Origin of the sequence: Paracoccus sphaerophysae (genome assembly GCF_000763805.1) — a bacterium.
Classification (GTDB): Bacteria; Pseudomonadota; Alphaproteobacteria; order Rhodobacterales; family Rhodobacteraceae; genus Paracoccus; species Paracoccus sphaerophysae.
The window spans coordinates 1-50293 of the sequence record NZ_JRKS01000021.1; the positions used below are offsets into that span (position 1 = coordinate 1).

Sequence of the window (50293 nt, forward strand, 5' to 3'; positions counted from 1 at the left end):
CCCCCCGAGGCGCCGCTGGCGATGCCGGCGCAGGATTTCCGCGCCACGCCGCCGCCCGGTCCCGCCCCACAGCCCCCTGCCCGCGAGGTCGTCTGGGCGCGGCTCATCACCTTTGGCGGCACGGCGCTGATCGTGCTGGTGGGCTTCTGGCAGATGATGCTGGTCTTCGGCGACCGCCCGCAATTGCTGCAGTGGCTGCTGCTGCCGTTCTTCACGCTCACCTTCGGCTGGGTCGGCTTCAGCTTCTGTTCCATGCTGGCCGGTCTGGTCGCCCGAGCCCCGCAGACCCCGGCCGATCCCGGCACGGCGCGGGTCGCGGTGGTGATGCCGGTCTATCACGAAGACCCGGCCGACAGCCTTGGCCTGCTGGCCGCGCTGGCCGATGAGCTGGACCAGGCCGGGATGGCGCGCCGGGCCGAGATCTTCGTCCTGTCCGACAGCCGCGATCCCGACTATTTCGCCGCCGAGACGCTGGCCGTCGCCGCCCTGCGCGAGACCTGCCCGCTGCCGGTCTGGTATCGACGCCGCACCGACAACACCGGCCGCAAGGCCGGCAACATCGCCGAGTTCGTGCGCCGCTGGGGCGGGCGCTATGACCAGATGGTGGTGCTGGACGCAGACAGCGTGGTCAGCGGCGACGCGATCCGGCAGATGAGCGCGCGGATGGCCGCCGATCCGGCGCTGGCGCTGATCCAGACGATCCCGATGCTGGTCGGCGGGCAGACGCTGTTCTCGCGGGTGATCCAGTTCGCCGGCCGGGTCTATGGCCCCCCCATCGCGCGCGGCGTCGCCGCGTGGTCGGGCGACGACGGCAATTTCTGGGGCCACAACGCGATGATCCGCGTCGCGGCTTTCGCCGCCTGCTGCGGCCTGCCCGAATTGCCGGGCAAGCCCCCCTTCGGCGGCACCATCCTGTCGCATGACTTCGTCGAGGCCGCGCTGCTGCGCCGCGCCGGCTGGAAGGTGCGGCTGGACTGGGACCTGCGCGCCAGCTACGAGGGCAGCCCGCCGACGCTGCTGGACATGGCCGTGCGCGAGCGCCGCTGGGCGCAGGGCAACCTGCAGCACCTGCGGCTGATCGGGGCGCGCGGCTTCAGCTGGGTCAGCCGGTTGCATTTCACCATCGGCGTGCTGGGTTTTCTGATGAGCCCGATCTGGCTGTCGATGATCCTTGTCGGCCTTGCGCTGACCGCCAAGGTGATCCTGTCGCGGCCGGAATATTTCCCGCAGACCTATCAGTTGTTCCCCGACTGGCCGACCTTCGATTCCGTCCGCATGACGTGGCTGTTCGCCGCCGCGATGGCGCTGCTGCTGGTGCCCAAGTTCGTCGCCGTCGGCCGCGCCTGGCGGCGGCCGCTGGCCGAGAATGTGGGCGGGCGGTCGCGCATCCTCGCCTCGGCGCTGTTTGAGATCGTGATGTCGGCGCTGATCGCCCCGGTGCAGATGCTGATCCAGACCCGCCAGATCGCCGAGATCCTGCAGGGGCGCAACTCTGGCTGGGAAAGCCAGGTCCGCAAGGGCTCGATGCCGCCGTGGGGGCTGGTGCTGCGGCGGCACGGGATCCATGTCGCGTCGGGGCTGGCGATCCTGCTGGTGGTCGCGTTCCTCGCGCCCGGTCAGCTGATCTGGCTGTCGCCGATCCTCGCCGGGCTGATCCTGTCGCCCGCGATCTCGCGGTGGAGCGCCTCGCCCGTCTTCGGCCGCTGGGCGCGCATGGCCGGGCTGCTGGTCACCCCCGAGGAACGCCAGCCGCCCGAGGTCCTGTCGGCGGCGCTGGCCCAGACCCGCCGGCTGCGGCTGGACGAGGATGCCGCCACGCTGCTGGGCCGCGACCCGGCGGCGCTGTCCCGCCACGTGGCGCTGCTGGCCCCGCTGCCCGAGCGCCCGGCCGCGCGGCGCCTGCCTGCCATCGCGGCCGAGGCCAAGATCGCGGCGGCATCCTCGCAAGCCGAGGCGCTGTCGTTCCTAGACCGCGCCGAGCGCGCCGCGCTGCTGTCCGACCCCAGGCTGCTGGAACGCTGGGCCGCGCTGCCGCGATGAGCCGGAACGCGACGCTGGACATGCTGCGCGGCTACGCGCTGGTCAGCATCATGCTGAACCACATGCCGCTGGGCTTTCTGCGGCAGTTCACCCTGGTCAACTTTGCCATCTTCGACGCGGCCGAGCTGTTCGTGCTGCTGTCGGGTTTCCTCGTCGGGTTGGTCTGGATCAAGGTCGAGGCGCACGAGGGGCTGCGCGCCGCCCAGTGGCGGTTCCTGCGGCGGGCCGGGCAGGTCTGGCTGGCGCTGGTGATCGGCGGGGTGCTGCTGGCGCTGCTGTCGCGCGGGCTGTTCGCGCTGGGGCTGGACCACACCGCGATCTGGTCGGAATACGCCCGCTGGATCGAAAAGTACCCCCTGCCCTATATCGGCACGCTGGCGCTGATGTGGATGCAGCCGAACCTGCTGGACGTGCTGGCGCTGTATGTCATCCTGCTGGCCTCGGCGCCGGTGCTGGTGCCGCTGCTGCTGCGCTGGCCGGTGGCCTTTGCCGCGGGATCGGTGGCGCTGTGGCTGGTGTCGGTGCCGCTGAACGCGATGCTGCCGAACCAGCGGGTCGAAGGCGGGCTGCTGTTCAACCCGTTCGGCTGGCAGCTGCTGTTCTTCACCGGGGTGGCGATGGGCGCGTTCCGGCACCGCTTCATGCCGGTGCTGCGGCGGCATCGGGGTTTGCTGACGGTGCTGGCACTGGCGGTCACGCTGTACAGCCTGGGGATGGCGACGCTGTGGCGCCTGGGCCCCGAGGGCAAGCGGCTGGCCGACATCATGTGGCATGCCGTGGGCGTCGTCGACAAATGGCCGCTGGACGGGATGCGCTATGCCGCCATCGTCGCTGCGAGCTGGCTTGTCGCGGTCCCCTTCGCCCGGCCGCTGGGGCTGTTCTCGGCCAGCGCGTTGGGCCGCGGGCTGGCGACGATCGGGCGCGGCGGGCTGTTTTCCTTCGTCTGCTGCGTGCTGCTGTCCGTGCTGGGCGACGCGATGGACGTGAACCCGCCGGGCGCGGGCGTGGCCCGCCGGCTGGGCGTCGACATCTGGGTGATCGCGGCCCTGTGGGTCCTGTCCGAGGCCTGGATGCGCCGGCCGAAACCCGCCGATGGCCGGCGTTAGCCTATTGTCCGATATAGACAAAATCATTGGCGAGACGGGTTTGACCGAAGCGTCTTTAGCCTGTCAAAATCAGACTTTTAACCAGTGCAAGAAAGCGATTTGCGATGCTGAAGTTCGTATTATTGACCGCCGCAGCCGCGGCTGTGGCCGGCTGTTCCATCAACCCCAAGGATTACGAGACGACCCCGGTCGTCGTGCAATCCGCAGCCGGTCCGGTGACCTGACAGCTTACACCCATGACCAGGTGACCTGGGGCCGCGCGGTCAGCCGTCCGGGCAACATGTCGGTCGAGACCGCCGACAATCTGTGCCGTCAGGAAGGCTGTCGCGTAATGCGCGGCGAATCGGCCGCCCCCGCCGCGGTTGCGGCGCCGGCCGAGGCGGACGTCGTGGTGGTGGACGCCGGGCTGCAAGCCCCACACGGCCCCTTTCAGGGCCCTCGAAACGCTCGACATGCCTCGGATCAGGACGTCCGGGGCATCGTCACATGCGGCTCCGCGCCGCCCAGCCACGCCTCGAAGCGCGCCATGGCCGGGCCGGGCTCGCGCGCCGGGCGGATCAGCGCATAGGGCGCAGGGCCGGGGATCGCGGTGTCGCCGATGCGCCGCAGGCTGCCATCGGCCAGCGCGTCGGCCACGAAGATGTCGGGCAGGATCGCCAACCCCATCCCCGCCCGCGCGGCGGCGAGGATCATCCCGAACTGCGCGAAACGCGGGCCGCGGCGGCCGTCGGTCTCGGCCGGCGCGCCGGCGGCGGCCAGCCAGTCGGCCCAGAGCTGCGGGCGGGTGGATTGCTGGATCAGCGGGAATTCGGACAGTCCCGCCGGATCGACCCGGCCGGTCCCGATCAGCGCCGGGGCCGCGACGACGATCAGCCGTTCCTCGGCCAACGGCGTCACTACCATGCCCGGCCGCGCCAGATCGGCACGCTGGATCGCCGCGTCGAAGGGGCTGTCGTCGAAATCGACCGGCCCCAGCTCGGCCGTCAGGTCGATCGAGACGTCAGGCGCCTCGGCCGCAAAGCGGGCCAGCCGGGGGATCAGCCACGCCGCCGCAAATGTCGGCAGCACCGCCAGCCGCAGCACCGCGCCGCTGCCCCCGAAAGCCATCACCATCCGGGCCGAGGCGTCGATCTGCGCCAGGATCGCCTGCGCGTCGCGGACCAGCGCCCGGCCGGCATCCGACAGGATCAGCCGCTGCCGCCGCCGGTCGAACAGCGCCACGCCCAGCCGATCCTCGAGCCCGCGGATCGAGCGGCTGACCGCGCTGGGGGTCAGCCCCAGCGCCTCGGCCGCCTGCGCGGCGGTGCCCAGACGGGCGCAGGCGACCAGCGCCGACAACTCGGCGACGCTGGGGGTGTGGCGGCTGCGGATCATGCGGAAAACTCAACAACCCGGGATCAGAAGTCGCTTTTTGCACGGGCCGGCCCGCGGTAGAAGGCGGAAATGTCGCAAGCGGGCCCGCCCGCGCAACGGACCTGCCCACGCAAAGGAGTAGCACGATGGCGCTGAAGCCCAAGGACGCCCCGGACCTGAACCGTTTCGACTGGGAAGACCCCTTCCGCCTGAACGACCAGCTGTCCGAGGACGAACGGATGATGCGCGACAGCGCCCGCGCCTATGCGCAGGAAAAGCTGGCCCCCCGCGTCATCGCCGCCTATCGCGAGGAAAAGACCGACCCCGCGATCTTCCGCGAAATGGGCGAGATGGGCCTGCTGGGCGTCACCGTGCCCGAGGAATACGGCGGGCTGGGCGCCTCGTATGTCAGCTACGGGCTGATCGCGCGCGAGGTCGAGCGGGTCGATTCGGGCTATCGCTCGATGATGTCGGTGCAATCGTCGCTGGTCATGTATCCGATCTATGCCTACGGCTCCGAGGAGCAGCGGATGAAATACCTGCCGAAGCTCGCCTCGGGCGAGTTCATCGGCTGTTTCGGCCTGACCGAACCCGACGCGGGGTCCGACCCCGGCGGGATGAAGACCACCGCGAAAAAGACCGCGAACGGCTATGTGCTGAACGGCTCGAAGATGTGGATCTCGAACTCGCCGATCGCCGACGTGTTCGTGGTCTGGGCCAAGTCGGACGCGCATGGCGGCAAGATCCGCGGCTTTGTGCTGGACAAGGGCACCAAGGGGCTGTCGGCGCCCAAGATAGAGGGCAAGCTGTCCCTGCGCGCCTCGATCACCGGCGAGATCGTGATGCAGGATGTCGAGGTCGGAGAGGACGCGCTGCTGCCGAATGTCGAGGGGCTGAAAGGGCCGTTCGGCTGTCTGAACCGCGCCCGCTATGGCATCAGCTGGGGCGTGCTGGGCGCGGCCGAGTTCTGTTTCCACGCCGCGCGGCAGTATGGGCTGGACCGCCACCAGTTCCGCCGTCCGCTGGCCCAGACGCAGATCTATCAGCTCAAGCTGGCCAACATGATGACCGAGATCACGCTGGGTCTGCAGGCGTCGCTGCAGGTCGGGCGGCTGATGGATGCCGCGCAGGCGGCGCCCGAGATGATCTCGCTGGTCAAGCGCAACAACTGCGGCAAGGCGCTGGACATCGCCCGCGTCGCCCGCGACATGCATGGCGGCAACGGCATTTCCGAGGAATTCCAGGTCATGCGCCACGCCGCCAACCTGGAAACGGTGAACACCTACGAGGGCACCCACGACGTCCATGCGCTGATCCTCGGCCGGGCGATCACCGGGCTGCAGGCCTTCGCGTGAGCGACGGGCGCGTCGGGGGGGCGCCGCTGAAGGGGCTGCGCGTCGTCGAACTGGCGCGCATCCTCGCCGGCCCGTGGATCGGCCAGACGCTGGCCGATCTGGGCGCCGAGGTGATCAAGGTCGAGGCACCCGAGGGCGACGACACCCGCCGCTGGGGGCCGCCCTTCCTGGACCGCCCGCTGCCGGATGGCGGGACGGAACGGGTGGCGGCGTATTTCCACGCCGCCAACCGCGGCAAGACCTCGATCACCTGCGACTTCGGCGATCCGGACGACCTGACGCGGCTGAAAGAGCTGATCGCCACGGCCGACGTGGTGGTGGAAAACTTCAAGGTCGGCGGGCTGCGCAAGTTCGGGCTGGATTACGAGACGCTGGCCGCCGCGAACCCGCGGCTGATCTATGCCTCGGTCACCGGCTTTGGCCAGGACGGGCCGCGGGCGACGCAGCCGGGCTATGATTTCCTGATCCAGGGCATGTGCGGGATCATGGACCTGACCGGCGAGCCGGGGGCTGAGCCGCAGAAGGTCGGCGTGGCGTGGATAGACATCTTCACCGGGCTTTACGGCGTGATCGGCATCCAGGCGGCGCTGGCCGAACGCGAACGCTCGGGGCTAGGCCAGCGGGTCGACCTGTCGCTGCTGGACGTGGGAGTCGCGGTGCTGGCCAACCAGGCGATGAACTATCTGGTCGGCGGCACGGTGCCGTCGCGGCTGGGGAACGCGCATCCGAACATCGTGCCCTATCAGGTGTTTCCGGCGTCGGACGGGCACGTGATCGTCGCCTGCGGCAATGACCGGCAGTTCGCCGGGCTGTGCCGGGCGCTGGCGCTGGGGCCGCTGGCCACGGACCCCGCCTATGCGACCAACCCGGCCCGGGTGACCAACCGCGCGGTGCTGTGCCCGCTGATCGCCGTGGCGACCTCGGCCCGCAGCCGCGCCGACATCATCGCCGCGCTGGAACGCGAGGGCGTGCCGGTCGGGCCGATCAACAGCGTCGCCGATGCGCTGGCCGAGCCGCAGGTCATCGCCCGCGGCCTGCAGATCGCGCCCGAGGGCATTCCCGGCCTGCGCACCCCGATCGCGTTCTCGCGCAGCGCGCTGATCTTGGACCGCGCCGCGCCGATGCTGGGTCAGGGCCTGTCGGAAAACCCGAAGGCGACGTAGTCGCGCAGATACGCGGCCTTGGCGGCGCGGCGCAGGTCGCCGTCGTCGAGGACCTCTGGCAGGCCGCCCGGTTCCGGCCCGTCCCGGTCGATGCCGGCGCTGCGGGCCAGAAAGCCCAGCTCGTCCGGCATCTGCGCCTCGCGCACCACCATGTCGGGGGCGGCAAAGCGGGCAAAGCCCGCCACCACTTCGGCCTGGGTGGCCCAGCCGGGATGGGTCGGGATCCCGGTCTGGCCGTTCAGGTTGCGGCGCAGGAAATCGAGCCACGCGAGGAACAGCGGCTGCGCGGCCGCGTCGTCCAGCGCCCCCAGCTGCGCCTCGTCGGGCAAGGGCACGCGGTGAACGCGGCGCAGCGTGTCGCGCAGGTCGGCATTCCCGCCGGTCAGCATGCTGCGGAAGGCGTCCCAGGCGCGCGGCAGCGGATGGCGCACGACGGTCAGGCTGCGGTGGCCGGGATGGGCGCGCTTCCACTGGCGCAGCGCGTTCTGGGTGAGGCCGCTGTCCACCGCGCCCAGGTCGCGCAGCCAGCGCGTGACGCGGCCGGTCGGCCCGCCCTTGACCGGCATGAACAGCAGCCCCTGCCCCGCGTCGCAGGTCAGCCAGGACGGCACGGCCGGGCCGCGATGCGGCTCGAACCCCGGGATGCGGTGCAGCTGGAACGGGTCGGTGGCGACGATCTCGGCCTGCATCGCCTCGAAGTTGTTGACCTTGTCGGCCATCTCGCGCGGGTTCTGCGGGACCTGGTCGCTGGCCGGGTCGACATGGGCGATGTCGGTGCGGCCCAGCCAGTGGACCAGCCCGGTCATCACGCCGGCGTCGCGCAGATCGTCGTAGTTCAGCCAGAACGCGGTCTGCCCGCGGACCTGCAGCGCGTGGTGGATGCGTTCCAGGAAGGACTGGTTGGCGGCCAGGTTCTCGCGGAACGCGATGGGGTCGAAGTCGACGCGGGCGGCGATCGGGGTTTCGGTCTCGTTCAGCTTCCACTGGTCGGTCGCATAGGCGAGTTGCGTCGACACCCAGCTGTCGGCGGGGTTGCGGGTCAGCACGATCTTGGCGCAGGTCGGGTCGTCCATCAGCGGATCGAACAGCCGCGGGTCGTGGTCGTGGAAATAGCGGAAGCCGCGAATCTTGCGGGCGCCGCGCGACTGCACGATCCGCTGCCACAGCGCCAGCGGGTCGGCGTCGCGGTCGGCCAGCGTCATGCCGTACATCTCCTCGTGGCCCGGCCAGCCGAGGATATAGGGGTTGAACGCCTCGCCCAGGCAGGCCAGTCCGTTGGCGTTCAGCGTCGCCTCGAGCAGGTTCGAGCCGGTCCGCATGCCGGCAAAGATCACGAAGCTGCTGAAATCGGTCATCGGGCTGTCTCTCGCGGGTTGGTCAGCCCCCTGTCGACTGCCACGGCGCCAAGGTCAACCGCCCGGCGCGGCCGTCTTGCCCGCGCGCCCCGCCCGATCCCCGCCCGGGCGGGCTTGCCCCGGCCGCGTGACGCCGCCGGTCAGCGCCCGCAGCAGGCGCGGATCGCCCATCTTGCGCGGCTTCAGCCCGGCGTTGCGCAGCTGGCGCAGCAGCCCCGCCACGCCGCGCATGTCGCGCAGCGGCGGCAGGGGCGGCAGCGCGGGGCCGGCGTCGGGGCGCAGGGTCTGGCACAGCGCGGTCAGCGCCTCCTCGGGATCGCCGAGGACGTCGGTCAGCGCCCAGCGCCGCACCCGCGCCTTGACCCAGACCGAATCGAGGATGTCCAGGAACGCGATCTCGGCCCGCTGCAGCTTGGCGGCCATCCGGCGCACGTCGTCGAACGGCATGTCCGACTGCAGCAGCGGCGCGATCCACGCCCCGGTCAGCACGAAGATCTGCGCGTTCGGGTCGGTCGCCATGAACCAGTTGAGCTTCTGCAGGTCGCGCGGCGAATACAGGAACCCCGGCATCCCGTCCGAGGACCGGATCAGCGAGGCCAGGAACCCCTGCGTGTCCAGATCGCGCAGCGCCGGGTTGGCGGACAGCGCCCCCGGCCCGATCATCTCGCCCGAGGCGAACTCGATTTCCTCGCGGTGCAGCAGGTGGCCGTGGATCTCGCGCCGGGTGGCATGGGCCAGCCATTCGCGCAGCCCCTCGAAGGCGTCGCCAAAGCCATAGATGACGCTGTAGCGCTGCGCGGTCTTGCCGTTCTCGGCGTCCTTGCGCGGAAACCGGCTTTGCATGTACAGCCCCGGCCGCCCCAGACGGCGGCGCTGCGCGGCGCGTTCTAGCAGCGCCTCGAGCCGTTCGGCGTCGGGCTCTTCGGCGACCTCGGCCGGGCTGGCGGACATCGGGAAGGCGTCGTACAGCGCCTTTGCGCCAGGCCAGATCTTGCGGGCGACGAAGATGTGGGAATTGGCCAGCAGCGCCAGGTGGTCGTCATAGAAGACGTAGGGCTTGCCCTGGTTGTCGAACTTGGCCAGCGTCAGCGACCGGCTTTCGATCCGCACCGAGTGGCGGCGCACGAGCGTCTGGAAATAGCTTTCATCGGGGATCCAGACCCGGCGGAAATAGCGGTCGAACTCGCGCCGCCGGGGGTCGTCCAGCACGGCGCGCAGGGTGCGGGCGGTCAGGCACCACCATTGCGACCCGATATGCGGCGCGACCCCCTGCGGCAGCCGCCGCTTGACGCCCAGCCGGCGCTGCAGCTGGACATAGCGGTCGAACAGCTTGCGGTTCTTGCGGAACGAGAACGGGAAATGCAGCGTGAAGCGTTCCTCGTTCAGCCCGCCGACGGTCCAGCCCACGTCGCTGACATTGACGCTTTCGATGAAATCCGCGTCGGGATAGCGGCTGAGAAAGGCCCGCAGCTCGGCCACCGGGCGCAGCGGCAGGCAGGACCCCGACACCAGCAGCACGTGGGTCAGATGGGGATGCGCGGTCAGCAGCGCCCGCGCCGCATCCTGCGTCGCCGCGACCAGCGAGAAGGTGCCCCAGCTGCACGACCGGCTGGGCGCATAGACCGCGGCCGTGCCCTCGAGCGCGCGGTGCAGCTGGGCGACCTCGGGTTCCGGGGCCTTGCTGTCGACGTGCAGCGCCACGCAGGCCCCGCCATCGGCCCAGATCCGCGCCATCCGCGCCGCCAGCGGCAGGTTCTCGTGGCACAGCATCACCACGCCCAGCTGGACGGTCGCCGCCTCGGGCGCCGGCGCCGCGGGGTGCGGCGGCACCAGGACCGGCATCGGCCGCGGGCGGATGCTGTTCATGCCCAGTTCCCCCGCGAGATCAGCCCGACCTCTTCCAGCTGCCGCCAGTCGCGATAGCGGCGCGATTGCGGGCACCAGAAATCCGCCGCGTCCTGCAGGCCCTGGTGATAGGCGCGGTATTCCTGGCTGTCGGCGTAATGCTGGCGGCGGTCCAGCTCTTCGGCCGACTTGGCGATGAAGGTGGACAGGAACTTGGCGTGCAGCAGCGCGCCCGAGGCCATTTCCCCGCCATCCTGGTCATAGACCAGGTTCAGCGACCGCGGCAGCAGCATGTGGGTCGAGCTGGCATAGGCAAAGCGCCGCTGCCAGCGGACCAGCGGGATCTTGTTCAGCGCCGGCGCCGACTGCGGCTGGTCGGCAAAGAAGCTGCGCGCGCGGGGGCCGCCCTGGATCCACAGGTTCAGGAACTTGCGGTTCTTGCGGATCGCATAGTTGGCGGGGTCGAACCAGGCTGCGATCTCGAACGGGTCCTGGCCCTCGCGATAGGGCTGATCGGTGATCGGACCCTTGGGATACATGTCCAGCAGCATGGCCGAAAACGACCGCTGCCCCGACGATTCCAGCCAGTCGGTCAGCGCCCGCAGCGGCCGGGTGTTCACATGCGGATAGACGAGGAACTCGTCCGGATCGACGGTCAGGCACCAGTGCCCCGCACCATAACGGCGCAGCAGGTGGTTCAGCCAGTCCATCCCGAAGCGCGACCCCTTGTAGCTTTCCCCGGTCGTCCACAGCGACACGTCCGGCTGGTCGGCGAGGAATTCGCGGCTGCCGTCGTTGCTGTCGTTGTCCACGATCAGGAAATGGTCGATGCCGATGCCGCGGTAGTAGTCGAGGAAATAGGGCAGCCGCACCCGTTCGTTGCGCAGCGTGACGAGGGCGAGGATCGCGTTCGGCGCGATCTGGGCGGTGCGGTTGCGCAGCGACGTCATCCGGCGCCCCCGCACCAGTGCCCGCGCAATATAGTACTGACGCCGGGCACGCAGGCGGATCAGAGTTCCGAGGCGCTTGATGAACCGTCGCAAACGCAGGACCCGAAAACTGGAGACAACTCTTGAACCAACGCGGCTGTGCCGGTTGAGCGGACGTGAGTCAACTGCAACCAGAGCGAACCTGTCGATAAGGGCAAGTCGTTAACGCCGTTCCGTTCCCACGCCCGGCCCGGGCCAGCCGCCATCGGCCATGAGGCCGGCGGCGACCAGGCTTTCCCAGCCCCGAAGCCGCCGGGCGCCGGGCACCCACAGATCGGGATTCGCGGCGACCGCCTCGTAATAGGCATGAAACGCCCCGGGGTCGTGGAAATGCTGGCCGCGGGCCTGTTCCTGCCGGGATTTCGCCACCACGCCGGGCAGGAACTTGGTGTGCAGCAGCGCCCCGGACAGGCGCGGATCGCCGGGGCCGTCCCAGGCATCGTTCATCCGCGCGGGCAGCATCGAATGGGTCGAGTTCACATAGACGAACCCCCGCCGCCAGCGCACCAGCGGCAGCTTGTTCAGGGTCGGCGCCCGCTCTGGCCGGTCGGCGAAGAAGGCGCGGTCGCGCACCCCGCCCTGTACCCAGCGGTTGCGCATCGGGTGCTGGACGCGGCAGCGATAGCCCTCGGCGTCGAACCATTCCAGCCGGGCCAGCGCCGCGGCGTCGTCCGGGGGCGGATCCGGCAGCAGCGGCCCTTTCGGGAACAGCTCGACCATCAGCGCCCCCAGCGCGGTGACGCCGCGCCGGTCCAGTTCGGCGGTCAGGTCGCCGAGGCGGGCGCGGTCGTCATGGGGAAAGACGAACAGCTCGTCGGCATCCAGCGTCAGGCACCAGCGCCCGGACCCGAAGCGGGTCAGCAGCCAGTTGGTCCAGTCCCGGCCAAAGCGCGACCCGCGATAGCTTGCGGTGGTGGTCCACATCGACACGTCCGGCTGCGCGGCCAGATAGGCGGCGCTGCCGTCGTCGCTGGCATTGTCCACAATCAGGAAATGCCCCGCCCCGATCCGCCGGTGATGGTCCAGCCACTGCGGCAGACGCTCGGCCTCGTTGCGGACCACCGCGACGACCAGCGGTCGCCGCGCGTCCGTCCGGTCCAGGCGGAACTGCACCCGGGCCAGGTCGCGGCGGCTGCGCACGGCGCGCCACAGGATGCGCTGGCGTTTCCACCTCAGCCGCAGACGGGTCGCCGGCGGAACACTCGGGCCGGGATGCAAGGGGGGGGTCGGGCCGGTCACATCAGCCGGAGTAATGGCCCGTCTGGTGCCACCGCCACGCATCCGCGATCATCAGCGGCAGGGTCGACCGATCCGGCCGCCAGCCCAGCACCCGCCCGGCCTTTTCGCTGCCCGACACCAGCTTTACGGCGTCGCCGGCGCGGCGCGGGCCGTCCTGCATCGGGACCGGGCGGTTGGTGACGTGGCGCGAATGGTTCACCACCTCGCGCACCGAAAACCCGTTGCCGGTGCCGAGGCAGAAGACCTCGGTCCCGCCCCGGGGCAGCGCCTCGCCCTTGCGCAGCCAGCCCAGCCCCAGCACATGCGCGTCGACCAGGTCCATCACATGCACATAGTCGCGGATGCAGGTGCCGTCCTGGGTCGGATAGTCTGTGCCGTGGATGGTCAGCGCCGGGCGCTTGCCGTCGATCGCGTCAAGGATCAGCGGGATGAGGTGGGTCTCGGGCTGGTGGAACTCTCCGACCTCGCTGTCGGGATCGGCGCCCGCGACGTTGAAATAGCGGAAGATCACCGACCGCAGCCCGGACGCCGCGCCGAAGTCGCGCAGCATGTCCTCGATCGCGCGCTTGGACGCGCCATACGCGTTCAGCGGCAGCTGCGGGGTGGTCTCGTCCAGCACCACGCCGTCATGGTCGCCATAGGTCGCGCAGGTGGACGAAAAGACGAAATCCCGCACGCCCGCCGCGACCGTTGCCTCGATCAGGTTCAGCGAGGCGCAGACATTGCCGCGCCAGTACTTGCCCGGCGCGGCCATCGCCTCGCCGACCTGGCTGAGGGCGGCGAAATGCATGACCGCGACCGGGTTGTGCCTGGCGAACACCTCGTCCAGCTGGGCGCGGTCCAGCAGGTCGCCTTCCTCGCAGCAGCCGAACTTGACCGCCTCGCGCCAGCCGGTGCAGAAATTATCGTAGGTGACGGGGATGAACCCCGCCCGGGCCAGCGCCTTGCAGGCATGCGACCCGATATAGCCGGCGCCGCCGGTGACCAGAACCTTGTCGGCCATCGGCTTATTCCGCCGCCTTCCGCATCGCGATCACGTCGTGCAGGTATTCGGCGAACTCGTCCTTGAGATCGTCGCGCGCCAGGCCAAAGGCCACCGTCGCCTGCAGGAAGCCCGCCTTGGACCCGCAGTCATAGCGCTGCCCGCGGAAGCGCAGGCCAAAGACCGGACGGCCTTCCTCGATCTCGTCGGCGATGGCGTCGGTCAGCTGGATCTCGCCGCCCGCGCCCTGCTTGAGCTTGTTGAGGTTTTCCATGACCGTCGGCGCGAGGATGTAGCGCCCGATCACCGCGAGGTTCGAGGGCGGGTTTTCCTTGGGCTTTTCGACCATCCCGCGGGCGCGGACGATGGCGCCCATGTCCTCGGCGATGTCCAGCACGCCATAGGACCGGGTCTTTTCCATCGGCACTTCCATCGTCGCCACCATGCTGCCGCCGGTTTCGTGATGGGCCTCGATCATCTGCTGCAGGCAGGGCGGGTCGCCGGCGATCACGTCGTCGGTCAGCACCACGGCGAACGGCTCATCACCGATCAGGCGGCGGGCGCACCAGACCGCGTGGCCCAGCCCCATCGCCTTGTGCTGGCGGATATAGGCGATCGCGCCGGATTCCATGTTGGTGTGGCGCAGCAGTTCCAGCAGGTCGTCCTTGCCGGACTTGCGCAGGGTGTTTTCCAGCTCGTGCGCGTGGTCGAAATAGTCTTCCAGCGCGCCCTTGCCGCGCGAGGTGACGAAGATGAATTCCTTGATCCCGGCCGCGCGAGCCTCGTCGATCGCGTACTGGATCAGCGGGCGGTCGACCAGCGTCATGATCTCTTTCGGGATCGACTTGGTGGCGGGAAGGAAACGGGTGCCCAGACCGGCCACGGGAAAGATCGCCTTGGTAACCTTGCGCTGCATCAAAGAACTCCACTCAAGGGCCGGGGGCGGCCGGTCCCATTATCCACGTCAAACGTCCCGCCAGCAAGTCGCGGGCCAAGTCCGCGCGGGAAACCGCTGCATCGCAGCAAAGTTCCGCGCCGCGCTGCAAAAAGCTGCCCGGCGGCGACCGGGCCTGCAGCGGCCGGGCCGCGCGTCAGGCAAGGCCCATGCGCTGCATCATCTGTTCGATCCGCGCGACGTCGGCGGGGTTGTTCAGCTCCCAGAACTCGCGGTCGCGGGCCTCGACCTCGACGCACAGGACCGGGCGGCCGTGTTCCAGGAACCGCAGCTGTTCCAGCCCTTCCAGCCGTTCCAGCGTGCCTTCGGGCCAGGCCGCATAGGCGGTCAGCGCGGCGGGGCGATAGGCGTAGACGCCGACATGGTGAAACACCGGGCTGGGTGATTCGGGCGCCACCTCGTGCCCCACATAGGGGATCACCTCTTTCGAGAAATACAGCGCTTGCCGATCGACGCCAAAGACCGCCGTCGTGCCGCCGACCCGGCCAGCGGCGCGGTCGGCGATCAGGTCGGCGCGCATCGCGCCCGAGCAGTTCAGAACCGGCGTCGCCACCTCGGCCGCGGGCGCGGCGCGCAGACCGGCGATCAGGTCCTCGACGAACCAGGCGGGGGTCAGCGGCGCGTCGCCCTGCAGGTTGACGATCATCTCGGGGGGGACGGGCAGTTGCCCCAGTACCTCGGCGCAGCGCTCGGTGCCGTTGCGGCAGGCGGTCGAGGTCATCGCCACCTCGGCCCCGAAGCCCGCGGCGTGGTCGGCGATGCGGTCGTCGTCGGTGGCGACGATCACCCGGTCCACGCCGGACACCGCCATCGCGGCATCCCAGCTGCGCCGGATCAGGCTGCGGGCCGCGCCGCCCGCCCCGCGCAGTTCGACCAGCGGCTTGCCGGGATAACGCGAGGACTGGAAGCGGGCCGGGATGACGATGACCACCGACATGGGCTCAGCCCTGCGGGTGCAGCAGCACCCCTGGCGCATAGGCGATGAAGAACGGGTTCTCGAACCCCGGCTTGCCATAGGTCAGCGCACTGTGGTCGTCGAAGCGCACCACCTCGCCCCCCGCCCCGCGCAGCACGGCGTCGCCGGCCGCGGTGTCCCATTCCATCGTCCGGCCGAGGCGCGGATACAGGTCCGCCTCTCCGGTCGCGACGAGGCAGAATTTCAGCGACGACCCGGCCGAGGTCATGTCCCGCACGCCGTACTGGGCGATATAGTCGTCGGTGGCCCGGTCGCGGTGGGATTTCGAGGCGACGACCATCAGCGCGCGATTGTCGGGCATGGCGTTGACCCCGATCGGATGGGTCGCGCCCGGCTGCGCCCCGAACGGCCCGGTTTCCTCGACCGAGCGGCCATCTGCGGTGGTATAGAACAGCCGCCCCTTGGCCGGCGCATAGACCACGCCGCGCACCGGCACGCCGTTTTCGACATAGGCGATGTTGACGGTGAAATCGCCGCGGCGCTGGACGAATTCCTTGGTCCCGTCCAGCGGATCGACGATCAGGAAGGTGGACAGCGTCTGCCCGTGGGTCGCGGCCTGTTCCTCGGTCACCAGCGCCACCTCGGGGAAGGCCGCGCGCAGCCCGGCCGAGATCAGCGCGTCGGCGGCCTCGTCGGCCTCGGTCACCGGCGAGGCGTCGGACTTGGACTTCACCTCGAAATCGGGGCCGTCATAGATTGCCATGATTCGCGCGCCCGCCTCGATCGCGAGGCGCCGCATTTCCGAGGTCAGTCGGTCGAATTGCATGGATTTCCCTCTCGTGCGGCGAGCCCCTGCCAGAGTTGTGTCCGGCAGCGCGATTGAATCATCTCGTTCCCGGACTTATGATCCGCGCCGGGCCGATGAGCAAGCCGGGCCCCCGTTCGCCGCCTGTCGGGCCGCCGCGGCCCCTTGCCCCACTCCCGAGTCCCAGTCCCCCGAGGGCCGCCTGCCATGTTCGTCCAGCGCCGCAACCGCAATCTCGTCCAGGCGGCGTTCACGACGCTGGCGCTGATCTATCACCAGACCGTCCACACCCTGCGCCAGACCCATGCCAATGCAGTGATCGGCATCCTCATCACCATGATGCAATCGGTGCTGATGGTGGCGGGTTTCCTGGCCATGTACTGGGTCATGGGCGTCAAGCGCTCGCCCATCCGCGGCGACTTCCTGCTGTTCATCATGTCCGGGATCTTCATGTTCATGGCCTTCAACGGCGCCATGGCCAAGGTCTCGGGCGCCGGCAAGTCGACCAACCAGATGATGAAGCACGGGCCGCTGAACACCGCCATCGCCATGTCGGGCGCGGCGCTGGCGGCGCTTTACACCAACGTGCTGTCGGCGCTGGTGCTGATCTCGATCTATCACATGCTGATCAACCCGATCGAGATCGAGAACTGGCGCGGCACGCTGGCGATGCTGGTGCTGGCGTGGTTTTCGGGATCGGCGCTGGGGCTGGTGTTCCTGTCCATCCGCACCTGGTTCCCGGTGCCGGGGCAGATGATCAGCCAGGTCTTTGGCCGCGCCAACATGGTCGCCTCGGGCAAGATGTTCGCCGCCAACAACCTGCCCAACTTCATGCTGGCGATGTTCGACTGGAACCCGCTGTTCCACATCATCGACCAGACCCGCGGCTTCGTGTTCGTGAACTACACCCCGCACAATTCCAGCCTGAGCTATCCGATCTATGTCACGCTGGCGCTGCTGATGATCGGGCTGATGGCGGAGTTCGTGACCCGGAACTCGGCCTCGCTCAGCTGGGGCGCCGGGCGGTAACCGCACCGCGGCGCCTCCGCGCCGAGGGGCCGGGGACCGCCGCGGCGAGGGTTGCCGGCCGGCCCGTCGGACCCCGCCGCATCAACCGCGCTTCGCCCCGCTGTCGCGCTTGCACGCGAAAATCGCCGCCCTATATACCCTTGCGAAAGCCGGTTCGCCGGCATGTCAGCCAAGGGATCATGGCCCGGGGGCCGCAGCCGGACCCGTGCCGCACACATCGCCGCAAGAAAGGTAACAGAATGGCCAAAGTCATCGGGATCGACCTCGGGACCACCAACAGCTGCGTCGCCATCATGGACGGCAGCCAGCCGCGCGTGATCGAAAACGCCGAAGGCGCCCGCACCACCCCCTCGATCGTGGCTTTCACCGAAAGCGAACGGCTCGTCGGCCAGCCGGCCAAGCGCCAGGCCGTGACCAACCCCGAAAACACCATCTTCGCCGTCAAGCGCCTGATTGGCCGCCGCCTGACCGATGCCGAGGTCAAGAAGGACGAGAAGCTGGTTCCCTACAAGATCGTCGATGGCGGCAATGGCGACGCCTGGGTCGAGGCGCGGGGTGAAAAGTATTCGCCGGCGCAGATCAGCGCGATGATCCTGCAGAAGATGAAGGAAACCGCCGAGTCATATCTGGGCGAGACCGTCTCGCAGGCCGTCATCACCGTTCCCGCCTATTTCAACGACGCCCAGCGCCAGGCCACCAAGGACGCGGGCAAGATCGCCGGCCTGGAAGTGCTGCGGATCATCAACGAACCGACCGCCGCGGCGCTGGCCTATGGCCTGGACAAGAAGGACAGCAAGACGATCGCGGTCTATGACCTCGGCGGCGGCACCTTCGACATCACCATCCTGGAAATCGACGACGGCCTGTTCGAGGTGAAATCGACCAACGGGGACACGTTCCTCGGCGGCGAGGACTTCGACATGCGGATCGTCAACTTCCTGGCCGAAGAGTTCAAGAAGGAACACGGGGTCGATCTTACCAAGGACAAGATGGCGCTGCAGCGGCTCAAGGAAGCCGCCGAGAAGGCCAAGATCGAACTGTCCTCTGCGACCCAGACCGAGATCAACCAGCCGTTCATCTCGATGGACAAGAACTCGGGCGTGCCCCTTCACATGGTGGTCAAGCTGACCCGCGCCAAGCTGGAAAGCCTGGTCGGCGACCTCATCAAGAAGACGATGGACCCCTGCAAGGCGGCGCTGAAGGATGCCGGCCTCGCCAAGGGCGACATCGACGAGGTGGTGCTGGTGGGCGGCATGACCCGCATGCCCAAGGTGGTCGAGGAAGTGACCGCCTTCTTCGGCAAGGAACCCCACAAGGGCGTCAACCCCGACGAGGTGGTGGCGCTGGGCGCGGCCATCCAGGCCGGCGTGCTGCAGGGTGACGTCAAGGACGTCGTGCTGCTGGACGTGACCCCGCTGTCGCTGGGGATCGAGACCTTGGGCGGCGTGTTCACCCGCCTGATCGACCGCAACACGACTATCCCGACCAAGAAGTCGCAGACCTTCTCGACCGCCGAGGACAACCAGAACGCGGTGACGATCCGGGTATTCCAGGGCGAACGCGAGATGGCCGCGGACAACAAGCTGCTGGGCCAGTTCAACCTGGAAGACATCCCGCCGGCGCCGCGCGGCCTGCCGCAGATCGAGGTGACCTTCGACATCGACGCCAACGGCATCGTGTCGGTCTCGGCCAAGGACAAGGGCACCGGCAAGACCCAGAACATCACCATCCAGGCCTCGGGCGGCCTGTCGGACGAGGACATCGAGAAGATGGTCCGCGACGCCGAGGCGAATGCCGAGGCCGACAAGGGCCGCCGCGAACTGGTCGAGACCCGCAACCAGGCCGAAAGCCTGCTGCACTCGACCAAGAAGTCGCTGGAAGAGCATGGCGACAAGGTCGACAGCTCGACCGTCGAGGCGATCGAGCTGGCCTCGGGGGCGCTGGAAGAGGCGCTCAAGTCGGAAGACGCCGGCAAGATCAAGGGCGGCATCCAGAACCTGATGGACGCCTCGATGAAGCTGGGCGAGGCGATCTACAAGGCGGGTCAGGCCTCGGATGATGCGGGCGACCGCTCCGAGGGCCCGCGCGACGTGGATGACGACATCGTCGACGCCGATTTCGAGGATCTCGGCGAAGACAAGCGCAAGTAAGCGCGGATGAGAACCGGACCGGCCTGCGATCACCTCGCGGGCCGGTCTTTTCGTGAAGGGGTCCGCCCGCGCGGACCCCGCCCCGACGATCGACGGACCATGATGGCAAAACGCGATTACTACGACGTTCTTGGGATCGCCCGCGGCGCCAGCGCCGACGAGATCAAGCGGGCCTACCGCACCAAGGCCAAGTCGATGCACCCCGACCTCAACCCCGACTGCAAGGTCTCCGAGGGCGAGTTCAAGGAGGTGAACGAGGCCTATGACTGCCTTAAGGACCCCCAGCGCAAGGCCGCCTATGACCGCTTCGGCCATGCCGCCTTCGATGGTGGCGGGTTCGGGGGCTTCGGCGGCGGCCGCGGCGGCCAGGGAGATTTCGGCGCTGCCTTCGCGGATGTGTTCGAGGACCTGTTCGGCGAATTCGTCGGCGGCCGCCAAGGCGGCGGGGGCCGCGCCCGGGCCGCCCGTGGCCAGGACCTGCGCTATAACCTGCGGGTGACGCTGGAAGAGGCCTTTCAAGGGCTGGACAAGACCATCACCGTCCCCGGCGCCGTCGCCTGCGCCGAGTGCAACGGCACCGGCGCCGAGGGCGCCAGCGAGCCCGCCACCTGCCCCACCTGTTCGGGGATGGGCAAGGTGCGCGCCAGCCAGGGCTTCTTCACCGTCGAACGCACCTGTCCGACCTGCTCGGGCAACGGGCAGATCGTCAAGAACCCCTGCAAGGCCTGCGCCGGCGCTGGCCGCGTGGCCCAGGACCGCACCCTGTCGGTGACCATCCCCGCCGGCGTCGAGACCGGCACCCGCATCCGCCTCGCCGGCGAGGGCGAGGCCGGAATGCGCGGCGGCCCGGCGGGCGATCTGTATATCTTCGTCGAGGTGCGCGAGCACCCGATCTTTGTCCGCGACGGCAAGACGCTGGCCTGCCAGGTGCCGGTCGGCATGTCCACCGCCGCCTTGGGCGGCGAGGTCGAGGTGCCGACGATCGAGGGCGGCCGCAGCCGGGTCAAGGTCCCCGCCGGCAGCCAGACCGGCCGCCAGATGCGCCTGCGCGGCAAGGGCATGCCGCCGCTGCGCCACGGCGCGGGCATGAACGGCGAGCCGGGCGACATGGTGATCGAACTGGTCGTCGAGACGCCGGTGAACCTGACCGCGCGGCAGAAGGAACTGCTGCGCGAATTCGACGAGATCGCCGCCGACAACCACCCCCAGACCGCGAGCTTCTTTTCCAAGATCAAGGGGTTCTGGGACGGCTTGGGGGGCTGAACGCGGCCTTCTGGGGCTTTCGGGGATTTCTTTCGGCCCGAGCGCATTAACCGGCGTTTAACGACCGGTGTGGCAGGGTTCCTGCATGACAGCGAATCGTGCCTTTCAGGAAGCCCCGCCCGCGCTCTTCGGTCTTTTGCCGGCCGATGATGACTGCGTCCCGGTGGACATGCGCTCGGCCGGCCGGATGGCCGAACGGGCGATGGCGGCGACCCGCCCGCCCTCGTATATCGCCGATCACCGCGCCCGGCTGCGCGACCGCTTCATGCAGGGTGGTGCTGCGGCGATGCCGGATTACGAGCTGCTGGAACTGATCCTGTTCCGCGCCGTGCCCCGGCAGGACATGAAACCCGTCGCGCGGCGGCTGATGGACCACTTCGGCGACTTCAACCGGGTGCTGTCCGCGGAACCCGGCCAGCTGGGCCAGGTCGAGGGCGTGGGCCCCGCGATCATCGCCGAACTGAAGATCGTCGAGGCCTCGGCCCAGCGGCTCGCCCGGTCCCGGGTCATCAACCGCCCCGTGCTGACCAGCTGGGATGCGCTGCTGGATTACTGCCACACGACGATGGCCCATGCCGCGATCGAACAGTTTCGCGTCCTGTATCTGGACCGCAAGAACGTGCTGATCGCCGACGAACAACAGGCCCGCGGCACCGTCGATCACGTCCCGGTCTATCCGCGCGAGGTCGTCCGCCGCGCGCTGGAGCTGAACGCCAGCGCAATGATCCTGGTCCACAACCACCCCTCGGGCGATCCGACGCCCAGCCAGTCCGACATCACCATGACCCGCCAGATCATCGCCGCGGCCGAGACCATGGGCATCACGGTCCACGACCACCTGATCGTCGGCAAGAGCCGCGAGCTGAGCTTCCGCAGCTCGGGGCTGCTGTAGCGGCGAGGGACGGACGGTGACGGCGGATCGGGTGCGCGCGTAGGGCGAGGGGCGCACGGCGGGGACGGCTGGTTGCCGCTGGCTCGCAGGCAGCTGGCGGGCGGTCCGCCAAGGTAGTCAACACCAGCGCCCACCCCCCGGCCATGCGCGCCTTCGGCGACCGCAGGCTGACGCACACCGGGCTTTCAGCTTCACCGGGTGGGCAAGGCGACTGAGCGCACGGCGGGCGGTGGTGCCGCTCACAGCAGGCGGGAGGCTGGCCGACGGTCCGCCAAGGTAGTCAGCCGCAGCCCCCACCCCCGGCCATGCGCGCCTTCGGCGACCGCAGGCCGCACACCCGAGCTTTCAGCTTCACCGGGGGAAAGGCGAGCGGGCGAAGCGCGGAAACGGCTGGTGCCACTCACAGATGGCTGGCGGGCGGCAGACTGACCGTCCGCCAACTAGTCAACCGCAGCGCCTACCCCCGGCCATGCGCGCCTTCGGCTTGCAAGCTGTCGGATACCCGGGCTTTCGCCTAAAAGGGTAACACCCTGGTCTAAACGAACGTACCGATTTCCTGCGCCGACCCGAGACGCTCATCCCCTCGTCGCTCGGATCCCCGCCTTCTCGAGAAGACCCCGGCTGGTGGTCGCGGAAGGACGATCCTCCGCGGTAGCCACTTGCGCAGGCCGCATGAGCCCGGCGTGCCTCCCCTAGCGACTTGAGGTCCCCCACTCCGGTCCGACTTCAGCCCGTCGCGTTCCGGCCCAGCCCCGGCCCTCTGCCACTCCCCGTCAGACCAGCCGGCCGTGGCAGTTCTTGAACCGCTCGCCCGAGCCGCAGGGGCACGGGTCGTTGCGCGCCGGGTCGCCCCAGGTGGTCGGGTCGGTCTCGTCGAAGCCGGGGACGTGCGAGGAGACCTCGCCGCCCTCGGCCTCTGCGTGCTCGGGGTGCATCGCGGCGGCCTGCGCGGCCAGCTGCGCCTGGTACTGGCGCATCATCTCCTCGCGCTCGGCGTCGCTCAGCGGGCGGATGCGGGCGAGGTTCTGGGTCACGTCGCCGCGCAGCCCGTCCAGCAGGTTCTCGAACAGCTGGAACGCCTCGGTCTTGTATTCCGACAGCGGGTCGCGCTGCGCATAGCCGCGGAAGCCGACGACCGAGCGAAGATGCTCCAGCGTCACCAGATGTTCGCGCCACTTGCCGTCGATCTGCTGCAGGATCACCTGCTTTTCGATCTGCGCCATCTGCTCGGGGCCGAACTGTTCTGCCTTCTGCGCCATGTAGGCGTCGGTGGCGGCGCGGATCTTGTCGGCGACCCCCTCGCGGTCGACGCCGTCTTCCGAGGCCCAGTCGGCCACCGGCAGGTCCATGTTCAGCCGGTCGATCACAGCGGCGCGCAGGCCCTCGATATCCCATTGTTCAGCATAGGCCTTTTCGGGCAGGTATTCGTCCACCAGGTCGTCGATCACCTGATGGCGCATGTCGGCGGCGATGTCGCCCACGTCGTCGGCTTCCATGATCTCACGGCGCTGCGAGAAGATCGCCTTGCGCTGGTCGTTCATCACGTCGTCGAATTTCAGCAGCTGCTTGCGGATGTCGAAGTTGCGCCCCTCGACCTTGGCCTGGGCGCGCTCCAGCGACTTGTTCACCCAGGGGTGGACGATGGCCTCCCCCTCTTTCATCCCAAGCGTCGACAGCACCTTGTCCAGCCGCTCGGACCCGAAGATCCGCATCAAGTCGTCTTCCAGCGACAGGAAGAACAGCGACCGTCCGGGGTCGCCCTGGCGGCCCGACCGGCCGCGCAGCTGGTTGTCGATGCGGCGGCTTTCGTGGCGCTCGGTCGCCAGGACGAAAAGCCCGCCCGCGTTCAGAACGGCCTGCTTGTCCGCCGCATGCTCGGCCTCGATCCGGGCGCGCAACTCGTCGGGGTTGGCCTCGGGGTTCGCGGCCAGCGCCTGCATCACCTTCATCTCGACGTTGCCGCCCAGCTGGATGTCGGTGCCGCGTCCGGCCATGTTGGTGGCGATGGTCACCGCGCCGGGCTTGCCGGCCTCGGCGACGATATATGCCTCCTGCTCGTGCTGGCGGGCGTTCAGGACGTTGTGGGGGATGCCCTCGGCCTTCAGCATCCCGGACAGCATTTCCGATTTCTCGATACTGGTCGTGCCGACCAGCAGCGGCTGGCCGCGGCCATGCGCCTCGCGGATCGCCTCGATGACGGCGGCGTATTTCTCGGCCGCAGTGCGATAGACGCGGTCGTGCTCGTCCTGGCGCTGGATCGGGCGGTTGGTGGGGACCTCGACCACGCCCAGCTTGTAGATCTCGGCGAATTCCTCGGCCTCGGTAGCCGCGGTGCCGGTCATGCCCGACAGCTTGTCATACAGGCGGAAATAGTTCTGGAAGGTCACGCTGGCGAGCGTCACGTTCTCGGGCTGGATCTCGACGCCCTCTTTCGCCTCGATGGCCTGATGCAGCCCGTCCGACAGGCGGCGGCCAGCCATCATCCGGCCGGTGAATTCGTCGATCAGCACCACCTCGCCGTCCTTGACGACATAGTTCTGGTCGCGCCGGAACAGCTTGTGGGCGCGCAGGGCCTGGTTGGCGTGGTGGACGATGGTGGTCGATTCCGGGTCATACAGCGTCTGGCCCTGGGGCAGGATGCCCGCCGCCTGCAGGCGCTTTTCCATGAACTCGTTGCCATCCTCGGTATAGGTGGCGTTGCGGGTCTTTTCGTCCAGCTTGTAATGGGCCTCGGTCAGCTCGGGCACGATCACGTCCAGCAGCTTGTAAAGCTCGCTGCGGTCCTGCGACGGCCCCGAGATGATCAGCGGCGTCCGCGCCTCGTCGATGAGGATCGAGTCGACCTCGTCCACGATGGCGAAGAAATGCCCACGCTGGGTCATCTCCTCGATCGAGCCCTTCATGTTGTCGCGCAGATAGTCGAAGCCCAGCTCGTTGTTCGTGGCATAGGTCACGTCGGCCTTGTAGGCGGCGCGTTTCTCGTCGTCGGCTTGGAAGGGATAGACGACGCCGGTGGTCATCCCCAGCTGGGCAAAGACCTTGCCCATCCACTCGGCGTCGCGCTTGGCGAGATAGTCGTTGACGGTGACGACATGGACGCCCTTGCCGGCCAGCGCGTTCAGATAGGCCGGGAAGGTGGCGACCAGCGTCTTGCCCTCGCCGGTCTTCATCTCGGCGATGTTGCCCTGATGCAGGAAGATGCCGCCCATCAGCTGAGTGTCGAAGGCGCGCAGGCCCAGCGCCCGGCGCGCGGCCTCGCGGCAGTTGGCGAAGGCCTCGGGCAGCAGCCGGTCCAGCGGCTCGCCCGCCTGGGCGCGGCCCTGCAGCTCGCGCGTCTTGCCGATCAGGTCGGCGTCGGACATCTGCTGGAACTGCGGCTCCAGCGCGTTGATCTGCGCGACCAGCGGGCGGGTGGCTTTCACCTTGCGGTCGTTGGGCGTGCCAAAGATCGACTTGGCCAGATTTCCGATGCCGAGCATAACGTCCTGTCTGGTTTGGCGCTGACGGGCGCTTCCGCCCACTTGCCCCGACCGACGGCCTTGCCCTATCACGAGGCCTGAAAATCGGCGGCGGGCGCGCATTTTCGGTTGCGCCGGATGTAGGCCTCGCCCGCCGCACTGTCAACGCTCGCGCCCGGACGCAGATGCGCCGCACGCGGCATCCGAAAGGACGATCGCAGATGCTGAAATCCGCCCCGGCGCTGGTTGCCGCCGCCCTGTTCGCAGCCCTTCCCGCCGCCGCGCAGGACGCGGCCCATCCCGCCGCCACGCCGGCGCCCGAGGCCGCGCCTGCTGGCGCCGCGCCGGCGGCCGAAGCTGCCGCGCCCGCGGCCGAACCCGCGGCGCCGGCCGCGCCTGCCGTCGCCCCCGCGCCGGCGGCCAGCGGCACCCCCAGCGCCCAGACCGTCGTCGCCACCGTGAACGGAGAGGCGATCACGCTGGGTCAGATGATCGCGATGAAGCAGGGGATGCACCAGGGCTCGACCGGCAACCTGCCCGCGCTGTGGGACCTGATGCTGGACCAGATCATCCAGCAGGCCGCCGTGGCCCAGGTCGCGGCGCAGTCGCTGACCGAACGCGACAAGGCGATGCTGGAACTGGACCGCCGCACCTATCTCGCGAACGCCGCGCTGGAACGGGTGGCCGCGGCCGAGCCGACCGAGGAGGAGCTGCGCGCCGCCTATGACGTGGCCTTCGGCGCCGCCACCGCGCCCAAGACCGAATACAACGCCGCTCACATCCTCGTCGCGACCGAGGAAGAGGCCAAGGCCATCGCCGACGAGCTGGCCAAGGGCGCCGATTTCGGCAAGCTGGCCGAAGAGCGGTCGACCGACAACAGCGGCGCCAACAAGGGCGATCTTGGCTGGTTCACCGCCGACATGATGGTCAAGCCCTTCGCCGACGCGGTGACCGGGCTGGAAAAGGGCAAGGTGTCCGCTCCGGTCCAGTCGCAGTTCGGCTGGCACGTCATCAAGCTGAACGATTCCCGCACGCAGGCCGCGCCCGAATTCGACGCGATCCGTGACCAGCTGGCGATGCAGGTGCGCCGCCAGAAGGTCGACGCGGAAATCCAGAAGCAGGTCGCCGCCGCCAAGATCGAGAAGACCAACGGCCTCGACGCCGCGCTGCTGAACAAGACCGACCTGCTGGACAAGTGATCATGGCCAAGAACGACAAGAAGAAGAAGGCGAAATCCGACAAGGCGCGCGAGGCCGGGAAGGCTGCCGGCAAGGCCGAGGCCAAGGCCAAGGCGTCCGCGAAGGGCAAGGCCAAGGCCGGCAAGGCCAAGGCCGCCAAGGCCGCCCCCGCGGCCAAGCAGGTGCTGGTTTCGCCTTTAGCCCCCGCCGCCTTTCCCGACATGCCGGTGATCGCGGGCGTCGAGTTCGCCTCGGGCGCGGCGGGGATCAAGTATCAGGGCCGCACCGACGTGATGCTGGTGCGGCTGGCGCCCGGGACGGCGATCGCGGGCGCGTTCACCCGCTCGTCCACCCGTGCCGCTTGCGTGCTGGACTGTCAGGACAAGCTGAAGGGCGCGCAGGACACCAAGGCCGGTGCGGCGATCGTCGTGAACTCGGGCAACGCCAACGCCTTCACCGGGGCCGAGGGCCAGCGCGGCGTCGATGCCGTCACCGGCGCGGTGGCGCAGGCGCTGGGGGTGCCGGCGCGGCGGGTGTTCTCGTCCTCGACCGGCGTGATCGGAGAGCCGCTGCCGGCGCAGAAGATCGTCTCGATCATCGGCGATCTGCAATCGTCGCTGGACGCGGGCGGCATCGCCGGCGCGGCGCGGGCGATCATGACGACCGACACCTTCCCCAAGGGCGCCGCGGCCGAGATCGCGGGCGAGGGCGGGCCGATCCGGATCGCCGGCATCGCCAAGGGCTCGGGCATGATCGCCCCCGACATGGCGACGATGCTGGTCTATCTGTTCACCGACGCCACCATCGCGCCGAAGCTGCTGCAGCGCATCCTGTCGGGGCTGCTGGACGAGACCTTCAACGCGATCACCGTGGACAGCGACACCTCGACCTCGGACGCGCTGATCCTGGCGGCGACGGGCAAGTCCCCGGCCGCCCCGATCGCCGACCTGCGGTCGCGCGTGGCCCGCGATTTCGCTGCGGCGCTGCGCGGGGTTATGCTGGATCTGGCGCAGCAGGTGGTCCGCGACGGCGAGGGCGCGACGAAGTTCGTCGAAGTCCGCGTGACCGGCGCGGCCTCGACCGCCGACGCGCACAGGGTGGCGATGGCGATCGCCAACTCGCCGCTGGTCAAGACCGCCATCGCCGGCGAGGACGCCAACTGGGGCCGGGTCGTGGCCGCTGTCGGCAAGTCGGGCGCGCAGGCCGACCGCGACCGGCTGTCGATCCGATTCGGCGACATGGTGCTGGCCGAGAATGGCTGGCGCGCGCCGAGCTATGACGAGGCCGCCACCAGCGCCTACATGAAGGGCGACAGCCTGGTGATCGGCGTCGATCTGGGGCTGGGCAAGGGTGCGCGCACGGTTTGGACCTGCGACCTGACCCACCGCTATATCGACATCAACGCCGATTATCGGTCGTGACCGCAGCACCGGGGGCTTCGCGCCCCCGGACCCCCCGGGATATTTGGGCAAAGAAGAATGAAGCTGTTGCTGGTCGCCGCCGTCGCGCTGATCGACCCCGAGGGGCGCGTGCTGCTGGCGCAGCGCCCGGAGGGCAAGTCGCTGGCCGGGCTGTGGGAGTTTCCGGGCGGCAAGGTCGATCCCGGCGAGACGCCCGAGGCGGCGCTGATCCGCGAGCTGGACGAAGAGCTGGGGATCAAGACGTGGAATTCCTGTCTCGCCCCCCTGACCTTCGCGAGCCACTCCTATGACGATTTCCACCTGCTGATGCCGGTATTTGCCTGCCGCCGCTGGCAGGGTGTGCCGCAGCCGCGCGAGGGGCAGCAGCTGGCCTGGGTGCGGGCCGCCGAGCTGACGCGCTATCCGATGCCGCCGGCCGATCTGCCGCTGATCCCGATCCTTCGGGACTGGCTGTGACGTGACGAATTTGCAACAGACACGTCAACTTGCAGTTGTTTCGTCGCAGGCGCAGATTTTGCTAACGTTCTGTTAACAATTTGTGTCTTAATGAAGCATGGCGATGAAAACAGGCGCGCCGCGCTCGGGGAGGAGCTTCAGAATGATCAGGACCATTACGGTTGGCAGCTATATTTCCGTCCAGGGCATGTTCGAACGTGACCTCGGGAACGGGCAGATCGCGGTGAAGGTCGGTGAGCAGACCTATGTCGGCAAGGCCGTGACGCGGTAACCAGCGCAAAGGCGGGCGCAGGTCCGATGCTTGCAACCTGACGGGGCGTGCGGGATTTCCGCCGCCCCTTTTTCGTGGCCTCTCCCTTGCGGCGGACATGAAAAAGGCGCGGTCCCGAACGGGCCGCGCCTGTTCCTTTGCGGTGAGACGCCCTTACAGTTTGCGCTCGACCTCTTCGCGCTCGAAGATCTCGATCACGTCGCCCTTGCGGATGTCGTCGTAGTTCTCGAACGCCATGCCGCATTCCTGGCCGGACTGGACTTCCTTGACCTCGTCCTTGAAGCGCTTGAGCGTCTTCAGCGTGCCCTCGTGGATCACCACGTTGTCGCGCAGCAGGCGCACGCCCGCCGACCGGCGCGCCACGCCCTCGGTGACGAGGCAGCCCGCGACGTTGCCGACGCCGGTGACGCGGAACACCTCGCGGATCTCCGCGTAGCCGATGAAGTTCTCGCGCACCTCGGCCGACAGCAGACCCGACGCGGCGGCCTTAATGTCGTCCACGAGGTCGTAGATGATCGAGTAGTAGCGGATCTCGACGCCCTTCTGGCTGGCCGAGTTCCGGGCCGGCGCATTGGCACGGACGTTGAAACCGATCACCGGGGCGCCCGACGCTTCGGCCAGGCCGATGTCGGATTCGGTGATGGCGCCGACACCAGAGTGCAGCACGCGCACGCGGACCTCGTCGTTGCCGACCTTCTCGAGCGCCTGCACGATCGCCTCGGCCGAGCCCTGCACGTCGGCCTTGACCACCACCGGCAGCTCCGCCACCGACTCGTCGGCCTTGGCCTTGGCCATCAGCTCCTGCAGCGTGGTCGCGGCACCGGCGGCGGCGCGCTTGTCCTTGGCGGCCTGGATCCGGTAGTCGGCGATCTCGCGCGCCTGCGCCTCGGTCTCGACCACGTTCAGGACGTCGCCCGCCTCGGGCGTGCCGTTCAGGCCCAGAACCTCGACCGGGACCGACGGGCCGGCCTCGGCCACCCGCTCGCCCTTGTCGTCGATCAACGCGCGGACCTTGCCCCACTGCTCGCCGACGACGAAGATGTCGCCCTGCTTCAGCGTTCCGTGCTGGACCAGCACCGTGGCCACCGGGCCCCGGCCGACGTCCAGCTTGGCCTCGATCACGGCGCCCTGCGCCGCGCGGTCGGGGTTGGCCTTGAGTTCAAGGATTTCCGCCTGCAGCGCGATCGCTTCCAGCAGGTTGTCGAGCCCCTGCCCGGTATGGGCCGAGACCTCGACGTCCTGCACCTCGCCGGACATCGCCTCGACCACCACCTCGTGCTGCAGCAGGTCGGTGCGGACCTTCTGCGGATCGGCGGCCGGCTTGTCGATCTTGTTGATGGCGACGATCATCGGCACGCCCGCGGCCTTGGCGTGGTTGATCGCCTCGACCGTCTGCGGCATCACCGCGTCGTCGGCGGCCACCACCAGCACCACGATGTCCGTGACGTTGGCGCCGCGCGCCCGCATCGAGGTGAACGCCGCGTGGCCGGGGGTGTCGAGGAAGGTCAGCACCGCCCCGCTATCGGTCGTCACCTGGTAGGCGCCGATATGCTGGGTGATCCCGCCGGCCTCGCCCGAGACGACGTTGGCGTGGCGGATCTTGTCCAGCAGCGAGGTCTTGCCGTGGTCGACGTGGCCCATGATCGTGATGATCGGCGGGCGCGCGGCCAGGTCCTCGGCCTTGTCCTCGACGGTGTCGATGGCCTGTTCGACGTCGGCATCGGTGACGCGGACCGCGCGGTGGCCGAATTCCTCGATCACCAGTTCCGCGGTGTCGGCGTCCAGCGACTGGTTCGCCGTCACCATCATGCCCATCTTCATCAGCGACTTGACGACGTCGGCCGAGCGTTCGGCCATCCGGTTCGCCAGTTCGCTGACGGTGATCGTTTCCGGCAGCTGGACGTCGCGGACCTGCTTTTCGGGCCGGTGCGACTGGCCCATCGCCTTGGCGCGGGCCTTTTCCTGCTTGCGCTTCATCGCAGCGAGGCTGCGGACGCGGCCGCCCTCGCCCGACAGGGCCTGGCTCAGCGACAGCTTGCCCTCGCGGCGCGAATCGCCGCCCTTGCCCTTGCCCTTGTCGCGGTCGGCCTCGGCACGCTCGCGTTCGGTCGGGCGGCGCATCGGCGCACCCTTGTCGGCGCGGGCGGCGGCGGCCTCGGCCGCGGCGCGGTCGGGGGCGGTCGAGTTCGCGGGCTTGGCCGTCACCTCGGCTTTCTTCTGGGCGCGCAGTTCCGCCTCGCGGGCGCGGCGCTCGTCTTCCTCGGCCTTGGCCTTCAGCGCCTCTTCGCGCTCGCGCTCTTCGCGCTCCTTGGCCTCGATCTCGGCGCGGCGGCGTTCGCGGTCTTCCTCGCGGGCCTTTTCCTCGGCGGCACGGCGCTGGGTATCCTCCGCCTCGCGCGCCTTGGCGGCGGCCAAGGCCTTGAGCCGGCGTTCCATTTCCGCTTCGGAGATCCCGGCCGGACGCTTGGAGGGGTCCGACGCGACCGCGGCGGGAGAGTTGGGACGCGGCGGCACGCCACCGGCCGCGACGCCCGGCTTGGGCACCACGACGCGCTTGCGCTTGGTCTCGACCACCACGTTATGCGTGCGCCCGTGGCTGAAGCTCTGCTTCACCTGCCCCGGCCGGCCCGCGCCGCCGCCCAGACCCAGGGGTTTCTTTCCGTCTTTATCGCTCATCCGTTCCCGCATCCTTCACGGCAGTCGAACTGCCCATCTGCCCGCGCAGACCGTTCAGTCTGCTGGCGTCCCTGATTACCTTGTCGGTCAGGCCCCCCGGCGCGAGCGCGCTGTGTATGACATGATCGCGCCCGAATGCCAAACCGATTTCCGATGCCGTGAGGCACCCGAACCAGCGGCCGCCGGGCGGCGTCCACAGCTTGCCCTTGCCACGGTCCGACCCGTCGCTGGCTTGTAAAAGCACCCTCGCCTTGCCGTCGGCGAGCCAGTTCTTGACCTTCTCGAACCCGGCCACCGCGTCGCCCGCCTTGCGGGCCAGCGAGACGAGTTCGACCACCCGCCGCGCCAGCGCGGCCTCGATGCCGTCGATCAGGTCGGCGTCGGCCTTAACCTGGGCCTTCGCGCCGCGCGAGAAAAGCCCCTTGGCGACCGCTTTTTCCAAGGTCGGCCGGTCAGCTGCGACCCAGAAGCCGCGGCCCGGCAGTTTTTCGGCCAGGTCGGGAATGACCACGCCGTCCGGCCCCGCGACAAAGCGGATCAGCCCGGCCTTGGGCTGTACCTCGCCGGTGACGAGGCAGCGCCGTTCCGACGGTGCCTCGCGGTCCTTGGTGCGACCCCCGCGCGTCAACAGGCGGTCCGGGGCGTTACACCCCGGCCTCCGCGGGTTGCGCGGCGCCATCCTCGGCGTCGGCGGCGGGGTGCAGTTCGTCCGGGTCCACCCACCCCAGCATGACGCGGGCGGTCATCACCATGTCCTGCGCCTGTTCCAGATCGACGCCGAAGGGTTCCAGCAGCCCGTCATCCTTGACCCGCTGCCCGTTCTGGGTGGTCCAGCCGCCGGCCAGTTCCCAGTCGGCGCAGGTGGCAAAGTCCTCCAGCGTCTTGACGCCGTCCTTGGCCAGCGCCTCGACCATCTGCGCGGTCAGCCCCTCGAATTCGATCAGGCTGTCCTCGGCGCCCAGCGCGCGGGCATTGTCCAGGGCCGCCTTGGCTGCGGCTTCCAGGTGGTCGCGGGCGCGGGCCTGCAGTTCCTGCGCCGTGCCCTCGTCCACGCCGTCGATGGTCAGCAGTTCGTCCAGATCGACATAGGCCACCTCCTCGAGGTTGGTGAAGCCCTCGGCCACCAGCAGCTGGGCGAAGAATTCGTCCAGGTCCAGCGTGTCCATGAACAGCTGGGTGCGGGTGTTGAACTCGGCCTGACGGCGCTTCGATTCCTCTTCCTCGGTGAGGATGTCGATATCCATGCCGGTCAGTTGCGACGCGAGCCGCACGTTCTGCCCGCGCCGCCCGATGGCGAGCGACAGTTGTTCCTCGGGGACCACGACCTCGATGCGGGTCGCGTCCTCGTCGATCACCACCTTGGCGACCTCGGCCGGCTGCAGCGCGTTCACGAGGAACGTCGCCTGGTCCTCGGACCACGGGATGATGTCGATCTTTTCGCCCTGCAACTCGCCGACCACGGCCTGCACGCGCGAACCGCGCATGCCGACGCAGGCGCCCACCGGGTCGATCGAGTTGTCGTACGAGATCACCGCGATCTTGGCGCGCGACCCCGGATCGCGGGCGCAGGCCTTGATCTCGATCACGCCGTCATAGATCTCGGGCACTTCCATCTTGAACAGCTCGGCCATGAACTGCGGGTCGGTGCGCGACAGGAAGATCTGCGGGCCGCGGGTCTCGCGGCGCACGTCCTTGACATAGGCGCGGATGCGGTCATTCGGGCGATAGCTCTCGCGGCCGATCTTCTCGTTGCGGCGCAGGATCGCCTCGCCGCGGCCCACGTCGACGATGATGTTGCCGTATTCCTCGCGCTTGACGATGCCGTTGATGATGGTGCCAGTGCGGTCCTTGAATTCCTCGTACTGGCGGTCGCGCTCGGCCTCGCGGACGCGCTGCAGGATCACCTGCTTGGCCGATTGCGCGGCGATCCGGCCAAGCTCGACCGGAGGCACGATTTCCTGGAACACGTCGCCCGGCTGCGGGCCGCCGGCGAAATCGTCCAGCCGCTGCCCGTCGCGGGTCCAGAAATTGCCCGCGTCCTTCTGCGTCTCGAAATAGGGCTTGGCCTGGTCGGCGGTGAACTGGGCCTGGTAGTTTTCCAGTTCTTCCTCGTCCACCACGGTGCGGGCGCGGGTAAAGGTGGCGTTGCCGGTCTTGCGGTCGATGACCACGCGGATGTCCATCTCGGCGCCATAGCGCGACTTGGCGGCCCGGGCGAGGCTGTCCTCCATCGCCTCGATCACCAGATCGGGGTCGATCATCTTTTCCCGCGCGACTGCCTCGGCGGTCTGCAACAGCTCGAGCTGGTTGGCAGAGGTGATGGCCATAATCACTCCTTGTCGTCGTCGGCGTCGTCGCCGGAATAGGTCACGATCTCGTCGAATTCGTCATCGGGCTGGTCGTCGTCGGGCTGATCCGCCCCTCGGCCGTCACCGATGCCCGCGCCGGCCTCGGCGCCGGGCGGCAGGGTGCCGGCCTCTTTCCGTTCCTTCAGCATCAGGGCGATCAGCTCGTCGGTCAGCAGCAGCTTGGCGTCCGACAGCAGGTCGAAGTTCAGCCCCACCGTCACCGTCTCGCCCCGCTCCTCGATGTTCAGCAGCACCTCGTCACCATCGACGCCGGCCAGCACGCCCTTGAAGCGCTTGCGCCCGTCGATCGGCTGGTTGGTTTCCAGCCTTGCGTCATAGCCCTCGAACGTGGCGAAGTCCTTGAGCCGGGTCAGCGGCCGGTCGATGCCGGGGCTGGAGACTTCGAGGTGATAGGCGTCCTCGAGCGGGTCCTCGACGTCCAGCGTGGCGCTGACCGCGGTCGAGATCTCGGCGCAGTCCTCGACGTTGATCCCGCCCTCTGGCCGGTCGGCCATGATCTGCAGCGTAGCGGTCTTGCCGCCCTGCAGGCGCAGGCGCACCAGCTCGTAGCCCATGCCCTCGATCACCGGCTGGATGATCTCGGCCAGGCGCCGGTCGATGGCGGTCTTGGCGATGAGGTCGGTCATGTCCGATCCCTGAAAATGAAAAACGGGCCGTCTGGCGGCCCGCAAAGCGTTCGGTGGGCAGGGTGTGGACCCCTGCGCCGCTGTGAGGGTCATATAGTGCCCCAACCCCATCTGTGCAAGGGGCCGCAGCGGCGCGCCCCGCGGGGCGGGGCCGGGAGGCGCCACGCCCCCCGGTCAGCGCCTCAAGCGGGCCGGGGCGGCGTGGTCCCGGCGGGCGGCGGGGCGGCGGTGTCGCCGGCGCCGTTCGCTGCTTCCGCCTTGGAGGCCGCGACCTCGGCCAGCGCCGCGTCGGCTTTGGCCTTGGCCTCAGCCTCGGCGGCGCGCTCGGCCGCCTGTTCCTCTTCGCTCAGCGGCGGCAGCTCGTCCCCGGCCAGGAAGTTGCCGAACTTCTCCAGCCCCGGGATGTGGTCGGCCAGCACCCGGATCACGACCAGCATCGGAACCGCGACGACCATGCCCAGGATCGACCACAGCCAGGCCCAGAGGGCGACGGTCAGGAACACCACGACGGTGTTCAGCTGCAGCCGGCGCGACACGAAATAGGGCGTGACGAACTGGCCCTCGATGGCAGTCAGGCCGAAATAGGTGCCGCCCACCAGCAGCGCCCACCACACGTCGTCAAAGACCACCAGCGCCACGACGAAGGCCCCGACATAGCCCAGCGCCGCGCCGATATAGGGGATGTAGTTCAGCAGCGCCGCGGCCACGCCCCACAGCAGCGGCGAGGGCATCCCCAGCGCCCACATCGCAAGGCCCGAAACCACGCCGAGGCCGACGTTGATGACGGTGATCGACGCCAGGTAGTTGCCCAGGCTGCCCTCGATCTCGCGCAGCGCATCATATGCGGCGCGCTTTTCCTTCAGCGTATCGAAGCTTTGCACGATGCGCAGATAAAGCAGGTCTCCCGACGCCAGAAGGAAGAACAGGAAGATCAGCGTGAAGAAGGTCTGGCTGAGGATCGCCGGACCCATCGAGACCAGCATCGAGGTGGTGCTGGCGGCCTCGGACGGGGCCGTGACCTCGACCCGCAGTTCGTTGGTGGCTGGCGGGGCGCCGGTATTCGGCTGGGTCACGGTCGAGGAGGCGGTGACCGAGCCGGTTCCGGCAGCGGGGGTATCCTGCGGGGCCGAGCCGGGCACGCCCACGGGCGCGCCAAGCGCGTCCTCGGCCGACGCGGCCTCGGGGCCGGACGGGCCGGCGGCGCCGGGCACGGCCACGGTGGCCGGCGCATCGACGGTGGCGGTCGCGGTGGTCGAGGTCTGCGCCCCGCCCGCCGCATCAGGGGTGACGGTGGTGACCGTCGCCGCCGTCGAGCCGCCGGTCAGTTCGTCCAGCCCCTCGGCGGCCTGTTCGATGCCGCGGAAGTTTTCGCGGAAGTCCTGGTATTTTTCCTTGAGCTGGCGGCTGATCTGCGGCGCGTCGTCGATCAGGTCGCCGGCCGGGCCCGAGATGAAATACCCCAGCACGCCTAGCCCCGCGATCATCCCCAGCACGACCAGCCCGGCGGTGATCCCCGGCGCCACGCCACGCCGGTCCATCCAGCGCCGCAGCGGTACGAAGACGAAGAACATCAGGATGCCGAGGCACACCGGCATCAGGAACGCCCGCGCCGTCGCCAGCATCTGGAAGGCGAGGATCAGGAAGATGCCGATGACCGCCCAGTTCGCGACCGGCGACCGCGGGCGTTCCTCGTCCAAGTGGTGGCGCGGGAACATGTGCCTGCTTGGGGTGGTCGTCTGCCGATCCATGATGAACGCCTTTTCACTGGGGAACGCGGGGCTGCGAAGAACCAAGCCGCGCGGAATGGCGTCGGCCCGTATGAACGGGGCAGCACCCGGTTGGTTCCGCCAGCGCAGCAAGCTTTTCCGAGAGGCCGCGCGTGCCCCGCCGCGGGGGTCAGATCGGGCGGTCTCCGTCGGCGTCGATGACCCGCGTGGGCAGGCCCATCTCGCCCAGCAGTTCCAGGAACGGACGCGCCGGCAGGTCCTCGACATTGACCATGCGCTTCACGTCCCAGTCGCCGCGCGCGATCAGGATCGCGGCTGCGACCGGAGGCACCCCGGCGGTGAAGCTGATGCCCTGGCTGCCGACCTCGTCATAGGCCTCGCGGTGGTCGGCGACGTTGTAGATGAAGACCTCGCCCGGCTTGCCGTCGCGGGTGCCCTTGACTAGATCGCCGATGCAGGTCTTGCCGGTATAATCGGGGGCCAGCGACGCCGGGTCCGGCAGCACCGCCTTGACGACCTTCAGCGGCACGACCTCGAGCCCCTCGGCCGTCTTCACCGGCTGTTCGGACAGCAGGCCGAGGTTTTTCAGCACCGTGAACACGTTGATGTAATGCGGGCCGAAGCCCATCCAGAACCGAACGTCCGACTGCGGATAGCGGACGGACAGGCTGTGGACCTCGTCATGGCCCGACAGATAGGCGGTCTGCTTGCCGACAACCGGAAGGTCCCATTCGCGCCCGACCTCGAACATCTCGTTCTCGCGCCATTCGCCGCCCTGCCAGCTATAGACGGTGCCGGTGAACTCGCGGAAGTTGATCTCGGGGTCGAAGTTGGTGGCGAACCAGCGACCGTGAGATCCGGCGTTGATGTCCACGATGTCAATCGAGGTGATCTCGTCGAAATATTCGTCCTCGGCCAGCCGCGCATAGGCGTTGACCACGCCCGGATCGAAGCCCGCGCCCAGGATCGCGGTGATCCCCGCCGCCTCGACATCGCCGCGCATCGGCCATTCGTGGTTCCCGTACCACGGCGGCGCCTCGCAGATCTTGTCGGGGTCCTCGTGGATGGCGGTGTCGATATAGGCGGCCCCCGCCTCGATGCAGCCGCGCAGCACGGTCTTGTTGATGAAGGCCGAGCCGACGTTGATGACGATCCTGGCCCCGGTCTTGCGGATCAGTTCGGCCACCGCGGCGCTGTCCATCGCGTCCAGCGCGTGGGTGGTGATGGTGCGGCCCGCCGCCGTCCCCTTTTCCCGGATCGAGTCCACGATGGCGTCGGCCCTGGACTGGGTCCGGTTCGCCATGTGAATCTCACCGAACTCGGCCGCCCGTTGCGCGACCTTGTGGGCAGTCACCTGGGCGACGCCGCCAGCGCCGATGATGAGGACGTTGGGTTTGTCCACCGCAGCATTCTCCGTGTCAGGGGCAGGTCAGGGGCAGGTCAGGACAGCGAGTCCCGATAGTCGTCGTAACCGAATGAGCGGGCGGTGGTGATCGTTCCGTCACGCTCGCGGATGCAGATGGCGGGCATGGCCACGCCGTTGAACCAGTTCTTCTTGACCATCGTATAGCCGGCCGCATCCTGGATGCTGATCCGGTCCCCGACCTTCAGCGGCTGCGCAAACCGCGCCTCGCCGAAGATGTCGCCCGCCAGACAGGACTTGCCGGCGATCTGATAGGGGTGGTCCCCTTCCTGCGGCAGCTTGGCGTTCTCGCGGTAGATCAGCAGGTCGAGCATATGCGCCTCGATGCTGGAATCGACGACCGCGACCTCCTTGCCATTGTTGAGGATGTCCAGCACCGTCACCTCGAGCGTGGTGGTCCCGGTGATGCTGGCCTCGCCCGGTTCCAGATAGACCTGGACGCCGAAGCGGTCGGCAAAGGCCCGGAGCCGGTCGGCCAGCGCGTCCAGCGGATAGCCCTCGCCGGTGAAGTGGATGCCGCCGCCGAGGCTCACCCAGTCCAGCTTTTCAAGGAAGCTTCCGAACTCGGATTCGATCCGGTCCAGCTGGCCCGCGAACAGGTCGAAGTCGCGGTTCTCGCAGTTATAGTGAATCATCACGCCCGAAATCCGGTCGAGCGCCGATTCCAGCCGCGCCATGTCCCATTCCCCCAGCCTCGAGAACTGCCGCGCCGGGTCGGCGAGGTCGAAGCCCGAGGTCGAGAACCGCGGGTTCAGCCGCAGCCCGCGCGCGATGCCCTGCGCGCGGGCCGCGAAACGGTCCAGCTGGCCCAGGCTGTTGAAGATGATCTTGTCGGCATAGCCCACCGCCTCGTCGATCTCGTGATCGGCCCAGGCGACGGAATAGGCGTGGGTCTCGCCGCCGAACTTCTCGCGCCCCAGCCGCAACTCGTTCAGCGAGGACGAGGTCGTGCCGTCCATCGACTGCGCCATCTGGTCGAACACGCCCCACGTCGCAAAGCATTTCAGCGCCAGCAGGGTCCTGGCCCCCGACCGCTCGCGCAGCCGGACCATCTTGTCCATGTTCGCCTGCAGCCGCGCGCGGTCGATCAGGTAGAACGGCGTCTGCGGTTCGGTGCTCATCGGCGAAGCCTCGGACGGGAAACGGGAAAGCGGCGATATAAGCGCCGCGCGCCGGTCTGGCAAGGAACTGTGACAGCGCGGTGACGAAGGCTTGGGCCTGCCGGGGAACCCGCGGGTGCGGCGCGTTCCCCGGCACGGTTCGCGGCGCCCCATCACGCCCGTGACGCAGGGAGGGATTACGATGGCTGACACACCGACCCGCAAGGACTTGGCCAAGGCAATGCGCGACATGGATCTGTGCTTCATGTCCACGCATGGCGCGGACGGGACGATTTCCAGCCGTCCGATGTCCAACAACGCCCAGGTCGACTGGGACGGCGACAACTGGTTCTTTTCGCATGGCGACACCCGCAAGGTGCGCGAACTGGAAGCCGATCCCGCGGTGACGCTGGATTTCCAGTCCAGGGACAGCTGGATCACCCTGCAGGGCGAGGCCGAATTGCACCGCGACAAGGCGCTGTTCGCGGATCACTGGACCAAGGACCCGGACCGCTGGTTTCAGGACGGCATCGACACCCCCGGCCTGACCCTGATCCAGGGGCGCGCCCGGTTGGCCGAGGTGAATGGCCGCATGGGCGAAGGCCGCGTCGATCTGACCTGACACTGGAACTCGGGCGCGGCCGTCCCCATTGTCTGCCCATCCGCAGCACGAAAGAAAGACCGTCATGGCCGCCCGAGTCGAAGTCTATGCCACCCAATCCTGCCCCTATTGCCACATGGCCCGCGGCCTGCTGGCCAGAAAGGGGGTCGAATACGAGCTCATCGACGTCGGCCGCGACCCCGACAAGCGCGCCCAGATGACCCAGCGTGCCAATGGCCGCCGGACGGTGCCGCAGATCTTCATCGACGGGGTGCATGTCGGCGGCTCGGACGACATCCACGCGCTGGACCGGGCCGGCAAGCTCGACCCGATGCTGGGGCTGTGAGGCAGCTACGCGCCGCGCTGGTGCAGCTGTCGGTCGGCGACGATCCGGCGGCGAACCTGCCGGCGACGGTGGGCTTCGTGCGCGAGGCGGCGGCGCGGGGTGCGACGCTGGTGCTGACGCCCGAGGTCACCAACTTGATTTCCTCGGACCGCGCCCATCACGCCGCCATGCTGCGGACCGAGGCCGACGATCCGACCTTGGCCGCCCTGCGCGCCGAGGCGGCGCGGCTGGGGATCTGGCTGTCCATCGGGTCGCTGGCGCTGAAGGCCGAGGACCCGGCCGAGCGGCGCTTCGTCAACCGCAGCCTGCTGATCGACCCGCAGGGCCGGATCGCGGCGCGCTATGACAAGATCCACATGTTCGACGTCATCATCTCGTACCGCGAATTCTATCGCGAAAGCGCCCATTGCCGGCCCGGGGACCGCGCCGTGCTGGCGCAGGGGCCGGTGCCGATGGGGCTGACCATCTGCTACGACGTGCGTTTTCCGCATCTGTACCGGCGGCTGGCCCGGGCCGGCGCTCAGCTGCTGACCGTGCCCGCGGCCTTCAACGACACGACGGGGGCGGCGCATTGGGACGTGCTGCTGCGCGCCCGCGCCATCGAGACCGGCTGCTTCGTGCTGGCCGCCGCCCAATGCGGCACCCACCCTGCGCCCCATGCGCCCGCCCGTCCGCCGCGCCGCAGCCACGGCCACTCGCTGGCCGTCGCGCCGTGGGGCGAGGTGCTGGCCGATGGCGGCACCGAACCGGGCGTCACAATCGTCGATCTGGACCTCGCCGCCGTCCCCGATGCCCGCCGCCGCGTCCCCGCCTGGCGCCACGATCCGGTGATTTGGGGGCCATGACCGACGATCCCGCCAACGCTGAGACCGCCCGCGCGCTTGCCGCGAGCCTGTTCGCCGAGCTGATCGTCGGTGAGCAGCTGGCCAACCGGCTGGTCACGCGGAGCCTTCCCGGCGGGATGCAACTGTCGCATTTCTCGGTCCTGAACCTGCTCGCGCATCTGAACGACGAGCGCACCCCGGCGCAGCTGGCCGAGTCGTTCCATGTCGGGCGCAGCGCGATGACCAACACGCTGTCGCGACTGGAATGGGCCGGCTACGTCCATGTCCGCCCCGACTGGGACGACGCGCGGCGGAAATGGGTGGCGATCAGCCCATCGGGCCGGGCGGCGCGCGACGCGGCGCTGGCGGCGTTCCTGCCCCGGCTGGCCGACATTGTCCGCGACATCGGCCCCGCCGAGGTCCGCCGCGCCCTGCCCATCCTGCGCCGCCTGCGCGAACGGCTGGAGGACGAGACCTAGCTGTCGGGGGCCAGCGGGGTTGCGTCACGCGGCGAGTGGGCGTTCACGCTCGTCGGCTGTCAGGCTTCGGCCAGGCGATTGGCGACGAGTTCAGCCTTCATCCGGTGGGTTTCTGACTGCACGTGGCCTGCCCGGACATATTTCCCCACTCGTATCGGTATGTCGTGTTCCGGGAACGAGCCAGCAATGCGGACGACGAAGCCTTCCTGCCTGGTCAAGTCCAGCGCCTGCGCCAGGTCATTCATGGGGCCCAGCCCCCCTGTCAAACGAAAACCAAGCGCCCCGTTATCCCCGCACCCCCGCCATCAGGTAGTTCACCGCCAGGTCGCGCCGGGACAGGGACCAGCTCCACCCCAGCGGGTTGAAGACCATGCCGGCGCGGTCCACCACGCGGACGCCGGCGGCCTCGAACATCCCCGCCAGCTCGTCGGGGCGTATGAAGCGGCTCCACGCGTGTGTGCCGCGGGGCAGCCAGCGCATCACCCACTCGGCGCCGACGATGGCGGCGGCAAAGCTCTGCGGCGTTCGGTTCAGGGTCGAGGCGATCAGGACGCCGCCGGGCCGCAGCAGCCGGGCGCAGGTGGTGAGGAATTGCTGCGGATCGGCGACGTGCTCGACGATCTCCAGCGCCAGCACCACGTCGAACTGCGCGCCCTCGGCCAGCAGCGACTCGGCGGTGACGGCGCGATAGTCGATCGCCAGCCCCGACTGTTCGGCGTGAAGCCGCGCCACCTCGATATTCTCGGCCGCCGCATCGGCGCCGGTGACCGCCGCCCCCAGCCGCGCCATGGGTTCGGAAATCAGCCCGCCGCCGCAGCCGATATCCAGCAGCCGCAGCCCCTCGAACGGGCGCAGCGACTTGCGGTCGCAGGCGAACTCGGCGGCGATCTGGCCGGTGATGTAGTCCAGCCGCACCGGGTTCAGCATGTGCAGCGGCTTGAACTTGCCGGCCGGGTCCCACCACTCGGCCGCCATGGCGCGGAACTTGGCGATCTCGGCATCGTCGATGCTGGATGCGGTCATGGCGGTCTCCTTATGGCCGGCGGGAATTGCGCGGTGTATAACCCTGTCATGGACCGCTTGGCAGGGCAAAACACTGCGTCATCCCGGCACGGTCGGCTGTTTGCGCCGATCGAGCCGTTCGACCGCCGCCGGATGGACCGGGGTGACGGGCATGTGCTGTATGTCGAACAATGCGGCAATCCCGACGGGCGGCCGGTGATCGTGCTGCATGGCGGGCCGGGCGGCGGCTGCAGCCCTGTGATGCGGCGCTTCTTCGACCCCGGCCACTGGCGGATCGTGCTGTTCGACCAGCGCGGCTGCGGCTTGTCCACCCCGCAGGCGAGCGTCGTGGCCAACTCCACCCCGCACCTGCTGTTCGACATCGACGCCATCGTCGCGGCGCTGGGGCTTGGCCCGGCTGTGCTGTTCGGCGGCAGCTGGGGGGCGACGCTGGCGCTGGCCTATGCGCAGGCGCGGCCCGAGGCGGTCAGCGCGCTGGTGCTGCGCGGGGTGTTCCTGGGCCGGCAGGCAGAGCTCGACTGGTTCTACGGCGGCGGCGCCGGGCGGTTCTGGCCCGAGTTGTGGGCGCGCTTCATCGCCCCGATCCCTCCCGAGGAACATGGCGACCTGATCGCCGCCTATCACCGCCGCCTGTTCAGCGGCGACCCGGCGACCGAGACCCGCCACGCGATCGAATGGATGGCTTGGGAAAACGCGCTGGCCGGCATGGACTGCCCGACGCCGGCCAATCCGCCGCCGGACTATGCCCGCGCCTTCTCGCGGCTGGAAAACCACTATTTCGCCAATGGCTGCTTTCTGGACGAGGGCCAGCTGCTGCGCGACCGCCCCCGGATCGAGCATCTGCCCTCGATCATCGTGCAGGGCCGCTATGACATGGTCTGCCCGCCGCTCAGCGCGTGGGAACTGGCCCGCGGCTGGGACAAGGCGGAACTGCGGATGGTCCCCGCATCAGGCCACGCCCTGACCGAACCCCGCATCGCCGCCGAACTGGTCCGCGTCATGCAGATCATGGCCGGCGTGGACTGAACGCGCGCCCCCACTTCTTCTTTGCCCAAATATCCCGGGGCCCGGGGCAGAGCCCCGGTCCGACGCCGCGCCCTCACGCCCCCTTGGGCTTCTGGCGCTCCTTGTGCTTGGCCAGCGCCCCGGTCGGCCGCTTGTTCGACTTGTCCTTGTACGGGTTCTTCTCGCCCTGATCGCGGAAGCTCAGCCGGATCGGCGTGCCGGGCAGGTCGAAATCCTGCCGCAGCCCGTTCACAAGATAGCGGCGATAGCTTTCCGGGATCTGGTCGGTATGCGTGGCCATCACCACGAACCCCGGCGGCCGGGTCTTGACCTGGGTCATGTAGCGCAGCCGGATGCGGCGGCCGCCCGGCGCGGGGGGCGGGTGCGCCTCGGTCATCGCGATCAGCCACTGGTTCAGCCGCGCCGTGCCGATGCGGCGGTTCCAGACCTCGTGCGCCTTGACCACCGCGTTGTGCAGCCGGTCCAGCCCCTTGCCCGTCCGCGCCGAGACGGTCACCAGCGGTGCGCCCTTGAGCTGCGGCAGAAGCCGCTCGAACGCCTCGCGCAGCTCGTTCAGCTTGTGCGGCTTGTCCTCTTCCAGGTCCCACTTGTTCGCTGCGACGACCACCGCGCGGCCCTCGGTCTCGGCGAAATCGGCGATGCGCAGGTCCTGCTGTTCGAACGGGATCGCCACGTCCAACAGCACCACCACCACCTCGGCAAAGCGCACCGCGCGCAGCCCGTCGGCCACGGAAAGCTTTTCCACCTTGTCCGAAATCCGCGCCTTCTTGCGCATCCCCGCGGTGTCGAAGATGCGCACCGGCGTTCCCATGAACTCGGTCCGGACCGAGATCGAATCGCGGGTGATCCCGGCCTCGGGGCCGGTCAGAAGCCGGTCCTCGCCGATGATCTTGTTGATGAGCGTGGACTTCCCTGCGTTGGGCCGCCCGATCACCGCGATCTGCAGCGGGCGCGCGTCGCTGGGGCGCCAGTCGTCGGCGCCCTCGCCGGTCTCGGCCTGCTCGTCGGTCAGGGTGACGTCGGTCACCGGGGCGATCGGGGCGGGACGCTCGCTTTCCACGATCTCGGCCAGCGGCGCGAGCTCGCGGTACAGGTCCTCGAGCCCCTCGCCATGTTCAGCCGAGATGCGGATCGGCTCGCCCAGGCCGAGGCCCCAGCCCTCGGCGGCGCCGGCTTCGCCCGCCCGGCCCTCGGCCTTGTTGGCGGCCAGCAGGACGTGCTTGGCCCGGCGGCGCAGGATGTCGGCGAAGTATTCGTCGGCCGCGGTCACCCCGGCGCGGGCGTCGATGACGAACAGGCAGATGTCGGCCTCGTCCACCGCGCGCTCGGTCAGGCGGCGCATCCGGCCCTGCAGGCTGTCGTCCTCGACCATCTCGAGCCCGGCCGAATCGATCACCACGAAGCGCAGGTCGCCCAGCCGCGCGTCGCCCTCGCGCAGGTCGCGGGTCACGCCCGGCTGGTCATCAACCAGCGCCAGCCGCTTGCCGACCAGACGGTTGAACAGCGTGGACTTGCCGACGTTCGGGCGGCCGACGATGGCGAGGGTAAAGCTCATCAGCGATAGGCGTGCAGGTTGCCGTCGCGGCCGGTGACATACAGCGTGCCGCCGGACACGACCGGCGCCGTCGCCGCCCCGCCGGGGATCGCCGCGTCGCCGACCAGCGCGCCCGAGCGCGGGTCGAACGCCCGCAGATGCCCGTCCGAGGCCGCCACGAACAGCCGCCCGCCGGCCAGCACCGGGCCGTAATGGGCGACGATGTCATCCTGCTTGCGGACCCGGTCGGTGGTGTAGAGCGGCAGCTTGGTGGCGAAGATGCGCGCCCCGGTGGCCGCGTCCAGCCGCACCAGCTGGGCCTGGTCGTTGACCGCGAACACAGACCCGCCGGCCAGCAGCACCGGGCTGTTGGCGCCGTCCTTGTGGGACCACAGCTCGGCCCCGGTCGCCCGGTCGAAGGCGTTGATCCGCCCCGAGGACGACCCGCCCAGCACGATGTTCCCCGCGATCACCGGATCGCCGGTCAGATCGCGGATGAAGGCGATGGCGCGGCCGCGGCGCGAGCCGGCGACCTGCGCGCTCCACCGTTCGACGCCGGTGGCGGTGTCGACGCCCAGCAGCTGGCCCGAGGCGAAGGGAAAGACGACCAGGTCGCCGTCGACCGCGGGGGCCGACACGCCGGTGACGCCCGACTGTCCGGCGATGCCGCTGACCGTCCACAGCACCTTGCCGTCCTCGGCGCGGACCGCCCAGCCAGTGGCGTTGCGGGCGGCGACATAGACGGTGCCGTTCTGCACCGTGGGGGCGCCGCCGACCGCCGCTTCGACCCGCTGCCGCCACAGGATGCCGCCCGAGGCCGCGTCCAGCGCGACCAGTTCGCCATAGCCGGTGGTGACCAACACCCGCCCGCCCTCATAGGCGATGCCGCCGCCCGAGGCGCTGTCGCCGGTTTCCGTCGGCGGGGTCAGGTCGCGCGTCCAGGCGGTGCCGCCCGACAGCGCCGTCGCCACCACGCGGGCCCGGCTGTCGAGCGTGAAGATGCGGCCGCCGGCGACGACCGGATCGGCGGTGATGCGGTGGCGCTTGCCCGAGGGCTGGCCGATCGGGGCCGAAAACACCCGCTGCGTCCCCGCGCCCAGCGTGGCGTGGGGGATCAGATGCGCCGGGTTGGCGGCGCGGGTGGTCCATTCCACCGACCGCGGCGCCGGCAGGTTCAGCGCCGTGGTGGTGACCGCCCCGCCCTCGTCCACCGCCGGCCCTTCGGGCGACACGACCGCGCGCGGGTCCAGCCGCGTGCCGGGCAGGGTCACCTCGCGCTCGGCACAGGCGCCCAGCGCCGTCAGGGCGACCAGGGGCAGCATCGCGGTCAGTCGGGGGATCGGGCTGGACATCTCGGGCTCCGGCAGATGATGCGGGCGGTGGGATCGGGCGTCTTGGGTCGGCGGCGTCTGGGTCTGGGTCAGTTGGCGGGGGCGGGCACGACCTCGGCCTCGCGCACGGGATCGGGGGTGGTCTGGGTCGCGGGTTCGGGTTCCGGGTCCACGCCCAGGGTGATGAGCAGTTCGGCCAGCCGGCGGCGCTGCGCCTGGCTCAGCCCGTCCTTCTGCTGGATCTGGCGGATCAGGGTAATCGCGTCCTGGTCGCGGCCGGCATCGACCAGCGCCACGGCCTTCAGCTCGAGCGCGATCAGCTCGAACGGCGCGCCGGGGGCGGAGAGCGCGGTCAGCGCCGCGTCGCGCGCGGCCGCGTCCATCCCCTGCCCCTGCGCCAGCACAGATTTCAGCGCCGCGAGATCGCGCATCACGCGGTCCTCGCCGGCGGCGGCCGCGGCGGCGTCATAGCGCTGCGCGGCCTCGGCGGCGTTGCCGGCCTCGGCCAGCGCGTTGGCGGCCAGCACCTCGCGCAGCGCGGTCTGGCCCGGCCGGGTGGTGGCGACAGCGGACAGCGCCGCGGCCCGGGCGGCGCCGTCACCCTCGGTCGCCTCGGCGGCCAGGATCGCGTCGCCAAAGGCGCGCGCGTTGCGGTCGGCGCGGGCGGCCGACCATTCGCGCCAGGCCGCGGCCCCGACCAGCGCGACGATCGCCAGGATCGCGATCCAGCCATAGCGGCGCAGGAACAGGAACAGCCTGTCGCGGCGCAGGTCCTCGGTCACCTCGTCGATGAAGCTGTCGTTCTGGTTGGCCATAAGCGCGCGCTGTCCCCAGTCGTCGTCCCGATCTCTACGCGCCCTTCTATACGCGCCGGCCCGGGTTTGCCAACGGCTGCGCGGAACCCCGTCCCATCACGAGGCGTTGCGCCGGGTGAGTGTCCCGCGTAACCTTCGCGGTCGAACCGAGTTTCGACGAAATCCTTGGAAAGGAAAGCAAAATGGCCTTTACCCTACCCGATCTGCCCTATGCCCACGATGCCCTTGCCGCCGGCGGCATGTCCAAGGAGACGCTGGAATACCACCACGACAAGCACCACAAGGCCTATGTTGACAAGCTGAACGAGCTGATCGCCGGGACCGAGTGGGAAAACAAGTCGCTGGAGGAGATCATCACCGGCAACTACAAGAAGGACGCCGTCGCCCAGAACGGCATCTTCAACAACGCCAGCCAGCACTGGAACCACACCCAGTTCTGGGAAATGATGGCGCCCACGTCGCCCGCCATGCCGTCCGAGCTGGAGGCCGCGATCAAGGACAGCTTCGGGTCGGTCGACGACTTCAAGAAGAAGTTCTCGGAAGCCGGCGTCGGCCAGTTCGGGTCCGGCTGGGCCTGGCTGGTGAAGAACGCGGGTGGCGGGCTGGAAATCACCAAGACCGAGAACGGCGTCAACCCGCTGTGCCACGGCCAGACCGCGCTCCTGGGCTGCGACGTGTGGGAGCATTCCTACTACATCGACTTCCGCAACGCGCGGCCGAAATACCTGGAGAATTTCCTCGCCAATCTGGTGAACTGGGAAAACGTCGCCGCGCGGATGTGAGGCTTGACGCGGCGGGGTTTCCTGCGTGGCCTGCTGGGGGTGACCCTGGCAGGCTTTTTGCTGGCGCTGTGGTCCTTCTGGGTGACGCCTGCGTGGCGGTTGCGGATCGTACGCTGGCGCATCCTCCGCGACGACTGGACCGGCCCGCCCCTGCGGATCGTGGCCCTGTCCGATTTTCATGTCGGCGAACCTTATGTCGGCCCCAACCGCATCCGCCGCATCGTCGCCCGCGCCAATGCGCTGGACCCCGATCTGGTCGTCTTGCTGGGCGAATACGCGGCGGGCCACCGCTATATCACCCGCCCGGTCAGGATCGCCGAGATCGCACCGATCCTTGCCAGCCTGCAGGCACCACAGGGTGTCTTTGCGATTCTCGGCAACCATGACTGGTGGGATGACAAGACGGCCCAGCGCCAGGGCGGGGGCCCGAACCTGTACGCGGCGGCGTTAGAGGCCGCCGGGATTCCCGTCCTGTCGAACAGCGCGGTCCAGCGGGACGGATTCTGGCTGGCGGGGCTCGAGGATCAGCAGGCGCTGCTGCGGGGCCGCCAAGGCATCGTGGGGCTGGACGACCTGCCCGGCACGCTGGTGCAGGTGCCCGAGGACGCGCCGCTCATCCTGCTGGCGCACGAGCCGGATATCTTTCCCAATGTGCCCGACCGCGTCGCCCTGACCCTCTCGGGCCACACGCATGGCGGTCAGGTGCGCCTGTTCGGCTGGTCCCCCGTCGTGCCCTCTCGTTTCGGCAACCGCTATGCCTGGGGCCATGTGCGCGAAAAGGGCCGCGATCTGGTCGTGAGCGGGGGATCGGGTGCTCGATCGTTCCGGTGCGGTTCGGGGTGCCGCCGGAAATCACGGTGGTCGAGTTGTCTGGCCCCCGCACGTCTTCGGCCCCGTCGAGGCCGCCGCCCCGTCCAGCACCCCGCACAGATATTCCCGCACCGACCGGAACGCGATGATGCGCCGTTCTCGCGCCCCGCGCGCAGGCGACCCGCGCCAACCGCATTGTTGGGCTGCGACGTGCGGCAGCATTTCCAGCTACATCGACTTCCGCAACGCGCGGCCGAACCTGGAGAATTTCCTCGCCAATCTGGTGAACTGGGAAAACGTCGCCGCGCGGATGTGAGGTCGGCGGTTCAGAGATAAGGAAGGTTCGCAGCGATGCGGGCCTGTTTTGTATCAGGGGCAGGCAATCTCTGCATAAAGAACAGGTTCGGCTGGGCCGAATCGGATCCGATCATTTCCAGGGCCAGTCCTGTCAAGTTCCAGCGCCTTCGGGCGGCCGGGCCTGATCGTGCAGCCGGGACGCGCAGCGGTCAGGATACGCTGCGCGAGGCCCCGCTGTTCATCGATCCCGAGTTTCGGGTCCGGCTCGCAGACCAGTTCGCCGCTGGCACGCCGGTCGCAAGGGGCAGCCGTCACTTCGCCGGTCGACATGACATGGGCCTTGTATTCGGCTGTGGGATCAGCCTTCTGCGTATCCCGCGTTCTGCCCAGTGCCCCCGACGTGCAGCCCGGGCAACCGGGGTATCGCGTCGCCTCGATCGCGGCCGAGCGTTCCCAGTCTGCGGTTGTCGGACGGCGCCAGCCATGCTCACTGAAGAACCGGTCGTAGGCGGCGGGGCTCCATCTATAGCTTACCGCGACGGTCGGCGGGACCGGATAGTTCCGCGCCGTCCGGACGGGATGAAGCGCCAGGCGGATTTCCCCGACATCCAGCGTCAGTTCGGGGGCGCCCGCAGCAACTTGCCTGCCCGTGAACGGGTCCAGCACCTGACCGCCTTCGGTGCAGGCGGCCACGACCAGCGTGGCGGTCAACAAGATCGTGCGGCGCAAGGACATTCCGGGCTCCGTGGCGACAGGGGCAACAATCCGCCCTGCGACGATAGCACCCGATCATAGCGCGGCTCTAGCCCCGTCCCTGCTGCCGCCGCCTCGTGCAGCACGCCGCGCAGATAGTCCCGCACCGACCGGAAGGCGATGATGCGCGACCCAGCGCCCTCACGCCACAGCGCGCAGGCGACCCGCGCCGCTCGCGCGCGGCGCACCGCATCGGCGGGCAGCGCCCGCGCTTGCCGGGGCGCGCGGCTGCGGTGATAAAACGAAAACCACCGCCCCGCTGCCTGCCTTCTTCACAGCGGGGAACGCACCACCATCTGCGCGCCCAGCACCAGCAGGAACGCCAGAAAGACACGCCGAAAGGGCGCCGGACTGATCCGGCTGCGCAGTTTTCTGGCCGGCCCACATCCCGACCAGCGCAGGTGCCGGCGCGGCCAGCGAAAGCCCCTGGGTCTGACCTGCGAATGCGCCATGCGCCCCCAGTCCGACCGCAAGCACCACGGTCGAGGCCGTGAAGGACAGCCCCAGCGCCTGGACCAGATCGTCGCGCGACAGGCCCAGAGCCTGAAGATACGGCAACGCCGGGATGACGAAGACCCCGGTTGCGCCGGTCACCAGACCCGTCAGGCCGCCGATCCGGGGCGACAGCCACTGCGCGGCCCCTGCGGGCACACGCAACTGGCGCGCGAACAGGGTGTAGGCAGAATAGGCACCAGCGCGATCCCCAGCGCCGTGACGCTGCCGTCGCTTTCGCCGCCGGTCAGCCAGGCAACGCTCAGCAGCGGGCCGGCGCAGATCGCCAGCATGATCGGCCACAACCTTCGGATCAGCGGGCCGAACGCGGCCCCCATGACCAGTTGCCAGACATTGGTCACGAACGAGGGGACGATCAGCAGGCTCGCGGCGGTGACGGGCGAGATCAGGGCGCCAGCACCCCCATGGCGACCGTCGGCAGCCCCATGCCGGTGACGCCCTTGACGACCCATGCGAAGAAGAACGTCACGAAGATCGCAGCCAGCAGCCCCGCCGAAAGATCGCTCACGTCCTCCCCCTCGCTTGGTCGCGGACAGGCATGTCGCCTGGGGCCGGAGAGGCAGGCTTAGCGCGGCTCCAGCCCCGTTCCCGCTGCCGCCGCGCCCTCCAGCACGCCGCGCAGATAGTCCCGCACCGACCGGAACGCGATGACCCGCCAGCCGCCATCCCGACGGGCCCCGCCCTGCCGCCACAGCGCGCAGGCGACCTGCGCCGCGCGCGTCCGGCGCACCGCGTCGGGGGGCAGGGAGTCGAAATCGACCGGGCACAGCTTGGCCAGCGCCTGCGCCGCCTGCGGGCCGGCCAGGTCAAAGACGCAGCGCATGGCGCTCACGTCCTGCACCAGCGCGTGCTCGGTGGACAGCGCGTCGCGCAGTGCGCCCAGCGCCTCGGCCGTCTCGGGACCCGGCAGGACCAGCAGCAACTCGTCCGGGGACATCCAGCCCAGCCAGCGCGCGCCATCGGCGGTGAAGCGCGGCGCCCCCGGGGTCGCCGCGGCCGCGGGGCTGGGGGGCCCCC

44 protein-coding genes and 2 pseudogenes are annotated in these 50293 nt (G+C 69.1%); 20 read left to right on the top strand and 26 right to left on the bottom strand.

Features of this window, described 5'->3' with window-relative positions; translation table 11 throughout:
- Positions 1-2040 (top strand): glucans biosynthesis glucosyltransferase MdoH (gene mdoH / locus IC63_RS08130; RefSeq protein WP_036718914.1); only part of this gene is annotated, 2040 nt, incomplete at its 5' end.
- Positions 2037-3146: an OpgC domain-containing protein gene (gene opgC / locus IC63_RS08135; protein ID WP_036718918.1), complete on the top strand. Its 1110-nt coding sequence runs from the start codon at positions 2037-2039 to the stop codon at positions 3144-3146. The genes mdoH and opgC, both read left to right, overlap by 4 nt.
- Before the next feature lie 462 nt (positions 3147-3608).
- Here the strand turns inward: opgC and IC63_RS08145 are convergent, their stop codons facing one another.
- On the bottom strand, positions 3609-4520 hold the full coding sequence (locus IC63_RS08145; RefSeq protein WP_052041999.1) for a LysR family transcriptional regulator: 912 nt from the start codon (positions 4518-4520) through the stop codon (positions 3609-3611).
- A 125-nt stretch (positions 4521-4645) separates the two neighbouring features.
- Here IC63_RS08145 and IC63_RS08150 point away from each other — a divergent pair, with 125 nt between their 5' ends.
- Entirely contained in the window at positions 4646-5854 is a 1209-nt protein-coding gene (locus tag IC63_RS08150) for an acyl-CoA dehydrogenase (RefSeq protein ID WP_036718924.1), read from the top strand.
- Positions 5851-7017: a CaiB/BaiF CoA transferase family protein gene (locus IC63_RS08155; protein ID WP_036718925.1), complete on the top strand. Its 1167-nt coding sequence runs from the start codon at positions 5851-5853 to the stop codon at positions 7015-7017. Before IC63_RS08150 ends, IC63_RS08155 begins: the two co-directional genes overlap by 4 nt.
- On the opposite strand, the gene IC63_RS08160 is transcribed toward IC63_RS08155, so the two are convergent.
- From IC63_RS08160 to cysQ, 8 genes are all read right to left on the bottom strand, one after another.
- Positions 6984-8372: a hypothetical protein gene (locus IC63_RS08160; protein ID WP_036718928.1), complete on the bottom strand. Its 1389-nt coding sequence runs from the start codon at positions 8370-8372 to the stop codon at positions 6984-6986. The two genes, IC63_RS08155 and IC63_RS08160, sit on opposite strands and share 34 nt — an antisense overlap.
- Positions 8373-8426: 54 nt before the next feature.
- Positions 8427-10238, bottom strand: a complete 1812-nt coding sequence (locus IC63_RS08165) for a beta-1,6-N-acetylglucosaminyltransferase (RefSeq protein WP_232222551.1) — start codon at positions 10236-10238, stop codon at positions 8427-8429.
- Positions 10235-11167 carry a glycosyltransferase family 2 protein gene (locus tag IC63_RS08170; protein ID WP_084115639.1) on the bottom strand — a complete coding sequence of 311 codons (933 nt, stop codon included), beginning with the start codon at positions 11165-11167 and terminating at the stop codon, positions 10235-10237. The genes IC63_RS08165 and IC63_RS08170 overlap by 4 nt, the downstream gene beginning before the upstream one ends.
- Before the next feature lie 201 nt (positions 11168-11368).
- Positions 11369-12346 (bottom strand): glycosyltransferase family 2 protein, encoded by a 978-nt coding sequence (locus IC63_RS08175; protein ID WP_232222552.1) that lies wholly within the window; start codon positions 12344-12346, stop codon positions 11369-11371.
- A gap of 100 nt (positions 12347-12446) precedes the next feature.
- Positions 12447-13448, bottom strand: a complete 1002-nt coding sequence (gene galE / locus IC63_RS08180; protein ID WP_036718930.1) for a UDP-glucose 4-epimerase GalE — start codon at positions 13446-13448, stop codon at positions 12447-12449.
- A 4-nt stretch (positions 13449-13452) separates the two neighbouring features.
- A complete protein-coding gene (locus IC63_RS08185; RefSeq protein ID WP_036718933.1) occupies positions 13453-14343 on the bottom strand; it encodes a UTP--glucose-1-phosphate uridylyltransferase in 891 nt (296 codons plus the stop codon).
- Between the two features lie 175 nt (positions 14344-14518).
- Positions 14519-15319, bottom strand: a complete 801-nt coding sequence (locus IC63_RS08190; protein ID WP_036718935.1) for a 3-deoxy-manno-octulosonate cytidylyltransferase — start codon at positions 15317-15319, stop codon at positions 14519-14521.
- A gap of 4 nt (positions 15320-15323) precedes the next feature.
- Entirely contained in the window at positions 15324-16124 is an 801-nt protein-coding gene (gene cysQ, locus IC63_RS08195; RefSeq protein WP_036718936.1) for a 3'(2'),5'-bisphosphate nucleotidase CysQ, read from the bottom strand.
- 186 nt (positions 16125-16310) lie between these two features.
- Between cysQ and IC63_RS08200 the strand changes: the two genes are divergently transcribed.
- From IC63_RS08200 to radC, 4 genes are all read left to right on the top strand, one after another.
- Positions 16311-17132, top strand: coding sequence for an ABC transporter permease (locus IC63_RS08200; RefSeq protein ID WP_036718939.1), 822 nt, complete (start codon positions 16311-16313; stop codon positions 17130-17132).
- A gap of 239 nt (positions 17133-17371) precedes the next feature.
- The gene (gene dnaK, locus IC63_RS08205) at positions 17372-19282 is read left to right on the top strand and encodes a molecular chaperone DnaK (protein ID WP_036718942.1); all 1911 of its coding nucleotides are present in this window, start codon (positions 17372-17374) and stop codon (positions 19280-19282) included.
- A 102-nt stretch (positions 19283-19384) separates the two neighbouring features.
- Positions 19385-20545, top strand: coding sequence for a molecular chaperone DnaJ (gene dnaJ / locus IC63_RS08210; RefSeq protein ID WP_036718997.1), 1161 nt, complete (start codon positions 19385-19387; stop codon positions 20543-20545).
- Between the two features lie 85 nt (positions 20546-20630).
- Positions 20631-21437, top strand: coding sequence for a RadC family protein (gene radC / locus IC63_RS08215; RefSeq protein ID WP_036718943.1), 807 nt, complete (start codon positions 20631-20633; stop codon positions 21435-21437).
- A 773-nt stretch (positions 21438-22210) separates the two neighbouring features.
- On the opposite strand, the gene secA is transcribed toward radC, so the two are convergent.
- Entirely contained in the window at positions 22211-24916 is a 2706-nt protein-coding gene (gene secA, locus IC63_RS08220; RefSeq protein ID WP_036718945.1) for a preprotein translocase subunit SecA, read from the bottom strand.
- Between the two features lie 200 nt (positions 24917-25116).
- Between secA and IC63_RS08225 the strand changes: the two genes are divergently transcribed.
- The 4 genes from IC63_RS08225 to IC63_RS19070 all read left to right on the top strand — a co-directional run bounded on the left by IC63_RS08225 (position 25117) and on the right by IC63_RS19070 (position 28221).
- Positions 25117-26094 (top strand): peptidylprolyl isomerase, encoded by a 978-nt coding sequence (locus tag IC63_RS08225; RefSeq protein ID WP_052042005.1) that lies wholly within the window; start codon positions 25117-25119, stop codon positions 26092-26094.
- A 2-nt stretch (positions 26095-26096) separates the two neighbouring features.
- Positions 26097-27494 (top strand): bifunctional glutamate N-acetyltransferase/amino-acid acetyltransferase ArgJ, encoded by a 1398-nt coding sequence (gene argJ / locus IC63_RS08230; RefSeq protein WP_036718947.1) that lies wholly within the window; start codon positions 26097-26099, stop codon positions 27492-27494.
- Between the two features lie 57 nt (positions 27495-27551).
- Positions 27552-27950: an 8-oxo-dGTP diphosphatase MutT gene (gene mutT / locus IC63_RS08235; protein ID WP_036718950.1), complete on the top strand. Its 399-nt coding sequence runs from the start codon at positions 27552-27554 to the stop codon at positions 27948-27950.
- Between the two features lie 142 nt (positions 27951-28092).
- Complete coding sequence (locus tag IC63_RS19070) at positions 28093-28221, top strand: hypothetical protein (protein ID WP_269634715.1); 129 nt, start codon at positions 28093-28095, stop codon at positions 28219-28221.
- A gap of 153 nt (positions 28222-28374) precedes the next feature.
- Here the strand turns inward: IC63_RS19070 and infB are convergent, their stop codons facing one another.
- The 7 genes from infB to IC63_RS08270 all read right to left on the bottom strand — a co-directional run bounded on the left by infB (position 28375) and on the right by IC63_RS08270 (position 38163).
- On the bottom strand, positions 28375-30897 hold the full coding sequence (gene infB / locus IC63_RS08240; RefSeq protein WP_036718953.1) for a translation initiation factor IF-2: 2523 nt from the start codon (positions 30895-30897) through the stop codon (positions 28375-28377).
- Positions 30887-31525 (bottom strand): RNA-binding protein, encoded by a 639-nt coding sequence (locus IC63_RS08245; protein ID WP_036718955.1) that lies wholly within the window; start codon positions 31523-31525, stop codon positions 30887-30889. The genes infB and IC63_RS08245 overlap by 11 nt, the downstream gene beginning before the upstream one ends.
- A gap of 16 nt (positions 31526-31541) precedes the next feature.
- Positions 31542-33224, bottom strand: coding sequence for a transcription termination factor NusA (gene nusA, locus IC63_RS08250; RefSeq protein WP_036718961.1), 1683 nt, complete (start codon positions 33222-33224; stop codon positions 31542-31544).
- 2 nt (positions 33225-33226) lie between these two features.
- Positions 33227-33892 carry a ribosome maturation factor RimP gene (gene rimP, locus IC63_RS08255; RefSeq protein WP_084115643.1) on the bottom strand — a complete coding sequence of 222 codons (666 nt, stop codon included), beginning with the start codon at positions 33890-33892 and terminating at the stop codon, positions 33227-33229.
- Positions 33893-34074: 182 nt separating this feature from the next.
- Positions 34075-35640: an AI-2E family transporter gene (locus IC63_RS08260; protein ID WP_198026283.1), complete on the bottom strand. Its 1566-nt coding sequence runs from the start codon at positions 35638-35640 to the stop codon at positions 34075-34077.
- A gap of 148 nt (positions 35641-35788) precedes the next feature.
- On the bottom strand, positions 35789-37021 hold the full coding sequence (locus IC63_RS08265) for a saccharopine dehydrogenase family protein (protein WP_036718964.1): 1233 nt from the start codon (positions 37019-37021) through the stop codon (positions 35789-35791).
- A gap of 38 nt (positions 37022-37059) precedes the next feature.
- Positions 37060-38163: a carboxynorspermidine decarboxylase gene (locus IC63_RS08270; RefSeq protein WP_036718967.1), complete on the bottom strand. Its 1104-nt coding sequence runs from the start codon at positions 38161-38163 to the stop codon at positions 37060-37062.
- A 181-nt stretch (positions 38164-38344) separates the two neighbouring features.
- Here IC63_RS08270 and IC63_RS08275 point away from each other — a divergent pair, with 181 nt between their 5' ends.
- From IC63_RS08275 to IC63_RS08290, 4 genes are all read left to right on the top strand, one after another.
- Positions 38345-38764: a pyridoxamine 5'-phosphate oxidase family protein gene (locus IC63_RS08275; RefSeq protein WP_036718969.1), complete on the top strand. Its 420-nt coding sequence runs from the start codon at positions 38345-38347 to the stop codon at positions 38762-38764.
- A gap of 64 nt (positions 38765-38828) precedes the next feature.
- Positions 38829-39089, top strand: a complete 261-nt coding sequence (grxC, locus tag IC63_RS08280) for a glutaredoxin 3 (protein WP_036718972.1) — start codon at positions 38829-38831, stop codon at positions 39087-39089.
- The gene (locus tag IC63_RS08285) at positions 39086-39934 is read left to right on the top strand and encodes a carbon-nitrogen hydrolase family protein (RefSeq protein ID WP_036718975.1); all 849 of its coding nucleotides are present in this window, start codon (positions 39086-39088) and stop codon (positions 39932-39934) included. Before grxC ends, IC63_RS08285 begins: the two co-directional genes overlap by 4 nt.
- Positions 39931-40392: a MarR family winged helix-turn-helix transcriptional regulator gene (locus IC63_RS08290; protein WP_052042006.1), complete on the top strand. Its 462-nt coding sequence runs from the start codon at positions 39931-39933 to the stop codon at positions 40390-40392. Before IC63_RS08285 ends, IC63_RS08290 begins: the two co-directional genes overlap by 4 nt.
- Before the next feature lie 59 nt (positions 40393-40451).
- Here IC63_RS08290 and IC63_RS08295 read toward each other — a convergent pair whose 3' ends face one another.
- On the bottom strand, positions 40452-40637 hold the full coding sequence (locus tag IC63_RS08295) for a hypothetical protein (protein WP_036718978.1): 186 nt from the start codon (positions 40635-40637) through the stop codon (positions 40452-40454).
- 40 nt (positions 40638-40677) lie between these two features.
- Complete coding sequence (gene ubiG, locus IC63_RS08300) at positions 40678-41415, bottom strand: bifunctional 2-polyprenyl-6-hydroxyphenol methylase/3-demethylubiquinol 3-O-methyltransferase UbiG (RefSeq protein ID WP_036718980.1); 738 nt, start codon at positions 41413-41415, stop codon at positions 40678-40680.
- A 48-nt stretch (positions 41416-41463) separates the two neighbouring features.
- Here ubiG and pip point away from each other — a divergent pair, with 48 nt between their 5' ends.
- On the top strand, positions 41464-42441 hold the full coding sequence (gene pip / locus IC63_RS08305; RefSeq protein ID WP_036718982.1) for a prolyl aminopeptidase: 978 nt from the start codon (positions 41464-41466) through the stop codon (positions 42439-42441).
- 73 nt (positions 42442-42514) lie between these two features.
- Here the strand turns inward: pip and der are convergent, their stop codons facing one another.
- The 3 genes from der to IC63_RS08320 all read right to left on the bottom strand — a co-directional run bounded on the left by der (position 42515) and on the right by IC63_RS08320 (position 46121).
- Positions 42515-43996 (bottom strand): ribosome biogenesis GTPase Der, encoded by a 1482-nt coding sequence (gene der / locus IC63_RS08310; RefSeq protein ID WP_036718984.1) that lies wholly within the window; start codon positions 43994-43996, stop codon positions 42515-42517.
- Positions 43996-45327, bottom strand: a complete 1332-nt coding sequence (locus tag IC63_RS08315; RefSeq protein ID WP_198026284.1) for a PQQ-like beta-propeller repeat protein — start codon at positions 45325-45327, stop codon at positions 43996-43998. Before IC63_RS08315 ends, der begins: the two co-directional genes overlap by 1 nt.
- Positions 45328-45395: 68 nt before the next feature.
- The gene (locus IC63_RS08320) at positions 45396-46121 is read right to left on the bottom strand and encodes a tetratricopeptide repeat protein (RefSeq protein ID WP_052042008.1); all 726 of its coding nucleotides are present in this window, start codon (positions 46119-46121) and stop codon (positions 45396-45398) included.
- Positions 46122-46303: 182 nt separating this feature from the next.
- On the opposite strand from IC63_RS08320, the gene IC63_RS08325 reads away from it, so the two are divergent.
- The 3 genes and pseudogenes from IC63_RS08325 to IC63_RS17420 all read left to right on the top strand — a co-directional run.
- Positions 46304-46903 (top strand): superoxide dismutase, encoded by a 600-nt coding sequence (locus tag IC63_RS08325; protein ID WP_036719013.1) that lies wholly within the window; start codon positions 46304-46306, stop codon positions 46901-46903.
- Between the two features lie 159 nt (positions 46904-47062).
- A pseudogene (locus IC63_RS08330) lies at positions 47063-47539 on the top strand (metallophosphoesterase); the annotation flags it as partial.
- Positions 47540-47902: 363 nt separating this feature from the next.
- Positions 47903-48029: pseudogene (locus IC63_RS17420) on the top strand (Fe-Mn family superoxide dismutase); the annotation flags it as partial.
- A 53-nt stretch (positions 48030-48082) separates the two neighbouring features.
- Here IC63_RS17420 and IC63_RS08335 read toward each other — a convergent pair.
- The 4 genes from IC63_RS08335 to IC63_RS08345 all read right to left on the bottom strand — a co-directional run.
- Entirely contained in the window at positions 48083-48745 is a 663-nt protein-coding gene (locus tag IC63_RS08335) for a hypothetical protein (RefSeq protein ID WP_036718986.1), read from the bottom strand.
- A gap of 159 nt (positions 48746-48904) precedes the next feature.
- On the bottom strand, positions 48905-49558 hold the full coding sequence (locus IC63_RS08340; RefSeq protein WP_232222553.1) for a TSUP family transporter: 654 nt from the start codon (positions 49556-49558) through the stop codon (positions 48905-48907).
- 103 nt (positions 49559-49661) lie between these two features.
- The gene (locus IC63_RS19075) at positions 49662-49784 is read right to left on the bottom strand and encodes a hypothetical protein (RefSeq protein WP_269634716.1); all 123 of its coding nucleotides are present in this window, start codon (positions 49782-49784) and stop codon (positions 49662-49664) included.
- 57 nt (positions 49785-49841) lie between these two features.
- Positions 49842-50293: sarcosine oxidase subunit gamma (locus IC63_RS08345; protein ID WP_052042010.1), on the bottom strand; the 452-nt coding region annotated here is incomplete at its 5' end.

What these genes read in the sequence shown, in the direction of transcription:
- opgC (WP_036718918.1), top strand. Translation starts at nt 2,037, where the DNA reads ATGAGCCGGAACGCGACGCTGGACATGCTGCGCGGCTACGCGCTGGTC.
- IC63_RS08145 (WP_052041999.1), bottom strand. Translation starts at nt 4,520, where the DNA reads ATGATCCGCAGCCGCCACACCCCCAGCGTCGCCGAGTTGTCGGCGCTG.
- IC63_RS08150 (WP_036718924.1), top strand. Translation starts at nt 4,646, where the DNA reads ATGGCGCTGAAGCCCAAGGACGCCCCGGACCTGAACCGTTTCGACTGG.
- IC63_RS08160 (WP_036718928.1), bottom strand. Translation starts at nt 8,372, where the DNA reads ATGACCGATTTCAGCAGCTTCGTGATCTTTGCCGGCATGCGGACCGGC.
- IC63_RS08165 (WP_232222551.1), bottom strand. Translation starts at nt 10,238, where the DNA reads ATGAACAGCATCCGCCCGCGGCCGATGCCGGTCCTGGTGCCGCCGCAC.
- IC63_RS08170 (WP_084115639.1), bottom strand. Translation starts at nt 11,167, where the DNA reads ATGACGTCGCTGCGCAACCGCACCGCCCAGATCGCGCCGAACGCGATC.
- galE (WP_036718930.1), bottom strand. Translation starts at nt 13,448, where the DNA reads ATGGCCGACAAGGTTCTGGTCACCGGCGGCGCCGGCTATATCGGGTCG.
- IC63_RS08185 (WP_036718933.1), bottom strand. Translation starts at nt 14,343, where the DNA reads ATGCAGCGCAAGGTTACCAAGGCGATCTTTCCCGTGGCCGGTCTGGGC.
- IC63_RS08190 (WP_036718935.1), bottom strand. Translation starts at nt 15,319, where the DNA reads ATGTCGGTGGTCATCGTCATCCCGGCCCGCTTCCAGTCCTCGCGTTAT.
- cysQ (WP_036718936.1), bottom strand. Translation starts at nt 16,124, where the DNA reads ATGCAATTCGACCGACTGACCTCGGAAATGCGGCGCCTCGCGATCGAG.
- IC63_RS08200 (WP_036718939.1), top strand. Translation starts at nt 16,311, where the DNA reads ATGTTCGTCCAGCGCCGCAACCGCAATCTCGTCCAGGCGGCGTTCACG.
- dnaK (WP_036718942.1), top strand. Translation starts at nt 17,372, where the DNA reads ATGGCCAAAGTCATCGGGATCGACCTCGGGACCACCAACAGCTGCGTC.
- dnaJ (WP_036718997.1), top strand. Translation starts at nt 19,385, where the DNA reads ATGGCAAAACGCGATTACTACGACGTTCTTGGGATCGCCCGCGGCGCC.
- radC (WP_036718943.1), top strand. Translation starts at nt 20,631, where the DNA reads ATGACAGCGAATCGTGCCTTTCAGGAAGCCCCGCCCGCGCTCTTCGGT.
- secA (WP_036718945.1), bottom strand. Translation starts at nt 24,916, where the DNA reads ATGCTCGGCATCGGAAATCTGGCCAAGTCGATCTTTGGCACGCCCAAC.
- IC63_RS08225 (WP_052042005.1), top strand. Translation starts at nt 25,117, where the DNA reads ATGCTGAAATCCGCCCCGGCGCTGGTTGCCGCCGCCCTGTTCGCAGCC.
- argJ (WP_036718947.1), top strand. Translation starts at nt 26,097, where the DNA reads ATGGCCAAGAACGACAAGAAGAAGAAGGCGAAATCCGACAAGGCGCGC.
- mutT (WP_036718950.1), top strand. Translation starts at nt 27,552, where the DNA reads ATGAAGCTGTTGCTGGTCGCCGCCGTCGCGCTGATCGACCCCGAGGGG.
- IC63_RS19070 (WP_269634715.1), top strand. Translation starts at nt 28,093, where the DNA reads ATGATCAGGACCATTACGGTTGGCAGCTATATTTCCGTCCAGGGCATG.
- infB (WP_036718953.1), bottom strand. Translation starts at nt 30,897, where the DNA reads ATGAGCGATAAAGACGGAAAGAAACCCCTGGGTCTGGGCGGCGGCGCG.
- nusA (WP_036718961.1), bottom strand. Translation starts at nt 33,224, where the DNA reads ATGGCCATCACCTCTGCCAACCAGCTCGAGCTGTTGCAGACCGCCGAG.
- rimP (WP_084115643.1), bottom strand. Translation starts at nt 33,892, where the DNA reads ATGACCGACCTCATCGCCAAGACCGCCATCGACCGGCGCCTGGCCGAG.
- IC63_RS08260 (WP_198026283.1), bottom strand. Translation starts at nt 35,640, where the DNA reads ATGGATCGGCAGACGACCACCCCAAGCAGGCACATGTTCCCGCGCCAC.
- IC63_RS08270 (WP_036718967.1), bottom strand. Translation starts at nt 38,163, where the DNA reads ATGAGCACCGAACCGCAGACGCCGTTCTACCTGATCGACCGCGCGCGG.
- IC63_RS08275 (WP_036718969.1), top strand. Translation starts at nt 38,345, where the DNA reads ATGGCTGACACACCGACCCGCAAGGACTTGGCCAAGGCAATGCGCGAC.
- grxC (WP_036718972.1), top strand. Translation starts at nt 38,829, where the DNA reads ATGGCCGCCCGAGTCGAAGTCTATGCCACCCAATCCTGCCCCTATTGC.
- IC63_RS08290 (WP_052042006.1), top strand. Translation starts at nt 39,931, where the DNA reads ATGACCGACGATCCCGCCAACGCTGAGACCGCCCGCGCGCTTGCCGCG.
- IC63_RS08295 (WP_036718978.1), bottom strand. Translation starts at nt 40,637, where the DNA reads ATGAATGACCTGGCGCAGGCGCTGGACTTGACCAGGCAGGAAGGCTTC.
- ubiG (WP_036718980.1), bottom strand. Translation starts at nt 41,415, where the DNA reads ATGACCGCATCCAGCATCGACGATGCCGAGATCGCCAAGTTCCGCGCC.
- pip (WP_036718982.1), top strand. Translation starts at nt 41,464, where the DNA reads ATGGACCGCTTGGCAGGGCAAAACACTGCGTCATCCCGGCACGGTCGG.
- der (WP_036718984.1), bottom strand. Translation starts at nt 43,996, where the DNA reads ATGAGCTTTACCCTCGCCATCGTCGGCCGCCCGAACGTCGGCAAGTCC.
- IC63_RS08315 (WP_198026284.1), bottom strand. Translation starts at nt 45,327, where the DNA reads ATGTCCAGCCCGATCCCCCGACTGACCGCGATGCTGCCCCTGGTCGCC.
- IC63_RS08320 (WP_052042008.1), bottom strand. Translation starts at nt 46,121, where the DNA reads ATGGCCAACCAGAACGACAGCTTCATCGACGAGGTGACCGAGGACCTG.
- IC63_RS08325 (WP_036719013.1), top strand. Translation starts at nt 46,304, where the DNA reads ATGGCCTTTACCCTACCCGATCTGCCCTATGCCCACGATGCCCTTGCC.
- IC63_RS08335 (WP_036718986.1), bottom strand. Translation starts at nt 48,745, where the DNA reads ATGTCCTTGCGCCGCACGATCTTGTTGACCGCCACGCTGGTCGTGGCC.